The organism is Citrobacter sp. L55 (genome assembly GCF_002850715.1).
Classification (GTDB): domain Bacteria; phylum Pseudomonadota; class Gammaproteobacteria; order Enterobacterales; family Enterobacteriaceae; genus Citrobacter; species Citrobacter braakii.
In genome coordinates this window covers 230,687-288,145 of record NZ_KZ559404.1, presented here as the reverse complement: position 1 = coordinate 288,145, position 57,459 = coordinate 230,687, and the positions used below count along the sequence as shown (strand labels likewise).

General features: G+C 52.4%; 55 protein-coding genes and 1 pseudogene (2 of these 56 only partly in view). 21 read left to right on the top strand and 35 right to left on the bottom strand.

Annotation, left to right across the window (positions count from 1 at the left end):
- On the top strand, nt 1-631 hold the 3' end of the coding sequence (fadD, locus tag B9P82_RS14940; RefSeq protein WP_142417396.1) for a long-chain-fatty-acid--CoA ligase FadD. The gene continues 1,055 nt to the left of window position 1, outside the view; the window shows 631 of its 1,686 coding nt (coding positions 1,056-1,686); the start codon falls outside the window, past its left edge; the stop codon is at nt 629-631.
- 84 nt (nt 632-715) lie between these two features.
- Complete coding sequence (rnd, locus tag B9P82_RS14935; RefSeq protein WP_142417603.1) at nt 716-1,831, top strand: ribonuclease D; 1,116 nt, start codon at nt 716-718, stop codon at nt 1,829-1,831.
- A gap of 49 nt (nt 1,832-1,880) precedes the next feature.
- On the opposite strand, the gene B9P82_RS14930 is transcribed toward rnd, so the two are convergent.
- The 4 genes from B9P82_RS14930 to B9P82_RS14915 form a co-directional block, all read right to left on the bottom strand.
- Complete coding sequence (locus B9P82_RS14930) at nt 1,881-2,846, bottom strand: PDR/VanB family oxidoreductase (RefSeq protein ID WP_075848666.1); 966 nt, start codon at nt 2,844-2,846, stop codon at nt 1,881-1,883.
- Between the two features lie 70 nt (nt 2,847-2,916).
- The gene (yeaW, locus tag B9P82_RS14925; RefSeq protein WP_003833746.1) at nt 2,917-4,041 is read right to left on the bottom strand and encodes a carnitine monooxygenase, oxygenase subunit YeaW; all 1,125 of its coding nucleotides are present in this window, start codon (nt 4,039-4,041) and stop codon (nt 2,917-2,919) included.
- Between the two features lie 45 nt (nt 4,042-4,086).
- Nucleotides 4,087-5,688, bottom strand: coding sequence for a BCCT family transporter (locus B9P82_RS14920; RefSeq protein WP_049043155.1), 1,602 nt, complete (start codon nt 5,686-5,688; stop codon nt 4,087-4,089).
- Between the two features lie 255 nt (nt 5,689-5,943).
- Complete coding sequence (locus B9P82_RS14915) at nt 5,944-7,026, bottom strand: tartrate dehydrogenase (protein ID WP_101700547.1); 1,083 nt, start codon at nt 7,024-7,026, stop codon at nt 5,944-5,946.
- Between the two features lie 103 nt (nt 7,027-7,129).
- Here B9P82_RS14915 and B9P82_RS14910 point away from each other — a divergent pair, with 103 nt between their 5' ends.
- Entirely contained in the window at nt 7,130-8,047 is a 918-nt protein-coding gene (locus B9P82_RS14910) for a LysR family transcriptional regulator (protein WP_101700546.1), read from the top strand.
- Between the two features lie 86 nt (nt 8,048-8,133).
- On the opposite strand, the gene minE is transcribed toward B9P82_RS14910, so the two are convergent.
- The 3 genes from minE to minC are packed head-to-tail and all read right to left on the bottom strand — an operon-like array spanning nt 8,134 to nt 9,947.
- Nucleotides 8,134-8,400 carry a cell division topological specificity factor MinE gene (gene minE / locus B9P82_RS14905; protein ID WP_001185666.1) on the bottom strand — a complete coding sequence of 89 codons (267 nt, stop codon included), beginning with the start codon at nt 8,398-8,400 and terminating at the stop codon, nt 8,134-8,136.
- A 3-nt stretch (nt 8,401-8,403) separates the two neighbouring features.
- Complete coding sequence (gene minD, locus B9P82_RS14900) at nt 8,404-9,216, bottom strand: septum site-determining protein MinD (protein WP_003020956.1); 813 nt, start codon at nt 9,214-9,216, stop codon at nt 8,404-8,406.
- A gap of 23 nt (nt 9,217-9,239) precedes the next feature.
- A complete protein-coding gene (gene minC, locus B9P82_RS14895) occupies nt 9,240-9,947 on the bottom strand; it encodes a septum site-determining protein MinC (protein ID WP_016153376.1) in 708 nt (235 codons plus the stop codon).
- Between the two features lie 126 nt (nt 9,948-10,073).
- Between minC and B9P82_RS14890 the strand changes: the two genes are divergently transcribed.
- The 3 genes from B9P82_RS14890 (at nt 10,074) to B9P82_RS14880 (ending at nt 11,635) form a co-directional block, all read left to right on the top strand.
- Nucleotides 10,074-10,367, top strand: a complete 294-nt coding sequence (locus tag B9P82_RS14890; protein WP_016153375.1) for a YcgL domain-containing protein — start codon at nt 10,074-10,076, stop codon at nt 10,365-10,367.
- Nucleotides 10,368-10,436: 69 nt separating this feature from the next.
- Complete coding sequence (locus B9P82_RS14885; RefSeq protein WP_016156786.1) at nt 10,437-11,096, top strand: fumarylacetoacetate hydrolase family protein; 660 nt, start codon at nt 10,437-10,439, stop codon at nt 11,094-11,096.
- Between the two features lie 92 nt (nt 11,097-11,188).
- Entirely contained in the window at nt 11,189-11,635 is a 447-nt protein-coding gene (locus B9P82_RS14880) for a YcgN family cysteine cluster protein (protein WP_016153373.1), read from the top strand.
- A 29-nt stretch (nt 11,636-11,664) separates the two neighbouring features.
- Here B9P82_RS14880 and B9P82_RS14875 read toward each other — a convergent pair whose 3' ends face one another.
- The 3 genes from B9P82_RS14875 to nhaB form a co-directional block, all read right to left on the bottom strand.
- Nucleotides 11,665-12,006: a TehB family protein gene (locus B9P82_RS14875; RefSeq protein ID WP_016153372.1), complete on the bottom strand. Its 342-nt coding sequence runs from the start codon at nt 12,004-12,006 to the stop codon at nt 11,665-11,667.
- Between the two features lie 110 nt (nt 12,007-12,116).
- Nucleotides 12,117-12,647, bottom strand: a complete 531-nt coding sequence (dsbB, locus tag B9P82_RS14870; RefSeq protein WP_003844060.1) for a disulfide bond formation protein DsbB — start codon at nt 12,645-12,647, stop codon at nt 12,117-12,119.
- Nucleotides 12,648-12,788: 141 nt separating this feature from the next.
- Nucleotides 12,789-14,333 carry a Na(+)/H(+) antiporter NhaB gene (nhaB, locus tag B9P82_RS14865; protein ID WP_029139569.1) on the bottom strand — a complete coding sequence of 515 codons (1,545 nt, stop codon included), beginning with the start codon at nt 14,331-14,333 and terminating at the stop codon, nt 12,789-12,791.
- A gap of 236 nt (nt 14,334-14,569) precedes the next feature.
- Between nhaB and fadR the strand changes: the two genes are divergently transcribed.
- A complete protein-coding gene (fadR, locus tag B9P82_RS14860; protein WP_016153370.1) occupies nt 14,570-15,289 on the top strand; it encodes a fatty acid metabolism transcriptional regulator FadR in 720 nt (239 codons plus the stop codon).
- A 75-nt stretch (nt 15,290-15,364) separates the two neighbouring features.
- Here the strand turns inward: fadR and B9P82_RS14855 are convergent, their stop codons facing one another.
- A complete protein-coding gene (locus tag B9P82_RS14855; protein WP_003833557.1) occupies nt 15,365-16,897 on the bottom strand; it encodes a SpoVR family protein in 1,533 nt (510 codons plus the stop codon).
- Nucleotides 16,898-17,219: 322 nt separating this feature from the next.
- Between B9P82_RS14855 and B9P82_RS14850 the strand changes: the two genes are divergently transcribed.
- Nucleotides 17,220-18,518 (top strand): D-amino acid dehydrogenase, encoded by a 1,299-nt coding sequence (locus B9P82_RS14850; RefSeq protein WP_016156783.1) that lies wholly within the window; start codon nt 17,220-17,222, stop codon nt 18,516-18,518.
- Between the two features lie 12 nt (nt 18,519-18,530).
- The gene (dadX, locus tag B9P82_RS14845) at nt 18,531-19,601 is read left to right on the top strand and encodes a catabolic alanine racemase DadX (RefSeq protein WP_101700545.1); all 1,071 of its coding nucleotides are present in this window, start codon (nt 18,531-18,533) and stop codon (nt 19,599-19,601) included.
- 107 nt (nt 19,602-19,708) lie between these two features.
- On the opposite strand, the gene B9P82_RS14840 is transcribed toward dadX, so the two are convergent.
- Both B9P82_RS14840 and ldcA read right to left on the bottom strand, forming a co-directional pair.
- Nucleotides 19,709-21,448, bottom strand: coding sequence for a potassium/proton antiporter (locus B9P82_RS14840; RefSeq protein ID WP_016153367.1), 1,740 nt, complete (start codon nt 21,446-21,448; stop codon nt 19,709-19,711).
- Between the two features lie 97 nt (nt 21,449-21,545).
- Nucleotides 21,546-22,460 carry a muramoyltetrapeptide carboxypeptidase gene (ldcA, locus tag B9P82_RS14835; protein WP_101700544.1) on the bottom strand — a complete coding sequence of 305 codons (915 nt, stop codon included), beginning with the start codon at nt 22,458-22,460 and terminating at the stop codon, nt 21,546-21,548.
- Nucleotides 22,461-22,558: 98 nt separating this feature from the next.
- Here ldcA and emtA point away from each other — a divergent pair, with 98 nt between their 5' ends.
- A complete protein-coding gene (gene emtA / locus B9P82_RS14830; protein ID WP_016153365.1) occupies nt 22,559-23,170 on the top strand; it encodes a membrane-bound lytic murein transglycosylase EmtA in 612 nt (203 codons plus the stop codon).
- 11 nt (nt 23,171-23,181) lie between these two features.
- Here the strand turns inward: emtA and ycgR are convergent, their stop codons facing one another.
- Nucleotides 23,182-23,916, bottom strand: a complete 735-nt coding sequence (gene ycgR / locus B9P82_RS14825) for a flagellar brake protein YcgR (RefSeq protein WP_101700543.1) — start codon at nt 23,914-23,916, stop codon at nt 23,182-23,184.
- A 200-nt stretch (nt 23,917-24,116) separates the two neighbouring features.
- Between ycgR and B9P82_RS14820 the strand changes: the two genes are divergently transcribed.
- Nucleotides 24,117-24,371, top strand: a complete 255-nt coding sequence (locus B9P82_RS14820) for a GlsB/YeaQ/YmgE family stress response membrane protein (protein WP_016153363.1) — start codon at nt 24,117-24,119, stop codon at nt 24,369-24,371.
- A 41-nt stretch (nt 24,372-24,412) separates the two neighbouring features.
- Here the strand turns inward: B9P82_RS14820 and B9P82_RS14815 are convergent.
- The 17 genes and pseudogenes from B9P82_RS14815 to B9P82_RS14735 form a co-directional block, all read right to left on the bottom strand.
- Nucleotides 24,413-26,382: pseudogene (locus B9P82_RS14815) on the bottom strand (TonB-dependent receptor plug domain-containing protein).
- A 23-nt stretch (nt 26,383-26,405) separates the two neighbouring features.
- Nucleotides 26,406-27,263: a ModD protein gene (gene modD / locus B9P82_RS14810; RefSeq protein WP_101700542.1), complete on the bottom strand. Its 858-nt coding sequence runs from the start codon at nt 27,261-27,263 to the stop codon at nt 26,406-26,408.
- Nucleotides 27,260-28,072, bottom strand: coding sequence for a class I SAM-dependent methyltransferase (locus tag B9P82_RS14805; RefSeq protein ID WP_016156776.1), 813 nt, complete (start codon nt 28,070-28,072; stop codon nt 27,260-27,262). Before B9P82_RS14805 ends, modD begins: the two co-directional genes overlap by 4 nt.
- Nucleotides 28,073-28,081: 9 nt before the next feature.
- Nucleotides 28,082-28,843: an ABC transporter ATP-binding protein gene (locus tag B9P82_RS14800; protein ID WP_046275011.1), complete on the bottom strand. Its 762-nt coding sequence runs from the start codon at nt 28,841-28,843 to the stop codon at nt 28,082-28,084.
- On the bottom strand, nt 28,840-29,799 hold the full coding sequence (locus B9P82_RS14795) for a FecCD family ABC transporter permease (RefSeq protein WP_369707202.1): 960 nt from the start codon (nt 29,797-29,799) through the stop codon (nt 28,840-28,842). The genes B9P82_RS14800 and B9P82_RS14795 overlap by 4 nt, the downstream gene beginning before the upstream one ends.
- Before the next feature lie 26 nt (nt 29,800-29,825).
- Nucleotides 29,826-30,848: an ABC transporter substrate-binding protein gene (locus tag B9P82_RS14790; protein ID WP_075848682.1), complete on the bottom strand. Its 1,023-nt coding sequence runs from the start codon at nt 30,846-30,848 to the stop codon at nt 29,826-29,828.
- 209 nt (nt 30,849-31,057) lie between these two features.
- Complete coding sequence (locus B9P82_RS14785) at nt 31,058-32,770, bottom strand: alpha,alpha-trehalase (protein WP_016153356.1); 1,713 nt, start codon at nt 32,768-32,770, stop codon at nt 31,058-31,060.
- A 171-nt stretch (nt 32,771-32,941) separates the two neighbouring features.
- Nucleotides 32,942-34,372 (bottom strand): dihydroxyacetone kinase phosphoryl donor subunit DhaM, encoded by a 1,431-nt coding sequence (dhaM, locus tag B9P82_RS14780; RefSeq protein ID WP_101700541.1) that lies wholly within the window; start codon nt 34,370-34,372, stop codon nt 32,942-32,944.
- Nucleotides 34,373-34,382: 10 nt separating this feature from the next.
- Nucleotides 34,383-35,015, bottom strand: a complete 633-nt coding sequence (dhaL, locus tag B9P82_RS14775; RefSeq protein WP_053389078.1) for a dihydroxyacetone kinase subunit DhaL — start codon at nt 35,013-35,015, stop codon at nt 34,383-34,385.
- An 11-nt stretch (nt 35,016-35,026) separates the two neighbouring features.
- A complete protein-coding gene (gene dhaK, locus B9P82_RS14770) occupies nt 35,027-36,097 on the bottom strand; it encodes a dihydroxyacetone kinase subunit DhaK (protein WP_016153353.1) in 1,071 nt (356 codons plus the stop codon).
- A gap of 325 nt (nt 36,098-36,422) precedes the next feature.
- Nucleotides 36,423-37,697 carry a Glu/Leu/Phe/Val family dehydrogenase gene (locus B9P82_RS14765; RefSeq protein ID WP_016153352.1) on the bottom strand — a complete coding sequence of 425 codons (1,275 nt, stop codon included), beginning with the start codon at nt 37,695-37,697 and terminating at the stop codon, nt 36,423-36,425.
- Nucleotides 37,698-38,018: 321 nt separating this feature from the next.
- Complete coding sequence (locus B9P82_RS14760) at nt 38,019-38,987, bottom strand: Csu type fimbrial protein (protein ID WP_101700540.1); 969 nt, start codon at nt 38,985-38,987, stop codon at nt 38,019-38,021.
- A 13-nt stretch (nt 38,988-39,000) separates the two neighbouring features.
- Entirely contained in the window at nt 39,001-41,286 is a 2,286-nt protein-coding gene (locus B9P82_RS14755; protein WP_101700539.1) for a fimbria/pilus outer membrane usher protein, read from the bottom strand.
- 55 nt (nt 41,287-41,341) lie between these two features.
- Nucleotides 41,342-42,064 (bottom strand): fimbrial biogenesis chaperone, encoded by a 723-nt coding sequence (locus tag B9P82_RS14750; RefSeq protein WP_101700538.1) that lies wholly within the window; start codon nt 42,062-42,064, stop codon nt 41,342-41,344.
- Between the two features lie 14 nt (nt 42,065-42,078).
- Nucleotides 42,079-42,609: a Csu type fimbrial protein gene (locus B9P82_RS14745; RefSeq protein WP_016153348.1), complete on the bottom strand. Its 531-nt coding sequence runs from the start codon at nt 42,607-42,609 to the stop codon at nt 42,079-42,081.
- A 320-nt stretch (nt 42,610-42,929) separates the two neighbouring features.
- On the bottom strand, nt 42,930-43,661 hold the full coding sequence (locus B9P82_RS14740; RefSeq protein ID WP_032931597.1) for a MerR family transcriptional regulator: 732 nt from the start codon (nt 43,659-43,661) through the stop codon (nt 42,930-42,932).
- Nucleotides 43,662-43,882: 221 nt separating this feature from the next.
- Complete coding sequence (locus B9P82_RS14735; RefSeq protein WP_101700537.1) at nt 43,883-45,094, bottom strand: diguanylate phosphodiesterase; 1,212 nt, start codon at nt 45,092-45,094, stop codon at nt 43,883-43,885.
- Nucleotides 45,095-45,412: 318 nt separating this feature from the next.
- Here B9P82_RS14735 and ycgZ point away from each other — a divergent pair, with 318 nt between their 5' ends.
- From ycgZ to B9P82_RS14710, 5 genes are all read left to right on the top strand, one after another.
- Entirely contained in the window at nt 45,413-45,649 is a 237-nt protein-coding gene (ycgZ, locus tag B9P82_RS14730; protein WP_016153345.1) for a regulatory protein YcgZ, read from the top strand.
- Nucleotides 45,650-45,691: 42 nt separating this feature from the next.
- A complete protein-coding gene (locus B9P82_RS14725; RefSeq protein WP_016153344.1) occupies nt 45,692-45,964 on the top strand; it encodes a hypothetical protein in 273 nt (90 codons plus the stop codon).
- Nucleotides 45,965-45,998: 34 nt separating this feature from the next.
- On the top strand, nt 45,999-46,265 hold the full coding sequence (locus B9P82_RS14720; protein WP_016153343.1) for a biofilm development regulator YmgB/AriR family protein: 267 nt from the start codon (nt 45,999-46,001) through the stop codon (nt 46,263-46,265).
- Nucleotides 46,266-46,393: 128 nt separating this feature from the next.
- Nucleotides 46,394-46,639: a hypothetical protein gene (locus B9P82_RS14715; RefSeq protein WP_016156767.1), complete on the top strand. Its 246-nt coding sequence runs from the start codon at nt 46,394-46,396 to the stop codon at nt 46,637-46,639.
- On the top strand, nt 46,639-47,190 hold the full coding sequence (locus tag B9P82_RS14710; protein WP_016156766.1) for a LuxR C-terminal-related transcriptional regulator: 552 nt from the start codon (nt 46,639-46,641) through the stop codon (nt 47,188-47,190). Before B9P82_RS14715 ends, B9P82_RS14710 begins: the two co-directional genes overlap by 1 nt.
- A gap of 142 nt (nt 47,191-47,332) precedes the next feature.
- Here the strand turns inward: B9P82_RS14710 and B9P82_RS14705 are convergent, their stop codons facing one another.
- A complete protein-coding gene (locus B9P82_RS14705; RefSeq protein WP_101700536.1) occupies nt 47,333-48,124 on the bottom strand; it encodes an SDR family oxidoreductase in 792 nt (263 codons plus the stop codon).
- A 148-nt stretch (nt 48,125-48,272) separates the two neighbouring features.
- On the opposite strand from B9P82_RS14705, the gene B9P82_RS14700 reads away from it, so the two are divergent.
- Nucleotides 48,273-49,166 (top strand): LysR family transcriptional regulator, encoded by an 894-nt coding sequence (locus B9P82_RS14700; protein ID WP_016156764.1) that lies wholly within the window; start codon nt 48,273-48,275, stop codon nt 49,164-49,166.
- A 24-nt stretch (nt 49,167-49,190) separates the two neighbouring features.
- On the opposite strand, the gene B9P82_RS14695 is transcribed toward B9P82_RS14700, so the two are convergent.
- The 3 genes from B9P82_RS14695 to B9P82_RS14685 form a co-directional block, all read right to left on the bottom strand.
- A complete protein-coding gene (locus B9P82_RS14695; protein WP_101700535.1) occupies nt 49,191-50,180 on the bottom strand; it encodes an aldo/keto reductase in 990 nt (329 codons plus the stop codon).
- 26 nt (nt 50,181-50,206) lie between these two features.
- A complete protein-coding gene (locus B9P82_RS14690; protein WP_065554726.1) occupies nt 50,207-51,058 on the bottom strand; it encodes an aldo/keto reductase in 852 nt (283 codons plus the stop codon).
- A 267-nt stretch (nt 51,059-51,325) separates the two neighbouring features.
- Nucleotides 51,326-52,555, bottom strand: coding sequence for an anaerobic sulfatase maturase (locus tag B9P82_RS14685; RefSeq protein ID WP_101700534.1), 1,230 nt, complete (start codon nt 52,553-52,555; stop codon nt 51,326-51,328).
- 157 nt (nt 52,556-52,712) lie between these two features.
- Here B9P82_RS14685 and B9P82_RS14680 point away from each other — a divergent pair, with 157 nt between their 5' ends.
- The 4 genes in view from B9P82_RS14680 to B9P82_RS14665 are tightly spaced (at most 43 nt apart) and all read left to right on the top strand, a layout consistent with a single transcriptional unit that may run on beyond the window.
- The gene (locus B9P82_RS14680; RefSeq protein WP_101700533.1) at nt 52,713-54,257 is read left to right on the top strand and encodes a PTS transporter subunit EIIC; all 1,545 of its coding nucleotides are present in this window, start codon (nt 52,713-52,715) and stop codon (nt 54,255-54,257) included.
- Between the two features lie 14 nt (nt 54,258-54,271).
- Entirely contained in the window at nt 54,272-56,032 is a 1,761-nt protein-coding gene (locus B9P82_RS14675; RefSeq protein ID WP_101700532.1) for a sulfatase, read from the top strand.
- 2 nt (nt 56,033-56,034) lie between these two features.
- The gene (locus B9P82_RS14670; RefSeq protein WP_049269133.1) at nt 56,035-56,913 is read left to right on the top strand and encodes an aldose epimerase family protein; all 879 of its coding nucleotides are present in this window, start codon (nt 56,035-56,037) and stop codon (nt 56,911-56,913) included.
- Between the two features lie 43 nt (nt 56,914-56,956).
- A protein-coding gene (locus B9P82_RS14665; RefSeq protein WP_047416661.1) for a MurR/RpiR family transcriptional regulator crosses the window boundary here: on the top strand, nt 56,957-57,459 show its 5' portion. 379 nt of this gene lie beyond the right edge of the window; 503 of the gene's 882 nt are visible here — the first part of the coding sequence; the start codon lies at nt 56,957-56,959; its stop codon lies off the right edge, out of view.

Below are 57,459 nucleotides of genomic sequence, written 5' to 3'. Positions count from 1 at the left end.
TCTGCTGGAAGGCTATGGCCTGACGGAGTGTGCCCCTCTGGTGAGCGTCAACCCTCACGATATCGACTACCACAGCGGCAGTATCGGGTTACCGGTTCCTTCCACCGAGGTCAAACTGGTGGATGACGACGATAACGAAGTGCCGCCGGGAGAACCGGGCGAACTGTGCGTGAAAGGTCCGCAAGTGATGCTGGGCTACTGGCAGCGACCAGACGCCACCGACGAAATCGTCAAAGACGGCTGGCTGCACACCGGCGATATTGCGGTGATGGATGATGAAGGCTTCCTGCGTATTGTCGATCGTAAGAAAGATATGATCCTGGTGTCCGGCTTTAACGTCTATCCAAATGAAATTGAAGACGTGGTTATGCAACATCCTAGCGTACAGGAAGTGGCTGCAGTTGGTGTTCCGTCGGGCAGCAGCGGTGAAGCGGTGAAAATTTTCGTGGTGAAGAAAGATGCCTCGTTAACTGATGAGGCGCTTATCACTTTCTGCCGTCGTCACCTGACGGGCTATAAAGTACCGAAGCTGGTGGAGTTTCGCGACGAGTTGCCGAAATCTAACGTCGGTAAAATTTTGCGACGAGAATTACGTGACGAAGCGCGCGCCAAAGTGGACAATAAAGGCTGAGCGTTAAGTCAGCCAGCAGAAAACGCCGGGTAATCCGGCGTTTTTTTTGGCGCAAACCTAAGAGAGCACGATTTGAATTATCAAATGATCACCACGGACGACGCGTTAGCCACGCTGTGCGAAGCCGTCCGTGAATTTCCGGCGATAGCCCTGGATACCGAATTTGTTCGCACACGTACCTATTATCCGCAGTTGGGGCTGATCCAACTGTTTGATGGCAAACACGTTGCTCTGATTGATCCACTAGGGATCACCGACTGGTCGCCCCTGCGCGATATTCTGCGTGATACCGCCATCACCAAATTCCTGCATGCGGGAAGTGAAGACCTGGAAGTGTTTCTCAACGCTTTTGGCGAACTTCCGCAGCCGTTAATTGACACACAAATCCTGGCCGCGTTTTGCGGTCGTCCGCTGTCGTGGGGCTTCGCCTCGATGGTGGAAGAGTTTACGGGTGTGGCGCTCGACAAAAGCGAATCGCGTACCGACTGGCTGGCCAGACCGCTGACCGAGCGTCAGTGCGAATACGCGGCGGCTGACGTCTGGTATCTGTTACCGATCACCACAAAACTGATAGCTGAAACCGAAGCCAGCGGCTGGCTGCCAGCCGCGCTGGACGAATGCCGTTTAATGCAGCAGCGTCGCCAGGAGATTCTGGCGCCGGAAGACGCCTGGCGTGACATCACCAACGCATGGCAACTGCGCACCCGTCAGCTAGCCTGCCTGCAATTGCTTGCCGACTGGCGACTGCGTAAAGCACGCGAGCGCGATCTGGCGGTAAACTTCGTGGTGCGTGAAGAGCACCTGTGGGCGGTGGCGCGTTATATGCCGGGCAGCCTGGGTGAACTGGATAGCCTGGGTCTTTCCGGGAGCGAAATTCGTTTCCATGGTAAAACGCTGATCGCCCTGGTAGAAAAGGCCCAGGCTTTACCGGAAGAGTCGCTACCGCAGCCGCTGCTGAATTTGATGGATATGCCAGGGTATCGCAAGGCGTTCAAAGCCATCAAAGCGCTGGTTGCCGAGGTGAGTGCGGAACATAATCTCAGCGTCGAACTGCTTGCTTCGCGTCGCCAGATCAACCAGTTGCTCAACTGGCACTGGAAATTAAAGCCGCAGCAATCCCTGCCAGAGCTGGTTTCCGGCTGGCGTGGCGAATTGATGTCCGATCGCCTCAACGCGCTGCTGCAGGAATACCCGCAGTAAGTCACCAGGCTCGCCGGGTCGCGCGTTTGCTGACCCGGCCTGCGCAACGCTACAGATCGAGCACCAGGCGCTTACCTTTGGCGCGCGAGCAGCAGATGAGCATGCTTTGCTGGCTGGCTTTTTCGTCGTCGCTGAAATACTGATCGCGGTGATCCGCTTCCCCTTCGAGAATCGTCGTTTCGCAGGTGCCGCAAACACCTTCCCGGCACAGGCACTCAACCCGGGCGGCTTTGTTATTTTCGATAACCTGCAAAATGGTCATCTCTTCCGGGACCACAAACTCGCGCCCGGAACGCGCCAGCACCAGGGTGAAGGCGTCGCCGCCTTTCTCTTCCACGGCAAATTGTTCGAAATGTAGCGTATTGCTGTCCAGCCCAAGGCGGGAAGCCGCTTCTCTGACAGCATCGTTGAGCACCGCAGGGCCACAGGTGTAGATATGCGTGCCGGGTTCAACATCAGCCAGCAGACGGGCTAAATCGAGGCGGGTGCCTGCGTTCGACAGGTGCAGATGAATGCGATCGGCGCTGGGGTGTTGCATGAGTTCGTCATGAAACGCGCAGGTCTCCTGGCTGGGAGAACAATAGTGCAGTTGCCATTGCGTCTGAGATTGTTCCAGCTCCGGGAGTTGCGATAAAAACGGTGTGATGCCGATGCCTCCGGCAATCAACAGATGTTTTTGTGCCTGAGGGGCGAGGGCGAAGAGATTATTTGGTGTGGAGATCGTGAGCGTGTCGCCGGGCTTCACGTTTTGATGCAGGTATCGTGAGCCGCCTTTGGACGCTTCCTCCAGGCGTACGGCGATTTTATAGGCGCGCGTATCGCGTGGTGAACTCATCAGCGAGTACGCATTGCTGTACAGATTCTCGCCATCGCGCATCTGCACGATAATATGGCTGCCACCTTGAAACGCAGGCAACGGCTGGCCTGAGGTCGCCGTTAAAGTGAAGCATTTTACCTGCGCGGTAATCGTCTCAATCCGGCTGACCCGGACTTCTTGCATTTGATAATCAGACATTGCGGCCTCCCTAAAAAATCTGTCCGACGCGCCTCAGCGACGCGCCGGAACCTGTCGTAACAGCCCCGAGTTATTCCTGAAAAACCTGGGCGACCAGATTATGAAAATGGGCAATGCCATGCTCGGAGATGCCACTGCCGCTGGTGTCTGCCATAATGCGTCCCTGGCCGCGATACCCGCGCGATTTCAGCCCTTTTTGTACGCTTTCAACCAGACGTAAATCTTCAGGACGAAAGACGTTGCGATACCATTCGATCAGTTGTTTCTGCTCTTCGGTCAGCTCTTCGTTGGTGAAGTAGATGTCATAGTTTTGCAGCGTGGTTTCCGCATCTACCGGGAATTCGTAGATAACGGTCATCATGCCTTTGATTGGCGTCACGTTGAGCATGGTGCACGGCCACAGCCAGAAACCGTGGAAGGCGGCATCAACCCCTTCTTCGAACTTAAATGACTGCTCTGAAGGTTTGGCGAAACCGTATTGCAGCGTCCAGTTGCCGTGCATGGTATGCCAGTAACGGTCAACCTGGACCGAGTCGGAAAAACCTGGATGGGCCGGACCGCAGTGGTAACACTCCAGATAGTTATCGACAATATTCTTCCAGTTGGCTGGGGTACGAGTCGTAAAGCGCGCAGCAAGTTTCAGGTCATGCACGTCTGGGCAGGCTTCGATAACTTTGTCTGCAAGACCAGGGAGTTGTTCTTCCACGCTGCCCGCGTTCGGATCCATGTTAATAAACACGAATCCGGCATATTCTTCCAGGCGTACTGGTGTAAGGTGCGCTTTTTCGCTGTCGAAGTTGGCGACGTTTTCGCAGTTACGCGCATGCGCCAGATTGCCGTCAAGTTTGAATGCCCATGCGTGGTAAGGGCAGGTAATCACATTTTTCGCTTTCCCCTCGCCGCTCAACAACTGATGACCGCGATGCGGGCAGACGTTGTAGAAGGCCCGCAGCACGTTATCGCGCCCACGTACCAGCACGATATTCTCGCCAATCACTTCTCGGGTAACATAATCATTGGGTTTCGCCAGTTCGCTACTGTGGGCGACGCAAATCCAGCTTTTAGCGAACACCTTTTCTTGTTCGTGTTCGAAAGCCTGATGGTCGGTATAAAACCGGGCCGGGATAGTCCAGGCATCCTGCGGGTTGGCACAGAAATTTTGCGGCAGAATAAACTCAGGGCTCAGATTGCTCATTGGAATACCTTTAATTTGTGAGTAAGAGGATTTTGGTACTGGCGCTTAATTGTCGCCTTTGAGTAGTGTCCCGGCCGGTGGCGCGACCGGGACGTCAACTGGCGCTTCGGGAAGATGGCTTTCAATTTGATGCGCAGGAACGTGGGCATAGTCCTGCCGTACCCAGCGCAGAAAACCGCCAACCTTCACCAACAGGATGGCGAGGAATGGAAGAGCGGTCAGAACCACCGTGGTCTTCATGGTTTCCAGGGACGCGCCGGTGAACAAAATTGATAATGGGATCAGGGTGATGACCACGCACCAGAACAGACGAAGACTGCGCTGCGGATCTTCCCCTTCCTGCAGGTTGCGTGTGCTGGTGGCCGCCATGGTGTAGGCCACAGCATCCATGTGTGAGGCGAGGAATATAATCATGATCGCCAGATACGCCACCAGAAACAGTTTCCCGGCAGGCAACGACATCAACACTTGCTGTACGGCCGTCTCACCACCCAGCGTCGCCATAACCTGCGGCACGTCGATCACACCGTTCACAAACTGGTGAATGGAGTAGCTTTCCATCACGCCAAAGAAGAACCAGCAGCCAACAGTGCTACCGAGGATTAATGCCCAGATAACCTCTTTGATTTTGCGACCACGGGATACGCGAGTGACAAACATTGCCACGCCCGGCGTGTAGGAGATCCACCACAGCCAGTAGAACACTGTCCAGTTACGGGTGAACTCACCGTTGCCAAGCGGGTCGGTGAAGAGGCTCATTTGCAAAAAGTTTTGTGTCGTCAGGCCGATGGCGTTGATGATGTTATTGGTGATGAACTCGGTCGGGCCGACGATCAGCACCAGCAGCGGCAGTAAAAACGCCCCCCAGCCGACCATTTTGCTCAGACGTTGCAAACCGTTATTGATGCCAATCCAGGAACTCAGGCAGAAAATGCCGCCAGAGAACAGGATCACAAACGCCTGCACCGTGAAGTTATCTGGTAACCCCGTCAGGGCAGACAAACCGCGGGTAAAGGTGGCGGCGGTGACGACCAGAGAGATAGTTAACGCGCCAACTGTCGCGATCAGGAACATCAGGTCAACCAGGCGACCCCAGACACCCTGCGGATGCACGCCGGTAATGGCGGCGATAATCCCGGACAGGCTCAGTCCTTTGTTTTTACGCACATGGAAGTGGTAGGCCATGGTTAATGAGGCCAACGTGTAGGTCGCCCATGCGCTGATCCCCCAATGGAAAAAGGAGTAAGGCAGGCTGTATTCCAGCGCTTTTTGCGAGTGCGGCGCGATATTCAGACCCGGGGTCTGGTAATAATAGGCCCACTCAGCAACGCCCCAGTAGAGCGTGGAGGAGCCTAATCCGGCGCATATAAACATAAACAGCCAGGAGAGCGTGCTGTATTCCGCTTTACCTTCTCCCAGACGGATGTTGCCGTATTTGCTGGTAGCCAGCCAGACGACCAGACCCATAGCCATCAGAACGAGGATCTGCACGGCGGAACCCAGCATCCGGGTAACGCCGTTAAAAAGGGTATTTGCGACTTGTGCAGACTGCTGAGGGAAGAGACTAAGTGTGGCGGCGATGAAAAGAATAGCCACCAGGCTGATGGCTATCAGCGGCATGTCTTTTTTCTTGACGTTGCTCAACATGGGATCTCCTGGGCACAGTTGCCCGCGTATGGCATTAGCCTGTCGTTGTTATCATGCTGTAGGGGTAGAATGAGTTACTTTATATTTAACAATTTTATTATTTGTTCTTTACATGAATTAAACAATTGCTCGATGCGTGAAGCAATAAAACACGGAACGGAAATAATAAAAGGTGAATTAGCGCAGGTTATTGGCTCCACAAAACGCATAAAAAAGCCGCGTCAGTGACGCGGCTCATATTTCGTGGTTTGACCTCTAACGTAGTGCCTGACAGATGGCTTCTCCCACCTGTTGCGTGGTGGCGCTGCCTTTCATATCCGGCGTTTTCGGGCCACTGGCAATAACGTGCTCAATTGCCGCCAGAATACCGTCGTGGGCAGCCTTATAGTTGGCATCACCGTTGCCAAGGAAGTCCAGCATCATGGCGCCAGCCCAGATAGTGGCAATCGGGTTGGCGATGTTTTTTCCGTAAATATCGGGAGCCGAACCATGTACCGGCTCGAACAGGGACGGGAAGGTGCGTTCCGGGTTTAAGTTGGCAGAAGGTGCGATGCCAATCGTCCCGGTACAGGCCGGACCCAGATCGGAGAGGATGTCGCCGAACAGGTTGGAAGCAACCACAACGTCAAAGCGCTCCGGCTGCATCACAAAGCGGGCGCACAGTATATCGATATGCTGTTTATCCCAACGGATCTCAGGATAGTTAGCCGCCATTGCTTCAACACGCTCGTCCCAGTAAGGCATGCTGATGGCCAGACCATTGGATTTGGTCGCCGAGGTCAGGGTTTTGCGCGGGCGGTTTTGCGCCAGCTCGAAGGCGTAACGCAATATACGATCTACGCCGCGACGGGTGAAGACCGACTCCTGGATAACCACCTCGTGTTCCGTCCCTTCACTCACGCGTCCGCCGAGAGAAGAGTATTCTCCCTCGGTGTTCTCGCGTACGACGTAGAAATCAATGTCGCCTGGCTGCTTGCCCGCCAGTGGGCAAGGGACTCCCGGGAACAGGCGTACCGGACGCAGGTTGACGTACTGGTCGAATTCGCGGCGAAACTTAAGCAGCGAGCCCCATAAAGAGATGTGGTCCGGTACGGTATCCGGCCAGCCAACGGCGCCAAAATAGATAGCATCAAAGGATTGCAACTGCTCATGCCAGTCATCCGGCATCATTTTGCCGTGATGGGTGTAGTACTCGCAGCTCGCCCATTCCATTTGCTCAAAGCTGAACGACAACCCCCAACGCTCGGCGGCTGCCTGTAACACATGAATGCCTTCAGGCAGCACTTCTTTACCAATGCCATCTCCGGGGATAGCGGCAATACGACAGGTTTTCTTCATAGCAGCTCTCACTTGTACGCCATCAAAATTGACTTTCCCCTTATCCTATAATTGACTGATTAAGAGTTAATCCCCCTAACTGGTGAAACATAAAACACAGATCATGAATAATCTGCCGCTGCTAAATGATTTACGCGTCTTTATGCTGGTTGCCCGTCGGGCAGGATTTGCCGCCGTTGCCGAGGAACTGGGTGTATCACCGGCTTTTATCAGTAAGCGAGTAGCCCTGCTGGAGCAGACACTGAACGTGGTGCTGCTGCACCGGACAACGCGGCGTGTAACCATCACGGAAGAGGGGGAGCGGATCTACGAATGGGCGCAGCGGATCCTGCAGGATGTCGATCAGATGATGGACGAGTTGTCTGATGCCAGGCAGATCCCGCAGGGGATGCTACGCATTATTAGTAGCTTTGGCTTTGGCCGTCGGGTGGTGGCTCCGGCGCTGTCTGCGCTGGCAAAAGCGTACCCGCAGCTAGAACTGAGGTTCGATGTTGAAGACCGCCTGGTGGATATGGTGAATGAGGGCGTCGATCTTGATATTCGTATCGGGGATGATATCGCGCCGAACCTGATTGCCCGCAAGCTGGCGACTAACTACCGTATTCTGTGCGCCTCGCCGGAATTTGTGGCGCAGCATGGGACGCCGAAGCAACTCAACGATCTCTCCACTTTTCCTTGTCTGGTTATCAAAGAGCGCGACCATCCGTTTGGCATCTGGCAAATGCGTAATAAAGAGGGCGCTCACTCAATTAAAGTTACGGGGCCTCTGTCGTCTAATCATGGCGAAGTGGTACATCAGTGGTGTCTTGATGGGCAGGGAATTGCCCTGCGTTCGTGGTGGGACGTTTGCGACAACATTGCCGGTGGACATCTGGTACACGTATTACCCGAGTATTATCAACCAGCAAATATATGGGCGGTTTATGTTTCTCGGCTGGCGACGTCGGCAAAAATCCGTATTACGGTTGAGTATTTGCGCCGCTATTTTGCCGAAAAGTATCCAAAGTTTACTTTGGAATAAATCCGCAACAGCCAGGCAAGAAACTGAAAATAAAAAAGGCAGAATAATCTGCCTTTTTTGCAACTATAACTCACTGAGCAAAGCCGTTATTTAGACTCTTCAGCTTCAGGTAATGTCACGTTAAGTTCGAGGATAGAAATATCGCCGTCTTTTTGTTCAAGCTGTACGGTGACCATTTCGGGATCAATTTGTACATACTTGCAGATAACCTCGAGAATATCTTTCCTCAGTTGCGGTAAATAATGTGGCTCGGCGTCACTACGACGACGTTCCGCAACAATAATCTGCAGTCGCTCTTTAGCGATGTTCGCTGTGCTCTTTTTCCGCGAGAGAAAAAAATCCAGTAATGCCATAACTTATCCTCCGAACAGGCGTTTGAGGAAACCTTTCTTCTCTTCTTCAATGAAGCGGAAAGGACGTTCTTCTCCCAACAGACGGTCTACGGTATCAGCATAGGCTTTACCGGCATCAGCATTGATGTCGAGAATAACCGGCTCACCCTGGTTAGACGCGCGCAGGACTGACTGATCTTCAGGAATCACGCCAACCAGCTTGATTCGCAGAATTTCCAGTACGTCTTCCATGCTCAGCATGTCACCTTTATTTACGCGGCCAGGGTTGTAGCGCGTCAGCAACAAATGCTCTTTAATCGGATCTTCACCGTTTTCCGCACGACGAGATTTCGACGCCAGAATACCCAGAATACGGTCAGAGTCACGTACAGAGGAGACTTCCGGGTTAGTGGTGATAATCGCTTCATCGGCAAAATACAGGGCCATCAGCGCGCCGGTTTCAATACCCGCCGGGGAGTCGCAGACGATGAAATCGAATTCCATCGTTTTCAGGTCGTCCAGAACTTTCGCGACGCCTTCACGCGTCAGCGCGTCTTTATCGCGAGTCTGTGAGGCCGGAAGAATAAAGAGATTTTCGGTACGCTTATCTTTGATTAACGCCTGATTTAACGACGCATCGCCCTGAATAACGTTGACGAAGTCGTAAACGACGCGGCGTTCACAACCCATAATCAGATCGAGGTTACGCAGGCCGATATCAAAATCAATAACGACAGTTTTCTTTCCCTTCTGGGCCAAACCTGTAGCGATGGCCGCGCTGGAGGTGGTTTTGCCAACGCCCCCTTTACCCGAAGTAACAACAATAATGCGTGCCATAGAAATTCCTTGTTAAAAAGGGATCAATTCAACGGTTGAACTGTCAAAGCGTTCTCTGCTAATTGCAGACGGGCCGCTTTGCCATAAAATTCTGCTGGGATTTTATCACTCAGCCAATAAACACCTGCGATAGACACCAGTTCTGCCGTCAGATGGGTACAAAAAATTTGCGCTTCACGATCGCCGCTTGCACCTGCCAGCGCACGGCCTCTCATCATTCCATAAACATGAATATTGCCATCAGCGATAAGCTCTGCGCCCGCACTGACGTGGCTTGTAACAATCAGATCACATTGTGGAGCATAAATGCGCTGACCGGAACGAACCGGCACATTTATTAATCGTGTTTTTGTGATGGGAGTAACGTTTTGCGGCGGAGCGACGGGAGCCGGGACCTCAACAGGCGCAGGACGAATAGCTTTTTCTTTACCTTCAGTCAGTAAAGGAAGACCCATTTCGTCGATTTCTGCCTTTAGTCTGGCGTCTTTGCATCCGCTAACGCCAATAATGCGCAATCCGGTAGACGCGACCACTTTCTGCAGCGCTGACCAGTTTACCGGGCTTTCAAGACCACTCACGTTAACCACCACGGGAGCATGTTTTAAAAAAGCCGGTGCCTGCGCGATTTTGTCTTCCAACGCCTGACGAATAACCTCGGGTTCTGCTTCATGTAAATGAACCACTGATAAGGTGAAGCTACTGCCTTTAAGCTCGATTGGCGTGTTTGACATCCTGGCCTTACTCAATTTGCTATTTATCATCCCCAGCGCGGGGTGATATTCCGAAGACTATAAGGCATGTTATAGTCAGTATTATATTGAGGCAAGCCACCATTCCGTGAATTCAGAGTAAAAGATATGTTTTGTGTGATCTACCGAAGCAGCAAACGTGACCAGACCTATTTATATGTCGAAAAAAAAGACGATTTCTCGCGCGTTCCTGAAGAACTGATGAGAGGATTTGGTCAGCCGACGCTGGCAATGATGTTACCGCTTGATGGGCGTAAAAAATTAGTTAATGCCGATCTTGAAAAAGTAAAACAGGCCCTGACTGAGCAGGGCTATTATTTACAAATACCCCCGCCGCCAGAAGATTTACTTAAACAGCATCTGGCAGCGGCAAAACAAAATACACCAGACGCTAAACGTTAAACTGCATCGGGCAGCAGCACGTTCCATCGATGCAGTACCTGAAATCTATGACTACGTTAGGGGAAAGTAATGTATCAACATCACAACTGGCATGGTGCTCTGCTGGATTATCCGGTGAGTAAGGTGGTTTGCGTAGGGAGTAACTATGCCAACCATATTAAAGAGATGGGTGGAACTACCCCGGAAGAACCGGTTCTGTTTATTAAACCGGAAACCGCGCTGTGCGATTTGCGCCAGCCGCTGGTGATCCCATCTGATATGGGGTCTGTCCACCATGAAGTTGAGCTGGCTGTGCTGATTGGCGCGACCCTGCGGCAAGCGACAGAAGATCATGTGCGCAAAGCCATTGCCGGTTATGGTGTCGCGCTGGATCTGACTCTGCGCGATATTCAGGGCAAAATGAAGAAGGCGGGGCAGCCATGGGAAAAAGCGAAGGGTTTTGATAACTCTTGCCCGCTGTCTGGATTTATTCCGGTGGCGGAGTTTAACGGCGACCCGCAGGATACGATGCTTGGATTAACGGTCAACGGTGAAACTCGCCAGCACGGCTCCACGGCGGACATGATCCATCACATCGTTCCCTTGATTGCTTATATGAGCCGTTTCTTTACCCTCAAAGCGGGCGATGTGGTGCTAACGGGAACGCCAGCAGGCGTGGGACCTTTAAGCAGCGGCGACGAACTGGCCATCAGTTTTCACGGTCAAACGCTAACAACCCGTGTACTGTAATCTCTGCTTGCCGCCTTTTCGGGCGGCAAAACTTGCATCAGCGTGCCAGACTGGTTATAAGGTGCAGCTTTATTGCAATAGCGGAAACCCTGATGAGCGACATACCTTTCTGGCAAAGTAAAACCCTTGATGAAATGACCGATGCCGAGTGGGAGTCATTATGTGACGGGTGCGGTCAATGCTGCCTGCATAAGCTGATGGATGAAGACACTGACGAAATCTACTTTACCAATGTCGCCTGTCGTCAGCTCAACATTAAAACCTGCCAGTGTCGTAATTACGAACGTCGATTCGAGTACGAGCCTGACTGCATCAAACTGACGCGTGATAATCTGCCGACTTTTGAATGGTTGCCTATGACCTGCGCCTATCGTCTGCTCGCAGAAGGAAAAGGGCTACCGGAGTGGCACCCGTTGCTGACAGGATCAAAAGCGGCGATGCACGGTGAGCGTATCTCAGTTCGTCATATTGCGGTGAAAGAATCGGAAGTACGTGACTGGCAGGATCATATCCTGAACAAACCTTCATGGGCGGACTGAGCCGCCCATCGATTAGCAGGCGTTAAGGGTTAAGACTTTTTCGCCTGATACATCTCATCGGAGTGGTTGTCATCTTCCACCCAGAAGTTAATGTTGAATTGCGCATCGTCGCTTAATTCAACGCGATGCCAGTACTGCGGTGGGCTGGTCGCGAACTGACCGGCATTAATCACCACTTTCACTTCAGGTTCTTTTGCGTCTTCATTGGCAAAGCCATAATACGTTACCGTACCTTCCATTACGCAGAGCTGTCCAAACACGCCTGCTGCGGTGTTATGGTGAGAAAGAAGTGCTGCCGGGACGTTGTCTTTGGTAAAGAAGGGAGTAGAGCGTTTTACTTTCCAGTTTGCCGGGATGCGTAAATGGGACATCAGACATCTCCTTGGTGTGGCATCTATAAGATGCATTTAATATACATCTTATAGATGCCAGCAGGCAATGAATTTAAGGCAAAAAAAACGCTCCCGAAGGAGCGTCTCTGTTAGCGACCGAAGAGGTCACGTTTTTTCGGTTTAAACGGCTGTGCTATGACTACCAGCACGGCGACCACCAGGTAAGCGGCGAAGATCCCCAACAGCCACTGTGGCATTTCCAGGGTTAAAAAAGACCACTGGCGTTCAGCACAGTCACCGGATGCTAAAAACACCTGCGGCAGCCATTTGTCCAGCGGCAGCCAGCTCGGGAAGCGTGCGGCAAAATCACAGGTCATAAACGGTGATGGGTGCAACTGAATCATGGTGTGCTCATAAGCTAACTGCAGTCCGCGCCAGGCACTGTAAATCCAGATAATCATCGCCACATAGCGTAGCGGCGTTTTTGGTGCGATAGCCCCCACCAGCCCCGCGCCCATCACGCCAAATAATGCGCTACGTTCGTAAATACACAACACGCAAGGTTTTAGCAGCATGACGTGCTGGAACCACAGCGCGACAAGCTCCAGCGCAAAGGCGGTTAACGCCAACAATAACCATGCACCACGACCTCGGGAGCACTGGTTTAAAAATCGCAACATAATAATTTCCCTGCAACATGCGTAGAGAGCGCAGTTTAAACCAATTCAATTTATGCGCCACTAGCAGGAATTGAAAATTTGAGTAATCGGATAATTATCATGCAAAAAGTCAAACCGGGCAGTGATTTGCCCGGTAAATTGTTATGAAAGTGTAGCTAACCAGCCCGCCTGGGTCATCCACTCAGTCACCGGAACAAGCGTGAACTCGACGCAAAGCAGACCAACCAGCGTCAGGACGAGAGTATAAGGCAGAGCCATCCACACCATGCGGCCATAAGAGAGTCGAATCAATGGTGCCAGCGCGGAGGTCAGCAGGAACAGGAATGCCGCCTGGCCGTTTGGGGTAGCAACGGAAGGCAGGTTAGTCCCGGTATTGATCGCCACCGCTAACAGCTCAAATTGGTTAAGGCTGATGGTCCCATGTTCCAACGCGGCTTTGGCTTCGTTAATGTAAATAGTGCCGACAAACACGTTATCAGAGATAGAAGACAGCAGGCCGTTAAAGAGATAGAACAGCGTCAGTTGAGCATGTTCAGAGGACTGCAAAACAAACTGAATAATCGGTGAAAAGAGCTGTTGATCGATAATCACCGCAACGATAGAGAAGAACACGGTCAGCAGGGCGGTGAAAGGCAGCGACTCGGTAAACGCTTTACCAATCGCGTGTTCGTCAGTAACGCCGGTCAACGACGTGGCCAGGATAATGACGGACAGACCGATTAATCCGACTTCCGCCAGATGCAGGGCCAGGGCAACCACCAGCCAGATACCGATAATCGCCTGGACAATCAGTTTGATTTTTTCCTGACGAGTACGCTGCTGACGGCTTTGATCGTCAAACTGTTGCAGGACATCGCGGACGGTCTCCGGCAGCGTTTCGCCATAGCCAAACCAGCGCAATTTCTCAACCAGCATGCAGGTTAACAGGCCGCAAATCAGCACCGGGACGGTGACCGGCGACATGCGCAGGAAAAAGTCACCAAAATGCCAGCCAGCCGCTTTGGCGATAATCAGGTTTTGCGGTTCGCCGACCATAGTCATTACGCCGCCTAACGCCGTACCGACACCCGCATGCATCATCAGGCTGCGCAGAAAACCACGGAACTGCTCCAGTACGACCTTATTGTGCTGATCGATATGGCTATCATCGAGCATATTGTTGTCTTCCGTGCGGGAAGAGGCGAAGCGATGGTAAATACCATAAAAACCAACCGCTACGCTGATTACCACGGCAACGACGGTCAGCGCATCCAGGAATGCAGAAAGGAAGGCGGCGGCAACGCAAAATGCCAGCGACAGCAGCATCTTGGAGCGAATCGTAAGCAGTAGGCGGGTGAAAATAAACAGCAGCAACTGCTTCATAAAGTAGATGCCAGCCACCATAAACATCAGCAGCAACAGCACCTCAAGGTTAGCGGCAACCTCTTCACGCACATGTGTGGCGCTGGTCATGCCGATGATGACCGCCTCGATGGCTAGCAGCCCGCCTGGTAGCAGCGGGTAACATTTTAACGCCATCGCCAGCGTAAAAATGAACTCGGCTACCAACAGCCAGCCCGCAATAAAGGGATTGATGAAAAATATTACCGGGTTAACGACTAAGAATACGAGTAGTGCAAGTTTGTACCAGTCAGGTGATTGACCTAAAAAATTGCGCCACATAGCGCGGCCCCATGATAGCTCCATGGTGATTTCCCTACCTTTAAAAATGAAATCATGTTTTTATGTTTGACCGCAAAGCTTAGCGGGAGGAGGGAGTACAGGCAAGCTATTCACGCGACGGACAAGGCTGGCTGTGCTTCAGCGTAATCTGGAAAATGAAGCCTTGATCCACTTTTTCTTCATTGCGTCAGCTATCAGCCATGTAGCCCGTCTGGTATGATAACTGTAACTATGTTTTGCTGTGTAATGGAATTATCACTATGGTCATTAAGGCGCAAAGCCCGGCTGGGTTCGCGGAAGAGTACATCATTGAAAGTATCTGGAATAACCGCTTCCCACCTGGCACTATTTTGCCTGCTGAACGTGAACTCTCTGAACTGATTGGAGTGACACGTACCACGTTACGCGAGGTATTACAGCGTCTGGCGCGGGACGGTTGGTTGACCATTCAACACGGCAAGCCGACGAAGGTGAATAACTTCTGGGAAACCTCCGGGCTAAATATCCTTGAAACGCTGGCGCGTCTCGATCACGAGAGCGTGCCGCAGCTTATTGATAATCTGCTGTCCGTGCGTACCAACATCTCGACGATCTTTGTTCGTACCGCGTTTCGCCAGCATCCTGATAAAGCGCAGGAGGTTCTGGCAACGGCAAATCAGGTGGCCGACCATGCTGATGCGTTCGCCGATCTGGACTACAACATTTTCCGCGGTCTGGCATTTGCCTCTGGCAATCCGATTTACGGTTTGATCCTCAATGGAATGAAGGGATTATATACCCGCATTGGCCGCCATTATTTCGCCAATCCGGAAGCCCGCGCGCTGGCGCTGAGCTTTTACCGTAAGCTGTCAGAACTTTGTGATCAGGGTGCTCATGAGCAGGTATATGAAACGGTGCGTCGCTATGGTCACGACAGCGGCGAGATTTGGCATCGTATGCAGAAAAACCTGCCGGGCGATTTAGCTATTCAGGGGCGCTAATCGCACCTTATCCGGCCTACGAAATGCATTGTAGGCCGGATAAGACGTTTTCGCGTCGCCATCCGGCAATAAGATTTACAGACCGTTCATCCTCGGCGGACAACGCTCCAGCAGTTCCACACTGCCGTCTTCATTCTGCTGCTCCAGCATCACGTCAAAACCCCAGAGCCGGTGCACATGCTTGAGCACCTCTTTGCGTCCTTTATCCAGCGGAGCGCGGTTATGCGGAATATAGCGCAAGGTGAGCGAGCGGTCGCCGCGCAGATCGACATTCCAGATTTGAATATTCGGCTCAAGGTTGCTCAGGTTATATTGCGACGACAGCCTGTTGCGGATCTCACGATATCCTTCCTCGTTGTGAATCGCGGAAATCTCCAGATAATTATGACGATCGTCATCCAGCACGGTGAACAGGCGGAAATCACGCATAACCTTCGGTGACAGGAACTGGCTGATAAAGCTCTCATCTTTGAAATCGCGCATCGCGAAATGCAGGGTTTCCAGCCAGTCAGAACCCGCTATATCCGGGAACCAGTATTTGTCCTCTTCGGTAGGCGACTGACAAATTCGTTTAATATCCTGGAACATGGCAAAACCCAGAGCATAGGGGTTTATGCCGCTATACCACGGGCTGTTGTACGGCGGCTGGAATACCACGTTGGTATGGCTATGTAAAAACTCCAGCATAAACCGTTCGGTGACTTTACCTTCGTCATAAAGGTGATTAAGGATGGTGTAATGCCAGAAAGTGGCCCACCCTTCGTTCATCACCTGGGTCTGTTTCTGCGGATAAAAATACTGGCTGACCTTGCGCACAATGCGCAGCACTTCGCGTTGCCAGGATTCCAGCAGCGGGGCGTTCTTCTCCATGAAATACAGCAGATTCTCCTGCGGTTCAGAAGGATAACGTCGGGCTTCCGCAACGGTTTTCTCTTCCTCTTTCTTCGGCAGCGTACGCCACAACATATTTACCTGGCTTTGCAGATACTCTTCACGGCTTTTCTGTCGGGCTTTCTCTTCCTGTAGGGAGATTTTTTGCGGGCGTTTGTAACGATCCACGCCGTAGTTCATCAGCGCGTGACAGGAGTCGAGGAGCTTTTCGACTTCATCCACGCCGTAACGCTCTTCACACTGGGTAATATAGTTTCGCGCGAAGATCAGGTAATCAACGATGGAGCTGGCATCCGTCCAGCTACGGAACAAATAGTTGTTTTTAAAGAAGGAGTTATGTCCGTAGCAGGCATGCGCCATCACCAACGCCTGCATGGTGATGGTGTTCTCCTCCATCAGATACGCGATACACGGATTGGAGTTGATAACAATCTCATAGGCCAGCCCCTGCTGACCATGCTTATACAAACGCTCGGTTTCAATAAATTTTTTACCAAACGACCAGTGAGGATAGTTGATTGGCATCCCGACGCTGGAGTAAGCGTCCATCATTTGTTCGGAGGTGATCACCTCGATTTGGTGCGGGTAGGTATCCAGTCTGTAGAGTTTCGCCACGCGGTCTATTTCCGCCAGATAGACATCCAGCAGATCAAACGTCCAGTCGGGTCCATCGCTTAACCGTGTGCTGTCCTTGTTCATGGAATCAATCGTAGCCATTCGCGCACCCTCATTGTTGGCGGCACTCTCTGTCTGGAGTACCTCATTTCAAGCATAGATCATGGTGTTAAAAAACGTGCTGCGGCTGAATTTTTTTCTTTGCGATTTCTTGTTAGCGAGGCGTCGAAAAACGGTATGGCCGCAAAATTTTATGCTGGATAAAAATAACGCACAGCAGGAGATACCAAAGCAGGGAGTTCCCCGCCATCACCGCCATATGTGAGATAAGTCACCATAAAAAAGCCATATGTTGAATAATATTTTCAACTGAGTTATCAAGATGTAATTAGATGATTGTTCTTTTACTGTTAACGGAGTGGCTATGCGAGTTGTCATACTGGGAAGTGGTGTCGTTGGCGTGACCAGCGCCTGGTACTTAAGTCAGGCTGGACACGAAGTCACCGTCATTGATCGTGAGCCCGGTCCGGCACTGGAAACCAGTGCGGCGAACGCGGGGCAAATCTCTCCAGGTTATGCAGCACCCTGGGCGGCGCCAGGCGTCCCGCTTAAAGCAATTAAATGGATGTTTCAGCGCCATGCGCCGCTGGCCGTTCGCCTCGACGGGACGCAGTTCCAGTTGAAATGGATGTGGCAGATGCTACGCAACTGCGACACCAGCCATTACATGGAAAACAAGGGCCGGATGGTGCGACTGGCGGAATACAGCCGTGATTGCCTGAAAGCGCTACGCGCCTCTACCGGTATCGAGTACGAAGGACGCCAGGGCGGAACGTTGCAACTGTTCCGTACCGCTCAACAGTATGAGAACGCGACCCGCGACATCGCCGTCCTCGAAGACGCCGGCGTGCCTTATCAGCTCCTGGAAGCAAGCCGTCTGGCGGAAGTTGAACCGGCGCTGGCGGAAGTGGCACACAAGCTGACCGGCGGTCTGCGTTTACCGAATGACGAAACGGGTGACTGTCAGCTGTTTACCCAGCGTCTGGCGCTGATGGCGGAGCAGGCGGGTGTGAAATTTCGCTTTAATACTCCGGTCGATAAGCTGTTGAGCGATGGTGAGCAGATTTATGGCGTTCAGTGTGGCGAGGAGATAGTCAAAGCCGATGCCTATGTAATGGCGTTCGGCTCGTACTCTACGGCGATGCTGAAGGGGATCGTTGATATTCCGGTCTATCCGCTCAAAGGCTATTCATTGACCATTCCGGTGGCGCAAGATGACGGCGCGCCGGTTTCAACGATCCTTGATGAAACCTACAAAATCGCCATTACCCGCTTTGATAACCGTATTCGCGTTGGCGGCATGGCGGAGATTGTCGGCTTCAATACGGAATTGCTGCAACCCCGTCGTGAGACGCTGGAGATGGTCGTCCGCGATCTCTTCCCACGCGGTGGGCATGTGGAGCAGGCAACCTTCTGGACCGGGCTGCGTCCGATGACGCCGGACGGTACGCCAGTGATCGGGCGAACGCGCTTTAAGAATCTACTGCTTAATACCGGCCACGGCACGCTGGGCTGGACCATGGCCTGCGGTTCGGGTCAGTTGCTGAGCGACATTCTGTCTGGCCGCACACCAGCCATTCCTTACGACGATCTGAGCGTGGCGCGTTACAGCCCGGGGTTTACCCCATCTCGTCCACGGCATTTACATGGCGCACATAACTGATAAGGACGTGAGATGACTCGCCCGATACTGGCCAGCATTGACCTGCAGGCGTTGAAACAAAACCTGATCATTACCCGCCAGGCCGCGCCGGACGCCCGCGTCTGGTCGGTGGTGAAAGCCAATGCCTACGGACACGGCATTGAACGTGTCTGGAATGCGCTGGGCACAACCGACGGTTTTGCCATGCTCAATCTTGAAGAAGCGATAACCCTGCGTGAGCGCGGGTGGAAAGGCCCGATACTCATGCTGGAGGGATTTTTCCACGCCGAAGACCTGATGGTGTATGACAAATATCGTCTGACCACTTGTGTACACAGTAACTGGCAATTAAAAGCGCTGCAGAATGCGCGCCTCAACGCGCCGCTGGATGTTTACCTGAAGGTGAACAGCGGCATGAACCGACTGGGTTTTTTACCGGAAAGAGTATCAACGGTCTGGCAACAGCTGCGGGCAATGCCCAACGTCGGTGAAATGACGCTGATGTCCCACTTTGCAGATGCGGAGCACCCGGAAGGTATCCAGGAGGCCATGGCGCGTATTGCACAGGCGACAGAAGGGCTGGAGTGCAGACGGTCGCTGTCCAATTCGGCCGCCACGCTGTGGCACCCTGAAGCACATTATGATTGGGTGCGCCCGGGCATTATTTTGTATGGTGCATCACCTTCGGGACAGTGGCGGGACATCGCCAATACCGGCCTGAAACCGGTCATGACCCTGAGCAGCGAGATAATCGGCATACAGACGCTGAAAGCTGGAGACCGGGTGGGCTACGGGGGACGCTATACCGCCAGCGGCGAGCAGCGTATTGGCATTGTGGCGACCGGGTATGCAGACGGTTACCCGCGCCATGCGCCAAGCGGAACGCCGGTGCTGGTGGACGGCGTACGCACGACAACGGTAGGGACGGTCTCAATGGATATGCTGGCGGTAGATCTGACACCGTGTCCGCAGGCGGGGATCGGGACGCCGGTAGAGCTGTGGGGCAAAGAGATTAAAATTGACGATGTGGCCAGCGCAGCGGGTACGGTGGGCTACGAGTTGATGTGTTCTCTGGCGCTGCGCGTGCCGGTTGTGACGGTGTAACGTATCTGAAGCCGGATGTCGACGCTTATGTGTTTCATCCGGCTACACCGTTTATGCGACGCAGAGCGCAAACCGGGCAAAGCGCTGCCGCCGCCCGGCAAAAAGCATCAACGCGCCTCATCCTCATCTTCAGCAACGCGAACACCGACCTTCAGCACCGCATTATCTTCTTTCTCAGCAACCGTCCAGATCATGCCAGCAAATTCAACCTGGTCACCGACGACCGGCGCGGCACCAAGCAGATGCTGAACAATTTCACCCAGCGTTTGCTGTTTATCACGATACTCTGTGCCATCTTCCAGGCCATATATCAGTGCCACATCGGCATATTTTGCGCTGGCCTCGAGAATAAAATCACCGAAGAAGCGCTGGTCTAACGACACCGGCGGCGACTGGCTGAACAGTTTGCCGAGAGCAGGGAGATCGCGCTCACGACCAATGACGCACAAAACGTCGCCTTCGCGCAGCCGCGTACTGCCGGATGGGTGAAACAGCACGTTGTCACGAAACAGGGCGGCAATTCGCGTCTCTTCCGGCATATGCAGGTCGCGCAGTGCGGCTCCTACACACCACTTATCCGCGCTGAGCTGATAAACAAACTGCTCCCAGGGGTTTTCCGGATGAATATCCAGACCAATGCGCGAAACGGGCCAGCCGACGGGAGGAACCACCACTTTGGCTTTTTTGGCGGCCCAGGAAAGCGACGTTCCCTGAAACAGCAGCGAGATCAGAACCACGAAGAACGCGACGTTAAAGAACAGGCGCGCATTCTCCAGACCCGCCATCATTGGGAATACGGCGAGGATGATGGGGACTGCACCGCGCAGGCCCACCCAACTGATGAAAATGCGCTCGCGCAGATTGAAGCCACGAAACGGCAGCAGTCCGGCGAAGACCGACAGCGGACGGGCAATGAATATCATCCATGCAGACAAAATCAGCGCAGGGATCGCGATAGGCAGCAGGTCGGACGGCGTAACCAGCAGTCCCAGCACCAGGAACATGGCGATTTGCGCCAGCCAGGCCAGACCGTCGAAGTTTTGCAGAATGCCAAATCGGTTGCGGATGGGGCGATTACCCAGCAGGAAACCACACAGATAGACCGCCAGAATACCGCTGCCTTCCAGTGCAGTGGTCAGGGCAAAAATCAGGATCCCACCGCTTAAGGCCAGTAGCGGATAAAGCCCGGCAGGCAGTGAAATGCGGTTAATCATTTGCTGAAGCAGGTAGCCACCACCGAGACCCAGTATGATCCCTAAGCCGAACTGCTGGATAATATGCACTGCAAACATCCAGCTTAAACCGGTCTCGTGATTTTGAATCATGGCGATAAGCGTGATGGTTAAAAACACCGCCATCGGGTCATTACTCCCGGACTCAATTTCCAGCGTAGAGCCAACACGCTCGTTAAGCCCCTTGCCGCCAAGCAGGGAAAAAACCGCCGCGGCATCGGTTGAACCGACAATCGCGCCAATCAGGAGTCCTTCGATAAGATCCAGATGAAACAGCCACGCGGCCATCATGCCGGTGAGTCCGGAGGTAATCAGCACCCCGACGGTCGCCAGCGACAGCGCCGGGCCTAACGCGACACGAAATGAGCTGGCCTGGGTGCGCATCCCGCCGTCGAGCAGGATAACCGCCAGCGCCAGGTTACTCACCATATAGGCGAAAGGGTAGTTATCGAAAGGAATACCGCCCACGCCGTCGACTCCCGCTAACATACCGATAGCGAGAAATATCACCAGAATAGGGATACCAAGACGTGATGAGAATGAACTGAGTAAGATACTGCAGGTGACGAGTACGGAACCCAAAATAAAAAGGCTAATTATTGCTGCGGCATCCAACGTTCGGTTACTCCTGAATTACGCTGTTTCGTATATATAAACCCTAACATAATAACGACAGAAACAGCGTTTTACTTAGCCCTGTTAACCGCTTTTTTTACGATTTAAGTACCGGATGCCCACTTAAGGTGAGCTGAGCGCCGTTTTTATCATTTTTCAGTACCGCTCTTGCCCCTAACGGCAAGGTGACGGTGCGTTGTTCATGACCAAAATCGAGGCCGGCGATCACCGGAACCGATAACCTGGCGCGTAGAAAATCACAAACTGAGTCAAGACTGTAACCCGCGTCGTAATCATTAGGTGCGCTGCCGCTAAAACTGCCGAGGATAATGGCGTTTTGTCGGGCCAGTATTCCTGCGTGATACAGTTGCAGCAGCATGCGTTCAATGCGAAAAGGATGCTCGTTAATGTCTTCCAGCACCAAAATGCCGTTTTCGATAGCGGGCATCCACGGCGTGCCCATCAGAGAAATGAGCATCGCCAGATTTCCGCCCCATAGCGTACCTTCGGTCGCACATGCCGGACCGTTACCTTGCCACTCGAGGGTAAATTGGGCATTGCGAACAGCCTGCCAGAAATGGTGCTCGGTAAATGCGTTCATCTCCTCGGCACCAAAGTTAGCCGCCAGCATCGGGCCGCTGAAGCTAATCACATTCCCCTGCGCCAGCAGACCACACTGGATCGCGGTAAAATCGCTGTGTCCGCACAGCAGCAGTGGGTTGTGTTGCTGACGGTTCGCCAGCGCCTGCCAGTCAATATCTGCCAGTAAACGGCTCGCGCCATAGCCGCCGCGTACTGCCATCACAATGGTATCGGGCGTGTTCAGATTTACGAGCGCGTTCACATCAGCAAGCCGTTCTGCTTCTGTACCCGCAAAACGCTGGCAACGGCGCGTAATGACCGCTGAATTGTCGACCTGATGACCGGCCTCAGTAAGACGCGCCAGCCCGCGTAAGGCAGCCTGCTGGTTGATACAGTAGCCCGACGGGGCAATTAAGTGAAACCGGGACATGGCATTTCCTTGCTACAACTAAAACCAAATGTATATCATGCCGCGTAGGTATGTCGTTGTCACCTCAGCGACAGGTTCCGGCTATAAGGATAGATGACGTGAAATTGAGATGGTTTGCTTTTTTGGTTGTATTACTTGCGGGCTGTAGTTCAAAACAGGATTACAAAAATCCGCCGTGGAATGCTGAAGTTCCGGTTAAACGCGCAATGCAATGGATGCCGATCAGCGAAAAAGCCGGTGCGGCCTGGGGTGTCAGTCCACAATTGATTACCGCTATCATCGCCATTGAATCAGGTGGAAATCCGAATGCGGTCAGTAAGTCTAATGCGATTGGCCTGATGCAGTTAAAAGCCTCTACGTCAGGGCGTGATGTTTATCGTCGCATGGGGTGGAGTGGCGAGCCGTCAACCAGCGAGCTGAAAAATCCTGAGCGCAATATCTCGATGGGGGCCGCATACCTGAGCATTCTTGAGACCGGGCCGCTGGCCGGGATCGAAGATCCGCAGGTGATGCAATATGCGCTGGTGGTATCGTACGCCAACGGTGCGGGCGCGCTGCTGCGAACGTTCTCCTCCGACAGGAAAAAAGCCATTAATAAGATAAACGATCTCAGCCCGGATGAATTTATTGAACATGTTGCGGATAATCATCCGGCGCCGCAGGCTCCGCGCTATATCTGGAAGCTTCAACAAGCGCTGGATGTGATGTAATTCAGGTGATGCTAATCGCGCACCTTATTCGACTTTTCCCGGGCCTCGCGCTCGAGGGAAAAAATAATCCGCTGTAGGTTACGCTCCACCGCCGGGCCGACGTTGAGAAAACGAAAGCTCAGGCGGGGAGTGGTAATTGTTTCGTTTTTCCCGTCGATAACTTTGCGTTCGCTAATGGAAATTAGCTGGGCGTCCACCTGATACACTCCCCATTGCTCCATGTTCAGTTCAACCTGTGAAAAGCGCATGCCTTCTACCAGTCCCTCTGGTTTTGCCGTTTCTAACAGCCCGCCCATACCGCCAAGAGACAAATCGAATAAGCGAAAACACAGCGTGCTGTTATCCGGCATTTTTACCGTGCAGCGATAGGGGGGATGCAGTGGAGCACCGATACGGAAATATTCCCGACGCTGGACGAACCACAGAGATGGCGGCAATGATGAGATAAATGCGGGTAGCCGCTGGTATTCGCCTTTTTTCAGCTGTGGCAGGGTGAACTCCACTTTGGCTCCCTGCGTTTCGGCGATAATCGTAATTTGATTGGCTCGCTGCACGGCCTGGTTTTCATATTCCTGACTACCAAAATCCATGATCAGTTCATCCGGGCTGACCGCCAGTATTTTGCTGATGAACTGGCCACCTGACCAGGAGATACGCAGCGGAACCTGCTGCGAATTTAAGTCCCGGAGTATGCCTAACACCGCTAACGGATTTTGCTTCAGGAACTGCTCATTGTAGTTACTCACACCTAATGACTCCTGGATGCCTGGTTTATCGTTGGATTATCGGCATCAATCAACGGAACTTAATACAAATGGATGAAATTTTTTACCAAACCCAATGAATTAAGTCTGAGGGAAAAAGCACGTAGCGATGGCTTGCCTATACTTAACGTGCTGGCGCAAGAATGTCTTGCGCGTGCGTTCACTGGAAAGAGGGCCTGGAAATGGGAATTATTACCTGGATTATTTTTGGTCTGATTGCGGGGGTTATCGCCAAACTGATTATGCCGGGGCGCGATGGCGGTGGATTTATCCTGACCTGCATTCTCGGTATTATCGGTGCTGTGGTCGGTGGATGGCTGGCTACGATGTTCGGTATCGGCGGCGATATCAGCGGGTTTAATCTCCACAGCTTCCTGGTGGCCGTGGTCGGCGCGATTGTTGTGCTGGGTGTCTTTCGGCTTGTACGACGAGATTAATCGAACGGCCCCTGACGGGGCCGTTTTTCTGCATTGTTAAGTCAGAACTGATACTCAATACCCGCCCAGTAATTACGCCCCTCTTCAATAAATCCTTCACTGTAAACGTACTGCGTATCGAACAGGTTATTGACCGAAGCGTTAACGCTAAACCCGTGACCAATGGCGTAATCAGCGCGCAAATGGGTAATGGCGAAACCAGCGGCTTTCTGCGAGCCGTCGGTATTGCTATAGCTTGACGAACGGGCCTCTTCGGACAGCGTAATGCTGAGTGGCTCCCACGGTTTCAGCGTCATCCAGGCGGTCAGGGTTTGCGTCGGCAGATCGGTAATCTTACCGATATCGCTGCGTTTGGCGTCCGCATGAATAAGGCCGTAGCTCAGCCCGACGTCCAGCATATCAAAAACTTTACCTTTAACGCCTGCATCCAGGCCGGTGTAATCCACCCGACCACTGTTCTGATTCTGGATGGTATCGGCATCAATATTGTGCGAAAGAATCGCGTCGCTGATGCGGTTGTAATACACGCTGGCTTCGAATCCCCAGTTCTGGCTAAGTGAACCATTCCATGTCAGGTCCACGCTGCGGGCGCGCTCCGGTTTAAGCTGTGGATTGACCAGCGCCACCTGGTTATAGGCCGGTTTCGAGGTCGTGTAGCGTTCTTTTAACGTTGGGAAACGCGTTCTGTCAGAGTAAGACAGCGCTAATGTGTCTGAATTTTCAAAGTGGTATTTGGTCATCACCTGCCAGTTAAAGGCCGACTGATTGTTGTCATCGTAGTGCGTGACGCTGCCGTTTTTCTCGTGCTTCATACCTTCCAGACTGTCTCGCCAGTCATAGCTTATTCCCGCCACCACATCGACATTATCCGCCGCAGCCCACTGGTATTCACTGGCTACGGACCAGGTGCGGTCTTCGTAGCGGTCGTAAGCCGCATTCGGTGCGCCTTTCTCGCGGTGAACATCGTCCTTCCAGTTCACGGCGAAAGAGAGCAGATCGTTTTCTCGCATATCCGCAGCGAGCTGCAGGCCAGCCCCATCGCTATAGTCCGAATAATGGCTGTAGCTGCCTTTCTTATTTTTCAGGTCGGCCAGCGAGTTGTACATCATCAACGTATTTTCAAAGGTGTCGCGATACAGACGGCTTTTCAGGGTAAAAAGGTCGCCCAAATGCGTGGTTCCCTGATAGTAATAGCTCTCTTTATCGTATTGTGGCCATTGCCAATAGCGTGATTTCTGGCTGCTGGTTCCGGCGTACGGTGGATTATCTTTTTCACCGTCCTGATTTATATAGGTCAGCACATATTCATCATCTCCACGAGGGGTAAAGCCCAGCTTCACGATGCCACGCTTGTCATCAGCGGAAGAGTTGATCATCTTGCCGTGACTGCCTGCAACCGGGTTGTCCACGCCATGCGGTAACCCAAGAAAATCCTGCTTCAGCTGACTGCCGCTGAGCTGGATATAGCCGAGATCGTTACTGGCGCCAAATGAAGCGTGCATATCGTGGGCGTTGTCTTTGCTGCGACTCCAGCCCTGGCGATAGCCAATGCTGCCTTCAAGCGGTTTGGTCGGTTTTTTTGTAGTGATATTGATGGCACCGCCCATCTGGTTTGGCCCCTGCAACAGAGACGAGTAGCCTTTGGAGACTTCAACCGAAGCGATATCGGATGTCAGAAAACGGCCTAAATCGAGGTTGCCGTATAGGGGATGTACACCGGCACGCCGTCAAAAAAGACGGGAACCTGACGGCTGTCAAACCCGCGCACTTTTACCTGTTGCTCGTTGCGGTTGCCTGACTTTTGCAGCACGACGCCAGGGACGACGCTCAGCGCCTGCGCCACGTTCTGTTTATCCAGCTGTTGTATCGTTTCCTGGCCGAGAACCGTGGTGGTGGCCGCGGAGACTGGACTAGACCAGACGGTCATGGTTTCGCTTTCCTGCCCAGCAAAAGCACTGTGCGCGAAAGCAAACGGCAGGGCTGTGTAAAGACAACTTTTGTTGAAATTCATTATTTTTAGTCCATTTTTTGATGTTATAGGCCACGTGCGTCCGGGCTCAGGCTCACTTTGATATCCGCAGGTGGAGCGTAGTAAGGCGCGGAAGTGATAAAAAGTCTGATACCGCAGTCGAGATAACCCGCCAGCGAGGCGAGGGTAATGCCGCCGGTCAGTGCCAGCGTGCAATGGGGGGCCAGAGCAGGGGCCTGACGGGCAATTTCTGCCGCCTGCTCGGGGGTAAATTTGTCGAGTTGTAGGACATCTGGGGTGGCGCGTAGGGCGGCAAATGCCTCATCTGGCGTATCCGCTTCGACCACGATCTTTTTTTCTGGCGCATGGCTGCGTAAGCGCGCAATCGCGCCTGTCCAGTCGTTTGGGTTGGTAAGAAAACGGCGGTGATTAGCAAACAGCAGTACCGTTTCGGCGCATCCTCCCCGATGGATAATGCCCCCGGCGGCAAGTATTGCCTGAGTCGCCAGTAAACGCGTACCGGGAATGGCTTTGCGGGTGCAGGCAATCTGCCCATCGGGATAGCGTTGATGCAGCATGCTCAGCATCTCGACGAGATAGCCCGACACGCCGCAGCTCCACTCCAGTACATTTTGTACCGCTTTCCAGCCCTGGAGCAGCGCCGCCGCCGGTCCGTGTGCGCGAATCAGTCGCTGTCCGGCGTTCGCCCGTTCGCCATCAGACAAAATATCGGTGACGGTTAATCCCAATGACGTCAGCATTTGTCTGGCAACAGCGGTACCGCTAACGCATCCGCCCTGGCGATGGTTAAACTCGATGACGCCTGGTTGGGCGCCGATACCCAGCGCGCGGGTGGTCAGATCGCCGCCCTGAATATCTTCCAGCAGCAGCGCGTCAATTTGCGCCTGCGAAAAGTAGATCATCGCAGCGCCTCCCGCGGGATGCTATCCCACCAGATAAGCGCCCAGTCACGGCTTGCGGGGGCAATAGCGCGTGGATCCTGCTGTTGATACCAGTTTTCCAGACGTTCGACCTCGTCTGCGCTCAGTTCACCCATACTCCAGCGCACGTTTTCCAGAAAACGCGTCCAGGTGCTGTTGTCCTGCTGACAGTTGGGACCGCGGATAAAATCAACATGCGCGTGGATCCCCATCTGATACAGAACATTAAGCGCATAGATATAGTTGGGCAGTTCAATCACTTCGCGGCCCAGTGCGCGCTGAATGGTGGGAGAAACGAAAGATGAACTGACGAGGTGGGTGGTATAAACCCGCAGCCGGGCCTGATTATTCAGCTTGCTCATTGCCTGGCGCATATCGGCAACCAGCGTGGAGCGCGAGGCGACGGCGATATCGCACTGGGGTAAATCATCCCAGTGCTCTTCCCAGGCTCGTTGCACCCATTGTACGTGACGGGCGTTCATTTGTGCGGCGCGGCGGGCAGCTACGCTCAGCATTCCCTGGCTGTAATCTACGCCGTAAATTATTGGCATTTTTTTAGCCAGCGCCAGCGAGACTGTACCGGGGCCGCAACCCATATCAAACAGCGACTCTGCACCTTGCAGGTCGATTTTCCCCAGCAGTTGCAGCAGATAGCTGTCGGTTAATGAGGCGCAATTCTCCGCCATTTTTTCCGCACGTTTGTCCCAGTGCTCCGGCTTTTTCTCGGTTCTGTTCGCCAGCTGTAATTGCTTACGGTAAAGATCGGCAAAATCAATGTCGTCAATGAGCATGAATATTCCTTAATTGAGTGAACCATAAAGATGGTGGGTAATTTGTGACGGTGTAACGCGATACAGCGCGGCCAGGCGGTCGGCGGCGAGCTGATGTTCAGGCAGACCCTGCGACACCTCGCCGTTTGGTTCAACCCGTACCACGCTGTCGGCGATTGCCCGGGCGTGCAACGGGTGATGGGTCGACATCAGCAGGGCCATACCGGAATTTTTCAGCGTCACCAGCGTGTCGAGCAGACGGATTTGATGCCCAAAATCAAGGCTGGATGCGGGTTCATCCAGCAATAAAAGACGCGGACGTTGCGCCAGCGCGCGAGCGATCAACACCAGTTGCCGTTCGCCGCCGCTCAGGGTGTTCCAGCGTCGAAGTGCCAGGTGAGAAATCTCCAGCATCGCCAGTTGCTGATGTGCAATTTCACGCTCTTTAGCGCCGGGAACCGCAAATGCCGCCAGTTGCGGGGCCAGTCCCATCATCACCATGTCCAGGGCGGTGAAGGCAAACGCGCCGTCGTGCGCCTGAGGAACCCAGGCGATGGCTGCGGCGCGTTCCCGATCGCTGAGATGATTCACTGCGACGCCATCAAGCAGAATGTCACCGCGAAGCGGCGGAAGAACGCCGAGAATGGTGCGCATCAGGGTGGTTTTACCGCTGCCGTTAGCACCAATCAGACAACAGACAGAACCGGGCGAAACCTGAAAGGAGATATCACGTAACACGGGTTGTTTACTGTGGTATCCCAGCGACGCGTGGCGCACGAGTAATAGCGTCATGGGCGGTTTCCCCGCAGCAAAAGCAGCAAAAAGAACGGTGCGCCAATAAATGCAGTCAGGATCCCCAGCGGGATTTCCGTGCGGCTCAGCGTGCGGGCGAGGGTGTCGGTGAGCAGGAGTAGAATGGCGCCGATCCCCATGGACACCGGCAGTAACTGCTGGTGGTTATTCCCGCTGAGGAGTCTGCCGATGTGCGGCACCACCAGTCCAATCCAGCCGATAATGCCGGCAATGGCGACGGTACAGGCGGTGACTAACGTTGCGCAGACGATCAGTCCCAGCCGCAGTCGGGAGACGTTGATCCCAAGCGATCGGGCTTCATCATCCGACAGAGTGAGCAGGTTCATGCGCCAGCGCAGCAGCAATAACGGGACCAGTCCAGCAAGGATCAGCGGTGCTGAGAACCACAGATCGTGCAGAGTAATTGTCGATAAACCGCCGAGCAGCCAGAAGGTGATCGACGGAAGTTGGGTATACGGGTCGGCCAGCGTTTTGATGAGCGAAATTCCCGCGCCGCAGACCGTACCCAGCGCAATCCCGACCAGCACCAGTGTTAACACCGGATCGTGACGCTTGACTCGCCGGGTAATCAGCCAGACACCGGCGACCACTAACAAACCGCCAGTGAACGCATACAGCTGAATAAACAGGATTGGTAGCCCCAGCAGGATTGCCGTACAGGCGCCCAAACCGGCACCGGCCGCCACGCCGAGGATATCCGGCGAAACCAGTGGGTTACGGAACATTCCCTGATAAGTGGTTCCTGCGCCAGCCAGCGCTGCGCCGAGTAACAATGCAGCCAGAATGCGTGGCAGTCGGATTTGCCAGAAGACGATTTTGTCCTGCATCGGGACGCCATCCCTGCCTGCAATAAGATCCACAACCTGTTGTGCATCGAGGCGATAAGCACCCGACACCGCGGCGATGCTCGCGCAAAGCACCACCGTCGTAATCATCAGAAAACCGAGGGTAGACGTTTTCATCAGACGCTCACCAGTTGTTGATACTGTGCGTCGCTTAACGTGGTGTGCCAGAACAGTTCACTGTAGCGCTGCATATCGGTTTTAAAGCCCGCTTCAACCTGTGGATCAAGCCAGGCATGCAGACGGCGTAACCCCAGCAAACGATTGATGCCGGGAGGCGCGTCCAGCCAGCCAAACGGCAGGCCGCTGAGAAACAGAATGCGCCGGTCGGCAACCGCTTTGACTCCTTGCCAGACGGGATCTTCACGCAGGTACTGTGCCGTAATGGCATCCTGTACCAGAATAATATCGGGCTGCCAGCTCAACAGGTTTTCCATTGAAACCTGCGCCAGCCCGTGCCGCCCAGGAATTTGCGCCACATTGTGTAATCCCAGTAGTTCTGCCGCTTCGGTATGCAATGAACCTTGTAATCCAGTTTCAAGTCCGCGGGCGCCGCGCGCGGCATAAAAACGCAGCTTTGCTGCGGGAGAGTGTGAAAACGCGAGGGCTTCATCAATAAAACGCTGGGCCAGTTTGGCCTGAGTCCTGGCCCGTGTTGCAACTCCCAGCGCTTCACCTGCCGCGAGTAGCTGTTGCGGGCTGAGCCGCAGTTCGCCATTAATCAGCAGCCAGGGAATTTGCGTTTGCGCGTTGACTTGTCTGGCCTGAGAAAGCCAGGTTTCATCGGCATTGCCGCAGTCAATCACCAGGTCGGGTTTAAGCGCCAGTAGCGCTTCAAGCGAGAGTGTGCTGGCGCGTCCCGCCAGCTTGCCCAGTTTCGGTAAAGCCCGAATGTCTTCGTGAAACGGGATGGCGGTCTGACGAGAAAAATCAAAGGATGAAAAACCAACCAGTTTTTCCGGCGCGACGGCCAGCAGCAGCATGTCGGCGGGTGCGCCTGCGCTGACCACGTGTTGGGTCGCCTCTGGCGCTGGGTGGCCTCCCACGGCAACGGTTAGCGGCGTTTGAGCCAAGGCGGGAAGATGGCGTAGCAGCAATGCAGATGCCACAAGCTGGGCAAACATCCGTCTTGTCAGTGGCATAATTGTTATCCTGAAGGTGATAAAATCGCTATATATTTACATATACAGCGAATAAAAACATGTTCAGAATCAATTTCTCACGGATGAAAACCCGGAATACCCCATAAGGGCTAGATGGCGTAGAGACAACAGGAATGGCGAAATATAAGCCAGAAAAAAATCCGCGACGCAGCGCGGATTCGGGGAGTAAAACGCTTCAGGTAACGGCGTTAAGACGTCGGCTGAGCCTGTTTTTTAGGCTCGACTGGCGTGGTACTTGCCGGGGCCGGGCGCGAAGCGGGCACGCTGTCACAGGGCTTTTCTTTGGCGCAGATCAGGTCGAGCATTTTTAGCGTTACGCCGTTGGTCCAGCCAAAACCATCCTGCAACGGATATTCGCCGCCGCCTCCGCCAGTGCCTGTGCTACTCACGTCATACTTTTCAACCAGCTTTTTCTCACGATCGTAGGTGTGCTGCACGTTGGTGAGGAATCGCCAGGTCACGTCCATGGCGACGTTATCCTGACCGTAATTCTGTAATCCCGATGCGGCGACCCACTGGAGCGGGGCCCAGCCGTTGGGAGCATCCCACTGCTGGCCGCTTTTCACCGACGTGGTGGCCAGGCCGCCGGGTTGCAGCAAATGCGCCTGGGTTGCCGCGGCCACTTTACTGGCGCGATCTTTTGCTGCTGCATTGACATACAACGGGAACAAGGCGGCGGCCGTGAGTTGGTTACGTACTTTGTGGCTCTTCAGATCGTAATCGGCATACCAGCCTTCTTTGTCGTTCCACAGGTGCTTTTCGATCCCTTTTTGTCGGGCATTAGCGAAGCCTTCATATTGTGCAGCTTTGGCATTATCCCCGGCGGCCTTGCTGGCGAGGGCGATCATCTTTTCCATTTTGTACATCAACGCATTGAGGTCGACCGGAACGATGCTGGTGGTGCGCAGGGTGCCTAGTTGATTGGGGTTATCCATCCAGCGGGAACTAAAGTCCCAACCCGACGCGGCGGCAGAACGCAGGTCGCGGTAGATTTCTGTGGCCGGTCGGTTCGGATTGCTTTTCGCTGTGGCGATATCCTCCACCCAGGACTCTGGCCGCGGCGTATCGCGGTCATCCCAGTAGCGATTCAAAATGGTGCCGTCATCCAGTTTAACCACGCGCTTATTCTGCTGACCGGGCTGGAGCGTTTCGACGCCTTCCATCCAGTAGGTGTATTCTTTGAGCATCTGCGGGAGGTATTTTTTCAGCGCGTCATCCCCGTCATGCTGCGCCAGCAGTTCCACCATAAAGGCAAAGAATGGCGGTTGAGAACGGCTCAGATAGTAGGTGCGGTTGCCGTTAGGAATGTGTCCCCAGGAATCAATCTCGTAAGCAAAGTTTGCCACCATGTCGGAGACCTTATCCCAGTGATTGCTCTCGGCAAGCCCCAGCATGGTGAAATAGCTGTCCCAATAATATATTTCGCGAAAACGCCCGCCAGGCACGACATACGGCTCCGGGAGCGGCAGCAGAGAGTCCCATTTTTCAGCGTCGGTTGTCGAACGGGTGAGTACCGGCCACAGTCCGTCAATATGCTCGCGCAGCGATTGCCCGGCTGGGGGGACGTATTTCTCGCCAGCTTTCGGCAAGGTGAAATTCACTTCCACAAAATGACGTAAGTCGAATCCGGACTGATTTTTCTGCATCCGGTAATCGGCAAGGATCATTAATGGATCGCTGTTAGGGACGGCGTCAGCAAAGGTTTTCTGGTCAGGAAACAGTTTGGCCGTTTGTACATCATTAAACAGAGGGCCAAGCAAAATATCAGGCGGCTGAGGCGTAGCGGTTGGTGCGTCCTCGGCGTTGACGGCAAAAGAGGAAAGGGCAAAAAAGGTGCTTGCGAGCGTCAGTTTTATTGCAACAGAGAGCAGGCCTGGATGGCGAGTTGCAGGCGTTATCATCGGTTAATCTCCTTAGGGTGTGCCGAAGCAGCGGCATTTACCATGAGAAAACCTTAGTTCAGGATCGACCGTTGCGCGTGATCGACGCCCCATTTTGCGAATAAACAGACATTTCCCGACGCGAATCGAAAAGATGCACACCCTTTGTCGGCAAAGGGCGTGCAACCGACATCAGCCCGCGCGGGTTATCCGCTGGGCCACGCTGTCAAGGGTCAGGGTATCACCCATCGTGATACTCTCGATGGCCTCGCCTTGCTGACATAACCAACATAACCCCATTGCACGGGCGATAATCGCCGGGTGGGACGCTTCGCTCCCGTCCCGCAGGCAGATGCCTTTGATGGTCTTCGGATCGAGTTGCAGCACCGTAGATGGATAGATGACCTCCGCGACCAAAATAGTGGGGCGGATGAATGCGGGAATTTGTGCAGTCTCTCCCGTTAAATACTGCAGTGAACGAGACAACAAATCTTCAATATCGATGTATCGCGCCTGCAGGTAAGGATCGTCGAGCTGTAAATACTGCTGGCTGAGATCGCTCAGCACCTGATGCCAGGCCCAGGCCGCGCTGCACTGCGTTTCACGCATTAGATCACAGGCCATATCGAACAGATCCGGATCGTCCAACAGCGTGTGGTGACCGGAGAAAATAGCGGCGATATCTGCGGAATATCTCTCTTCTGCAAGCGCGGTTAGCTCGCTTAAGTCGTTCAGCGTGCTTTGGATAGCGACCCGTAACCGTTGCTGCTCAATCTGGAGTGAGGCTACAGGCTGCTGGCTTACCTGCGGTGAGAACGGTGTGTAACAGAATGCCGTCCCCGTGACCTGTGAGGGAACCTTCGTCACCACGGTATCAGCATGCGCGGGCTCGAGCGATTCACCAAAATTCTCAGCCGCCAGCTGTTTGAATGCGGCCAGCGCATCCTCTGCCTGTTCGCCCTTGGCAATCAGGCGCAGCGTGTCGTTACAGCGTACCTGCAGCAGGGCAATCTGATTCAGGCTATCAGGGACGACGCACTTGCCATTTTTCTCGAGCCACATATCGGCGTTAAAGCCAGACAGCGTGGAAACCAGCCGGGAAGCCGGACGCACATGAATGCCGTTTGGGTTTTTCACCACAATGGCCACTGAATGAGCATCTGCATCGGGCGCGAATTCGGCGGATGTCGGCTTTGCTGCAGATGGCGAAGGTAAACCCAGTTGCTCACATTTGGCGTCGAGGGCGTTCATGGCATCACAGATGACCCGCTCAATGTCAGCACCTGCAGCAGCGCTAACCGTTGCGGCGAGCGTGCCTTCGACCAGCGGCGCGGCGCACAAACGTACTTTGGCGGCAATGGCCGGATCGAGCAGTTCCAGCGCGGTTTCCGCACTCAATAGCGCGCTACCGATATCCATCATCACCAGCACGTGATCCGTATCGGCCACGGACTCAATGGCTTCCATCACCTTGATAGGATCGGTGCCAATCGGATTCTCAGGATCATCAATGCCTGCGGCAATAGCGATTTTGCAACCATCACCCATTAACATCTGCCGGGCTAGCGCGCCGACGCCTTCGCCCAACTGGGCGCTGTGAGAAACAATAACCAGGTTTACCATCGCTTTATCCTTACTCTCTGGACGCCTGAGCCAGCATTTGCATCATAAACATTACGGACGTTGCGCCGGGATCCTGATGCCCAATGCTGCGCTCACCGAGATAGCTGGCGCGGCCTTTGCGGGCCTGCATGGTGATGGTGCTTTGCGCTGCTGCTTCCGCTTGTTGGCTTGCCGCTTCCAGCGCCGTCTGTACGCTCAGCTTTTGCTCGCAGGATTGGCGTAAAGATTCCACTACCGGCAGCCAGACATCGCACATGGTTTTGTCGCCAGGTTCAGCTTTACCGCGGCTAATCACACCTTCTGCGCCATCACGAATCATTTGATACAACTCCTCAAGCGTCAGGCTTTGATGAGCCTGGGTCACCTGGGCGGCACGGATAAAAAAGGTACCAAACAGTGGACCGCTGGCCCCCCCGACGCTTGAGAGCAGCACCATGCCGGTGTTTTTCAAAATAAAACCAATGTCTTTATCGGCGATGGACGGCAGCTTTTCGACGACTTTGCTAAAGCCGCGGTGCATGTTCAGACCGTGGTCGGCATCACCAATTTCCCGATCAAGACCGGTGAGAAAATCACTTTCGGTGGTGAAGATCTCACCGCAGCGATAGAGCCAGTTAACAATTTGTGTTCTGTTGAGGGACATCATGTATCTCCTTATTTACCCCAGTTGAGAGCAGGGGTGTGAACCGGTGCATCCCATAAGCTCAGCGTGTCGTCATCCACCTGTAACAGGGTGATTGAGAAGCCGGTCATATCCAGAGAGGTACAGTAAGAACCGATCAGGTTGCGCTCAATGACGATGCCGGCGTCCTGGCAACGGCTTTCGAGGCGGTTATACACGCCGAAGAGTTCTGACAGCGGCGTCGCACCGAGATTATTGACCAGCGCAATGACACGATCGCCGCTTTGCAACGCGCGTTTGCTTTCTTTGCCTTCCTGCCACGCGCCCTGAACGTTGTCCCAGTGGCGGAGCGTACGGCTGTAGTTGCCGTTTTCCAGCAGGGTATCGAACATTTCATCAACGGTCTGATCGAGGGAAGTGAAGGTGCGGCGGTCAATGCCGGGTTCCCCGTGGATACCCACGCCAAACTCCATTTCGTTATCCTGCAACGTGAACGACGGTTGTCCGGCGGCCGGAACGGTACAGGCGCCAATGGCTATCCCAATGGAGTGGCCCTGGTTATTCAGTTTACGACCCAGCGCCGCACAAACTTCCAATGAGTCACCGCGTTCAGCGGCAGCGCCGACCAGTTTTTCGATCAATACGGTATTCGCCACACCACGACGACCGGCGGTATACAGACTGTCTTTCACCGCCACGTCGTCATCCACTACCATGGTGGTGACTTTGACGCCGCTTTCATGCAACAGCTCGGTGGCGGTTTCGAAATTAAGAATATCGCCGGTGTAATTTTTGATGATCAGCAGTACGCCTTCGCCGCCATCAATTTGCATGGCGCATTCGAACATTTTATCCGGCGTGGGTGAGGTAAAAATTTCACCCGGGCAGGCACCAGAGAGCATGCCCTGACCAATGTAACCGCAGTGCATAGGCTCGTGTCCGCTGCCACCGCCGGAAAGCAGCGCCACTTTGCCCATTACCGGCGCATCTGCGCGGGTGACATATACCGGATCCTGATGCAGTGCCAGGGAAGGATACGCTTTCGCCAGTCCGGCGAGTTGTTCAGTCAGTACGTCTTCAACACGGTTAATCAATTTTTTCATTATTTATGCTCCGCAGACAGTCCTGGATGGCTGCCAGATTCGGGCAGGCATCTGATGTAGGGTATCGGGTTATACAACGCCACGGCGACTGCTCGCTGCCGATAAGGTAATTTTGCACACGGGTTGGCAAAAGAAAATTGCTGTAATGGGCGTTTCAATACGAAACGTAGCAACATAATAATGTTCCGTATTGGAACGTCATGGTGCATAAAACAGCGAAAATGAGAGGTTGGGCCGTATTTGGCCGGGAAGCTGATTCACGGGTGTTTATGGAAAACAAACCACCTGCAGAGCAGGTGGTTTGTAGGCAAGGTCGATTTCGGCGTTAGCCCGGATAAATTCCGCGATCTTTACGTGCCAGTAGAATGCGTTCGCAGGCAACAATGTAGGCTGCCGTACGCAGTGAGCAGGATTTCTCTGCCGCTTTTTCCCACACGTGTACCATCGCATCGGTCATGATTTTGTCCATGCGATTGTTAATCTCTTCTTCGCTCCAGAAGAAGCTAGCCATGTCCTGAACCCATTCGAAGTAGCTGACTGTTACGCCGCCGGCGTTACAAACAACGTCTGGGACAACCACGATACCGCGGCTTGCCAGAACGTCGTCGGCGTCCGGATAGGTTGGGCCGTTAGCGCCTTCGAGTACCAGTTTACAGGTCAGCGTTTCCGCGCGGTGACGGGTGATCTGGCCTTCGAGCGCGGCCGGGATCAGAATATCCATCTCCAGGCTCCAGAAGGCTTCGCTGGCAATGGTTTCAGCGCCCGGGAAACCGGCAATCTGTTTGTGCTCCAACTGCCAGGCAGACAACGCGGCCATGTCGATACCCGTTGAGTTAAACAGCGTTGCGGTGTGATCCTGAATCGCGACCACGCGTGCTCCTGCTGCCGCGAACAGACGGGCGGCTTCGCTGCCGACGTTACCAAAACCTTGCACCGCTACGCGAGCGCCTTCAACGTCGATGTTGGCACGACGCGCCACTTCCAGACCGCTGACGAAAACACCACGACCGGTGGCTTTATCACGGCCTAACGAGCCGCCGAGGTGAATAGGTTTACCGGTGACCACGCTGGTCACGGTGGTGCCGTGGTTCATGGAGTAGGTATCCATCATCCAGGCCATTACTTTTCCGTTAGTCCCCACATCCGGCGCAGGAATGTCTTTCTGCGGCCCGATGATAATGCCGATTTCGCTGGTATAACGGCGGGTTAAACGCTCCAGTTCACCTTCGGAAAGCGAGAACGGATCGACGCGCACGCCACCTTTCGCACCGCCGTACGGTAGGTTCAACGCTGCGCATTTGATGGTCATCCATGCGGACAGGGCCATCACTTCATTAAGATCAACATCAGGATGATAACGCACACCGCCTTTGCCCGGCCCGCGGGAGAGGTTATGTTGCACGCGATACCCTTCAAAATGACGGATAGTACCGTCATCCATCTGCACCGGGATATCGACAATCAGCGCGCGTTTTGGGTGGCGCAGGGTATCCACCCAATGGGAAAGTTCGCCCAGGTAAGGGGCCACACGCTCGATTTGTTGCAGGTAGGTATTCCAGGCAGATGTGCTGCTATCTGAAGCGTAAGATAACTTATCCATGATAAACCTTAGTTATAAAAGTAATATGTTCTTAATTTGGCCGTGGTATACAGTGAATCACACCATACGAACCTAAATTTAACATTTATTTCATAGAATGGCCTGTCCGGCTAACACGGTTTATCGGCATGAAGCGTGTGGGCTTTAGCTGAGAAGTGAATAGTTATTCTTTGATTGTGCTGATATTTCGGTTATTTTGCTGGCTGGGTAATTTAATATGCATGATTTATAAAAATCGCAATTTGTCAGATTTATGACGCACCTCTAAAAGTAAATAATATGATAATAAAATGTATTTGCTTTATTGCGATTAAGCTGGGGTCAGTAGGTCACGGCGATGGTAACGGTATCAGCATAGTTGTCAGGCGTGTAGTTCGCGCTGGGAACGGTGGCGTAAACCGGGTAGGGGGTGGTGGTTCCCGTACCGTTGCCCGCGACAGTATTGAGCGATGAATTGCCCCAAACCGTACCGGACGGCCCCGGCGTCGAGCTAAGCTGGTAGGGGACCTTGTCCGTATTTGACCCCGTGCCGGCCATCACGCCGCTGCCTGCCGTATTGCCGTTAGAGGGCTGAAGTCCGATGGTGTAAGGCGTGTTATTGGAACATGCTACGCCCACGGTATTTGAAGCCGTTAGGTTACGCCCGGTCGCCCCGGCGGGCGCAAAGCTAATATTGGTTGCAGAGGTGATATTGCACTGTTTGCTGACCGTCGCCGATACGGTGAAGGGAAGCCTGGCGGCAACGGTATCGCCACAGGTGGTCGGCGGGAAAAGCAATCCAGGATTGAGGGTGACAAGGGCTGTCGCCGCCGTATAGCTATCCTGATAGCTTCCGGGGACCGCTGAGGTTTGTGGCGTGACAATCTGTGCTGATACCGTGAGTGAGCCCGTCACTGGCGTCAGATTCAGCAGGTTAAGCTGTACCATTGGAAAAGTTGTTCCCGACTGATACTGACTCCCCCAGACTTTGGTGTGCCCGGCATCCTGGTAAAGCTGGTATGCCAGCGTTCTGGCAGGTGTTCCGTTTAATGACATATTTCGGGGTGTCACCTGGCCACTGACGGCTGAGGCGCCAATATTAAAACAGAGGTTGATCCCTGCCAGCGCGTCGCCAAGCTCTTTGGTGCAGGTGTAGTTGAACGTCATTGATGACGTTGCGCCTGTCGCAGACAGCGGATTGACTGAGCCCAAATTTATGGGTTGTACATTGCTCACCGAACAGGTTACGGCATGGCTAATCGCCGGACAAAAGAGTACGGTTGCGATGAGTAACAGATGCCTTAACCTCATGAGCGCACTCCTGTTAGTGTGGCCGGCAAACCAGTGGACCTATTTGCACAATCCCCTTTGCGGAAGCGGGATAGTCAAATTGCACGCGACAACTGCCGGTGTCTGTCTCAACGCGTAGCGCGTTGTGCTGTTCCAGCATGTCGAACCAGGTCATCCCATCAAAACCAACGACAGACGATTGTCCTGCTCCGCTGATGGCGTATGCCATGCTGCCTTCGGGAATGGGTTTACCCTGATTGTCGACGAGGATGACCTGCGCAGCGCGTACGGGGGTAATGCCAAAGCTAACCAGTGTACCGGAACGATCGGCAGGCGTTGCATTCGTCTCAACGCGTGCGATCCGCATATTGGCGGGGAGATCCATAGGGTCAATACTGATCAGGTTTTTTTGATAACTGTTCAGCGGCGTGACCAGCAATAGCCCCTGGTCGTCGCTGCGACCAATCAGGTTATTTTGTAATTTAATCGGGACGTCAGGAATGCCGTCAGTTGATACGACGGCAAAGCCATTGTTGATTTCACGTGCAGCAAACAGGCCGCCTCCCATGATAACAAGCGATCCGGTGGCGCCTGCGTAGCCGTAGTGGTTATCCGGTAAACGGCTGAATCCCGCGTACGCTTTACCATAACGCCCCAGATATCCCACTTCTCCCTGACCGCTTTGCCGGGAAGCCTGCTGACTGGCGGCCAGATTCCAGCCCCAACCGCCGTCGGCAGGGGGCGTCAGGCTGGCGTTGAGCTGGTAGCCGGTTTCATCATTGGTGCGTTGTAGGGTGCTGCTGGCACTGAGATTGTTATCAGTGGTCATTGTCACCATCAGATAGAGACTGCGATCGCGGTTATCGTCGATGTTTTGGTTGAATCCGGCATTCAGTGAAATGTTGTCGGTAATCGATTTGAACCAGTTGGCGTTGGCGTAGCGCACCGCATTTTCGTGCGGATAACGAAACTGCAGGTAACTCAGGCTGACATTACCGGCAGCTTCCAGCGCATAGCCAATGACCGTATTGCTGTTAAGCGTCGGTGGCGGCTCGCCGTAATGGGTGGCGACATCACGATAATCGCCGGAAGTGGCTGTCGTACTGGTACTGAAATTAAACCGTTCGCCGGACCAACGATAACCAAAACTGTACAGAAAACCGTTCTTTCCTGCGTCGGTACTTGCGGCAATTGAGGTCGAAAACGTGCCGCTGCGGGTGCCTGGGATCCAGTCGTTACTGAAGCCCGCGTTAATCAGTCCATCGCTGGTTTCAGCGTGAGTCCCGGCGGTGAACGTATTGCTAAACCCACGACGCCATGTACCGCTCAGTACCGGTGCGCTGGCATAATCAAAAGAGGAGTAACCATAGTTTTCGCGTACCGTACCCAGTTCTGCAGACCAGGCAGTTAATCCTTCCCGCAGGAGTTGCTGATCGTTGTAGAACGAGAAATTTTGTACGCTCGTTCTGCCCAGCGCATCCGTCATCATCACCTGACCCGTTCCCGCGCCGCTGATGTTCGGCATTGTGTTGATCTGAAAGCTACCCGCGGGGACTTCTCCGTTGTAGTACCTGACGCCGTCGACGTACAGCTCAACGTTTGACGGTAACGTCGCGGAGCCAAGATATGCAGGGAGCGGGGTGGTTGGCATATAGGGCCGCAAACCAAAATCGGTTCCTATCTGAATGCCGCCGATACGCGTCGGTCGGGACCAGATAAGTGAACTGGTCAGGGTATCGCCAACGGTTATCGCCAGCATCGTTTCGGGAAATGACGTACGCCAGTTGGTATCGAGTCGCTCAACGCTGTTATCCGCATTTTCCTCGGTGGAATACTGCGTCAACTGGGTGGTGCTGAGCACGCCTGCAGCATTGAAAGCGCGGAGTTCGCTGAAGGTATTTATTGCGCTTTCATCCCCCTGTTGGGTATAGATATCGTAATTGAGCAGCGCTCCGCGTGATGTTGTCGCCGTCGGCGCGGTCTCTACGGGGGAGTTAAGCTGCGTGGTCGCAAGATCGAGTGAACTGAGTGGCGCAGTAAGCGAAAGCGTTTGCAACTGAACGTTATAGTCAATGGTTAGCTCGGGGATATCGTTCAGGCAGACGGCGTGAGTGGCGTCAGGCGCAAAGCGAAAGCCCATTTTTCGCAGGGTATCTGCCCCAGCATAGAGCTTTCCATTATCGTAACCCAAATGCACCAGCCCAACGGGATTCCCATTTAAGGTGACGTCGAGATACAAATTGACCCCCACGAGCTGCGCTGCGCCATTAATAACACCATCTTCGTTCAGGTTATTATTCAGCGTTTGTGCGCAAACCATTCCCGATATTAATACTCCATTGAGAAAGCAATATTTCACCAGAAGCCAGGATCTGTTACAGATCTTGTACTGTTTTTTGGCCATTGATTGTGACTTCAACTTTCCCGCCATCATGAGTATTACTGGCCGACGGGGAGACTATCCAGCGCATTGTTGAGCCGGGTAAAACGTAGCCTAACAGTCCGGGCGTAATAACTTTTTTAGCACCGTCAGGGCTAATAAATGTTGCAGCAGATAATTGTGCATGCCCATTTCCCTGGTTACTCACTTCAATAAATTTTTTGCCATCAAGCTGTTGTAATTTCCATTGCAATCTTGCCTGCGTTTGCGCCGCTGATGTTGGTTGAATGAAAACGGGGACGGAATAATGCAGCACAAACTGAAGCTTATTTTTTTCTACTTTTGCAGGCGGTAACTCATCTATCGATAACCGATAAGCGTCTTCAGCATGTGCCGAAGGTGGGCCGGTCCGAATAACGCGAATCAACTGACGTTCTCCGGGGGCTAATGCCAGCATCGGCGGGCTAATGACCAGCCCCTGAGAGGGGGAAAGTTTGTCGCCGTAAGCGCTCTGGCTCCAGCGAAAAACCCGAACCTGGGCATTGAGCACATTTTCACCCGCATTACTAAGCCAGATACCATCGGCATTTTGCGTCGCGAGCAAAGTTAATGTGACCGGGGCGATTTGCAGCCCGCTGGCGGCGGCAGGGTTGAGGCTCGCAACCATCCCTAACAGGCATGCGCAGGCACACTGCTGAACAGGCAGTTTTACTCTCATGTGGCTTCCTGAAGTTAGTAGTTAACGTTAACCGTTACCGTGTCGGCATAGTCGTCAGGAGTGAAGTTGGCGCTCGGTGCGGTGGCATAAACCGTAAACGTTTGCACCAGCCCGGTCCCCGTCGCCGCTACGCCGTTTCCAGGCGCGGTGTCGGTGGCGGTGTTCCCCCACACCGGACCTGTTGCTGATGTTCGATTTAGCTGGTAGGGCACTTTATCGGTATTGGTGGCTGCGTTAGCCACGGAGGACATGGCGCCTGAGCCTGTCGTCGTCCCCCCATTGGCGGCCGACGGTGCCAGACCGATAAAATAGGGCGTGGTTTTTGAGCAATTAATCGAAATCGTGTTGCTTGCATTGGTATTTGTTGCCGTGGTATTCACCGGCCCAAGCGTGATATTTGAAGCCGAACCGGCAGTCACGGTACAGGCCTTTTGAATTGTCATCAGTACCTGAAATGTTCCGTTAACGGTTGCTGCATTTGCCACGGGAATAATGGAAAAGGCGCAGCAACAAAGAATTAAGCGTTTGTCTAAGACTAGAGCCATATCCTTTACCTTTTTCAAATAACCACATTTATTACTTTAGAAAAACAATAATGTGGTACAAGAAGACATGGTTTAACCCTAGAATAAGTATTAGGCGTGCGCCAGTTGATCTAATGAATTTTACTTAGGAAAAAGGTGATGTCGTTTGCAAAAAAATAATACCCACGGGTGAGTATATTGTTTTGTTTTTATGCTACTGCGGGTATTAAGTCAGGCGGGTGGGGAACACAGATTCATTGGATGGCATTCAAAATAACCACCCAAAAAATGAGAATTAGTAAGATTTATCTTACTCAGCTCATTACTGCGATACATGTTGGTTACGGGCTGTGAAAAATGACTTTATAACCTTGTTCGTTCCAGTGTTGTAGAAGTTCATTTTGTCTGCGGGTTGGCGTAATACCAGTCCAGACAAAAAGCGTTTGCCCGGGGAAAAGTTCAGGTCTTGGCGATTCAATAGGTTCAGCAAGCACGGCAATATGCCAGCCCGATTGCGATAAACGCCAGGCTTCGAGCCATAAACGGGTTCGGTCTTCAACATCCCAGGCCATCAGGATGGCATCTTTCCCTGATTTGCGGCGCGTTTCAGACAGCAGGGTGGCTACATATTCAATCAATGCGCCATCAAGCATACTGTTCATGATGCGGGATGTATTATGGTCAAGTATCAACCGCTGACGCACAGGAAGATAAACGCGATCAATCAACGCATCTACGGGGTAGGCGCGACCGAGTGCGATAATTTTGGCTCGCAGCTTCGGGGGATACGCCATACGAAGAATGCCCATCATCTCTTCTTGCAATTGATTCCAGTCGTCGTCAGTTTCACGAGTACTGGTTTCCAGCAATGCTTTAACTTTGCCAACGGGTGTGCCACTGCTAATCCAACGTTTTATTTCTTCAATACGTTGAATATCCTCTTCATCAAAGAGTCGGTGACCACCTTCGCTGCGTTGAGGTTTGAGTAAACCGTAACGTCGTTGCCATGCCCGAAGGGTGACAGGATTTATCCCGCAACGTTCTGCGACATCCCCAATGCTGTAATAAGCCATAATTCCCCCAGACACTCATGATTCTCCGTCACCGATATGCGGTTCCTGCTACTTTGTACAACATGCATCAAATTGTACAAAACATACATAGGATTCTAGCAAAATTAAGATTTACTTTACTATCACGTAGGGAGTAAATGCTGAATTTTTATGTTCAGCATAAAAGAGGTGGCGGGATTATTGTGTAATAACAATACGTTAATTATTATAACGCTGAGAAATCATTTTTTCTCTGGCCACGCGACAGACGGAGTACCATTCAGGCAGGCTCTTGCAAACAGGTTACCCTGGAAGATCTCAATACCCGCGGATTCAAGCCACATCCACTCTTCAGGTTTTTCGACGCCGACCGCAGAAATCATAATCTCCAGTGAAGCGCAGCATTTGATTATGGCCTGAATGATGGCCTGCCGTGGTCCACTTTTATGCACATCAGTGATGAGTTCGCGGCTTATCTTAATTCGGTCCGGTTGAAAGCGAGACAAAAGCTGAAGCCCGGCAAAACCTGCCCCGAAATGATCTATCGCCACACATATACCCGCTGCCTTGAGTGACTTCACGGCCTGCGCGAACGTATCAAAACGCGAAATAACTTCACTTTCGGTAAACTCTACAATGATTTGTTCAGGCACCAGTCCATGCGCCGCGATTTCGTTTATAAGAAAGCTGACTGCATCGGGTCTGTTTACCAGGGTCATGGGTAACAGATTAACCGACAGCATTTTGTGATTAAGTCCCAGTGCGCTTGCCATTGCAAATGCAGTCTTTTTGCTCTGCAGATCAGCGGTATACACATCTTCAGGTTTGAATTTGTCAAAATACGTAGCGGGCGTTTCACCGTCTTTACCGCGAATAAGGGCTTCCAGCGCAATGACGCGCTGTGACATAGGATCGATAATTGGTTGAAAAGCAAAGCTGAAATCTGTATCTGACGGGAGTGTGCTTTCATCCAGGATGGTACAGGTATTGTCGGTTATAAAACTCCAGTAATCAGGCGCAGGTATTTCAAAATAGCTCGATTTTTCCGTGGCGAGGACAAATGTGCGGAAAAACTGTAATGCTCTGTCATCATACGTGAGCTGAAATTTGGACGTACCCTTATTGAGTACAGCTTGCAGGACGTCATTCCGTTCATGTTTTTGTAAATCAAATAACTCCATCCCTACATTTCCGAATCTTCTCGCAGGCGCGTAATCACACATCAGTTCAACGATATTGTGGTGCCGGGGGTCGTTACAAATACAACGATAGATCTCTTTTACCTGCTCCTCTGGGCCTTCAAGCAGTTGGAAAAAGTGATGGCCGTTAAAGAGTAAGATCCCCGTAACATCTGATCGCCTGTTTTTGATATTTGCGGCTGTCACCATATCCTCAAGCGCTTTGAGAGGGGTGTCTTCACGTAGATGGCTACGGTAAATAATGGTCGTGAGCATGGACAGTCCGGGATCAAGGAAGGAGAAGAGGTCTGGTCAGTATCAGACAAACCAGGTTACGCCCTGATTTTAATACATAATTCTAACTTTGTCTTTACAAGTAAGCGGGCTAATACAGATCAATTTCATTGATAACACAAAGTGATTTGTACAAAGAAATTGGATTTCATATAGATATAAACTATCGTAACTACATGATTTAATTAATTTAGCATTTTTTGCTAAAAATTAGCGTGCTATGTTGTACACATTTTCGGTACAGCTTTGCTACTGTTATAAAACTTAATATTCACCAGCATTTTGTTACAGGAGCACTCCATGCAGCAGCATACCGTTCGCACTGATTCTGCAAGCGCGATTTCTCGTTACTTTGCTAAAGCGCATCTGCCAACCCAACAGGAAACGTTGGGCGAAATCGTGACTGAGATACTAAAAGATGGGCGCAATCTCAGTCGCAAATCACTGTGTACCAAACTTCTGCACCGTCTTGAAAATGCATCAGGTGAGAATGAACAGAAACATTACAATGCGTTAATCGGCCTGCTTTTCGAATAAAATAAAGCCCTACTATGATAATGGGTAAGTAGTGAAGGAGTTATGAAGAAACCTGACAGTGAACGCTTGAAACATGAAATTACAGGTTTGGCTGTGCTAGAAATTTTGCGAATGCATAAAGACGTTTCGTTAGCTGCACTGATTAAGCAATTGCGGCTTATGCATGCCAGTGAAATGGATGGTACACGTAAACAATTAATTGACAGCGTTATCAATGATTTCACAAATGTTAATCCGGGGAAGATAAGCAGAAAACCGGAAAAAACGAGAGATGAGAGTGCTTTCAGTGCCAGCAAAAACCCTAAATTACATTAAAGATAATTCTCCAGACTATACAAGCGAGGTTACCATGCTTCATGAAATTAATGTCCACAGTGTAATGACGGATAAAGCTTTATCAAGTTACTTCCATAATGCAGGTGAACTATTAGCAGATGAGTCAGTGGTATTGGGGCAGGCGGTAACAAATGTAATTCTGGCAGGTGATAATGTTAATAATAAAAACATCATTTTAAGCCTGATTAGTTCTCTGGAGTCAACAACTGACGTTGTCAAGGCAGACATTATCAGAAAAACCCTGGAAATAGTGTTACGTTATACGGCTGATGACGTCTAATGAGATAGCACATTAATATAAATACACAGCACAATTATTGTATGATGTAAGTTCTGTCGCTTCGCTTTTTGGATTAAGACTATACATAGCATCCTCTTGTTTTTATGACTGCATATTATGGATTTGATATGGCTAATTCAATTCCGGAAGATTTTATTTTCCGCTGCGCTTTGTATAAGGATATAGAGCGTAATGTCATGTTAAAACAGGGTTGTATCAGTAATGATGTTCTTATTCAGGCATTCAGCACGCAGTTGAAGAATGAGAAGAATGTGATACTGACCGATCTCTATTCACAGATACTGGCACATCTTCAACTCGATAAAACTTCGCAGCCCGGTGAGGTCAATGGTGATTTTTCGTTGAGGTCATAATGATGAACATCGTGCAGGAACATGCTGGAAACGCAGTTTTATGGATTGATGATATCTATATCAGGCAAGGGTTAAAGAATATCCTTGCAGATATCGTTTTTGAAGATGACAAGGCGCGACTTGTTTTCTTCACCGCTAATCACTTTGACGCGGTAAAAAAGCAAAATTACGATCTGAATACATATCGTCTGGTGCTGCTGATTGATGGCCATCTGTATCAGTATCTCAATGACATCTCACTTTACAGACTGCCAGTAGATAGCGATGTTGCCTCAATCAAGCAATTTATTATTGATATTACTCGTGCTGGTGGAAAGCACGAGCATCAATCGGAACTCAATATCTCCTTGACTGCGCGAGATAAATATATTTTAACGCAGCTAGGGGAGGGGCGAACTGTTTTTGAGATATCTGCCATGTTAAATCTACACTTAAAAACCATTTACCAGGCCAGGCAGAATCTGATCAAGAAACTTGGTTGCTCAGGGCTGATTGATTTTCAGGGAATACTGCAAGCGCAAATATTCCGCAACTGGCTGAAGCATGCCTGATCATCGATACGCTGAACTTACCTTCAGCGATTTGTGTAAGTTTAAATCAATCGCTCGGGTTATCTCATCGATGATGTCTTCTGTTGTGAACATAAATTAACGCGCATTATAAGAGGGTGATGATAAAGCCTTGTCGGGATGCTTATGATTTATTTACAGATTTTAGCAACCCCGTGCGGTTCAGCTCGTTAATAATGCACTCTGGTTCTTCACACAGAGGCATATTGTCTATATCTAAAATGCCATCATTTTTATGTGGATCATCAGCCTGCAGGTCTGCAAACAGTGGAGTAAGATCCGGCGGTGCTTCGCCTCGTTCGGCCACCAGCTCAAACGTTTTATTTTTTGCCGCCTCGTTAGTCAGGGCACTGACCAGAACCTGGGCGATTTGCTGCCTTGATATCACACCATCTTCTGGTGTTCCTGCATGGCGACGATCCCCCTGGAGCAATACGATTCTGTGTTCATCATCATTGTTGTAATCAAACCAGCCGGGTCTGACGATGGTATAGGGGTGACCACTCGCTCTGACCAGACGTTCGGCACGTCTTTTCCAGTCATGAACCTCAGTGCGTTGATTCCAGGTACTGAGTCGTTCAGTCACGCCAATCGTGGTCATTAAACCGATGCGTACAGGTGTATCCCTGAAGAGTCGTAAAATGTTACGTACACCGCCGTAATCTATCGCTCTGGCGCCAATACGCCCCTGGCCATCGGAACCGAGAGTGAAGATGATGGCATCAATATCTTTCGGCAAATCGGTAAGTGTTTCAGGCATTGAAACATCGCCGTAAAAAACATCCGTTCCACGCGGAAGTAATTTTACTTTCCGTTTATTTCTGACCAGCGCCACGGGCTGATGACCCATTTCGATAGCGGTATTCACGACATGAAGACCAATACTTCCGGTCGCGCCTGCAATGAGTATTTTCATGATAAACCTTCTGATAATTCAGACTTATTTTCTCTACAGCCAGAATATCAATTATCATTATTGTCAGTAATAGGGCTAAAATGATTGTGTCTATGAACACCCTTCATGAGTGCGCGATGAAGGGAATGCCACCATAAGGAAATCGCCGATGCTCAAAGAAAACTTCAACGAACTGCAAATCTTTCTGGTGGTGGCAAGGGAGCGAAGTTTTACCAAAGCAGCGGGCAAACTGGGTGTATCTCAGTCTGCACTCAGCCATGCGATGAAGGCGCTGGAGGAAAGGCTCAATATCCGCCTTCTGACCCGTACGACCCGAAGCGTTGCCCCTACAGAGGCCGGTGAGAGAATTATTGCCTGCCTTGAACCGCGTATTGCCGATCTTGAACAGGAGCTGGAATCGCTGGTTCAACTGAACGGCACTGCCTCCGGCAATATCCGCTTATCTGCTGGGGAGCATGCCGCGCGAAGTCTGGTATGGCCAAAGTTAAAACCTTTCCTCAGGGAATATCCGGAAATTAATCTCGAACTGGTGGTTGATAACGGCTTTGTCGATATTGTTGAGGGCCGTTTTGATGCCGGGATCCGCCTGGGCGAAAGCGTGGATAAGGATATGGTTGCTGTAAGAATTGGCCCGGACATGCGCATGGCCGTGGTGGGAGCACCGTCTTACTTCGCGGCAAACCCTGCACCTGAAACGCCGCACGAGCTACAAAATCATCGGTGCATCAATATGCGCCTGCCGACTGCCGGTGGGCTTTATCACTGGGAGTTTGAGAAGGAAGGGAAACCGTTACGGGTCAGAGTGGAAGGGCAGGTAACGTTTAATCAGCAGGCAGAAAGGATTGATGCTGCTTTATCCGGTTTTGGCATTGCCTGTATGCCTGAAGACAGGGTGCAGGATTATATAAAGTCAGGAGAGCTTATTCAGGTTCTGCAGGACTGGTGTCCGTCTTTCCCTGGATATTATCTTTACTACCCGAGCCGTAAGCAGCACCCGCCCGCATTTGCGCTGATGATCGATGCACTTCGCTACGCCCAATAACGGGTCCGTAGACCCGTTCGGGTATTAACGGCCTACGCGGGCCAGGTGCTCAGGAGAGTAACGTTCACCGACGATGTTAATCGTTTCCAGCGCCTGGGTTATCTGCTGCGTATCCTTCTGCGAAAGAATGATGTCGGCAGCCCCCAGGTTTTCCTCCAGCCGGTGCAGTTTGGTGGTACCAGGGATAGGAACAATCCACGGCTTTTGTGCCAGCAGCCATGCCAGCGCGATTTGCGCAGACGTCACACCTTTCTCTGCCGCCAGTTCACCCAGCAAGGTGACCAGCTTTTCATTGGCTTCAATCGCCTGCTCGGCGAAACGCGGCACGGTGCTGCGATAATCGTCCTTGCCAAAAGTGATTCCTGGCTTAATTGATCCCGTCAGGAAGCCTTTGCCTAATGGGCTGAAGGGAACGAAACCAATACCCAGTTCCTCCAGTAACGGCAGGATTTCCTGCTCAGGTTCGCGCCACCACAGAGAGTATTCGCTTTGCAGCGCAGTGACCGGTTGTACGGCATGTGCACGACGAATGGTTTGTGCGCCCGCTTCGGACAGACCGAAATGTTTGACTTTGCCTTCCGCTATCAGGTCTTTCACAGTTCCCGCGACATCTTCAATGGGGACATCCGGGTCGACACGGTGTTGATACAGCAGATCAATGACATCAGTCTTAAGGCGGCGTAATGATCCTTCCACGGCTTCACGGATATGCTCCGGACGGCTGTTTAAAATCTGCTGCTTGTTGTCCGTGCCGAAGGTAAAACCAAACTTGGTGGCAATAACCACACGGTCACGAAACGGTTTTAAGGCTTCGCCTACAACCTCTTCATTAAGAAAGGGGCCATACACTTCAGCGGTATCGAAGAAGGTGACGCCACGTTCAACCGCAGCGCGAATGAGCTCGATAGCCTGACGGGTATCGGTCGCCGGACCGTAGCCATGGCTTAAGCCCATGCAGCCGAGCCCAAGCGCGGATACTTCGAGTCGGGATTTACCCAGATAACGTTTTTGCATTGAATGAATACCTCTTTTATCGCGACTTAAACATCAAGTTTGCGGCCGGTCAGCCATTCCACCATCGCCGGATCGCGGTGAGAGAAGAAGGCGCTGGTTGCAGTGTCGAGGGCAGCAATCTGCAGCATATCTTCAGAACTGAGTTCAAAATCGAGAATGTTAATGTTCTCTGCCATGCGTTCTTTGCGCACCGATTTCGCCAGTGAAATGATGCCTCGCTGGAAGATCCAACGCAGAACAACCTGACCCACGCTTTTGCCGTACTTCTGACCAATTGCCGTTAATACGGGATGCTGGAACAGACCATTTTTCCCTTCAGCAAACGGAGCCCAGGCTTCCGGCTGAATGCCACGGCTTTGATTCCAAGGAACGGCATGCAGCTGCTGGTTGAAGGGGTTAACTTCAATCTGGTTTACCGCAGGGGCAACGTTGTTGAAGGCGATAAGGTCGGCCAGTCTGTCAGGATGGAAGTTGCTGACGCCAATAGCGCGAATTTTTCCTGCCTGTTGTAATTCTTCCATGGCACGCCATGCCCCATGAACATCACCGTAAGGCTGGTGAATCAGATACAGGTCAACATAATCAAGTTGCAGACGATTCAGGGAGCGTTCGAACTGGGCTTTAGCGCCTTCGTAATTAGTATCCTGCAGCCACAGCTTGGTTGTTACAAAGAGTTCGTTACGGTCGATACCGCTTTGTTTCAGAGCGTTCCCAACCTGGGTTTCATTCTGGTAAGACGCGGCGGTATCGATCAGGCGGTATCCCGTGTCGATGGCATCAATCACGGCTCTTTCGCATTCAGCGGCATCAGACATTTGAAACACACCAAAGCCCAGCAGGGGCATTTCAATACCGTTGTTCAGTTTTACAGTTTGCATGACGTTATCCTTTGGCTGTTGTCGAGGAAAAGCATAACGCAAAGTTATTTATTCGATTAGATGGGGTAATTAGCTAGGGTTTATTAGATGTGTTCATTAATTTTGAGGAGGGCTGATGGGCGGCTTTGTGCCAGATATCGTCATTCACACCCTGAGACCTTCAACAAAGGTTTGTCTGACGAACTTAGCACACTGCCTTATTTTCTTGCGTGGCCGAAAATATATCCATTCCTGGAATCCATCAGCGATTTATAGCTGATGCGTTATCTATGAGCCCCGGGAATGGCTTTCCTGATTAGCAATAATCGCGGCCACCTGCATCACCTCTGCTGGTGGTCGCTGCATACTGATTTGTCTGGCCATATAATGCATGTAAGGGGAAACATGACTGAAAATTGCCTTGTAGCCCGCACACAGGTGATTATGCCAGCGCTCGCCCATTTTATGTATCCGGTGCTTCGGGCAACCGCCATGACAGGCAAATCGCCACTCACAGCGCATGCACTCTGAACTCACCTCTGTTTTAGCAAACCCAAACTTGCGTTGCTGTTTGCTGGCGACCATCTTCGCCAGGCTATCCCGGCGCAGATTTCCCAACCGGTGCTCAGGGTAAACGTAATGGTCGCAGCTGTAGACGTCACCGTTTTGCTCCACGATCAGACCAAAACCGCAGGAAGACTGCATTACGCACAGTGATGGCTTTTCACCAAGCCAGGCCGCCAGCGCGCTATCAAACATCTGTACATACACGCGGCCAACGTCCCTGCGTATCCACAGGTCAAATACCCCCTTCATGAAGTTCCCCCATTGTTCCCCGGATACTGACCACTCCGTGACGGAACCGGCGAGTGTCTGCGGGTAGAGTAATTCACCATACTTTTCGTTAGCCGGGCGCTGCTCGACCGCCGGGATAAACTGAACAAACTCAGCCTTCAGTTCCTGGGTCAGATACGCGTAAATCTCTTGCGGATGTTCAGCTGTGACATTATTGACGACAGTCAGAACATTCACATCAACATGGTGTTTCTTCAGCAAATCCATCGCCCGCAGTACGTTGTCAAAAACAGACTGCTTACTCCGGGTCTTCCTGTAGCGGTCGTGCAACCAGGATGGACCGTCAATCGACAGGCCGACCAGAAACTGATTTTTCGCCAGGAATGCAGCCCATGCCTCGTCAATCAGCACGCCATTGGTCTGGATGCTGTTACTGATACGCTTCTTCCCGGCATATTTGCTCTGCAACTGCATCGCCTTTTCATAGAAAGCAATACCGGCAAGCGTTGGTTCGCCTCCCTGCCAGGTAAATTCCACCTCTGGGCCAGGGTTCGCCTCAATGTACTGCCGCACATAGGCTTCAAGCGTGACATCATCCATATGCCGGGCGGGTTTACGGGGTTTCAGCGTGCTCTGTTCTTTTTCCAGATAGAAGCAGTAATCGCAGGCGATATTGCACTGATAGCTGACGGGCTTGGCCATCAAATGGAATGGTTTGCTCATGGTCGCTCCTGAATAAATCACACACGAAATTTAGTGATATTGCTCACTCTTTTATCACTGTGTTTTGACTTTGGCCAAAAAAGACTGAAACATAGTTTTCATTGATATCAATATAACATGAAATATAAACTTCATAACACCAACATTAGGGGTCTTTATGAGCAAACTGTTTGCCGGAGCACAAAATCTGGGTAAATCGTTTATGCTGCCGATTGCCGTCCTGCCAGCCGCAGGTCTGCTTCTGGGATTCGGTGGCGTGTTCACCAATCCGGTTACCATCTCCACCTATCCAGCCCTCAACAGTGAAGTGATTCAGGCGATTTTTACCGTCATGAAACTGTGTGGTAGCGTGGTCTTCGATAATCTCTCTCTGCTGTTTGCCGTGGGCATCGCTGTAGGTATGGCACGAAGCGACAAGGGAACGGCCGGTCTTGCTGCAGTACTTTGCTTTATCGTCATGAACAAGGCGATCAACGCGTCACTATTGCTATCTGGAACGCTGGCCTCAGAGAATCTGGCCGCAGCCGGGCAGGCGAGTGTAATGGGGATCACTACGCTACAAACCGGCGTGATGGGCGGGATCATGAGTGGTCTGCTGGCCTTCTGGGTTCAAAAGCGGTTTGGCAAAACCGAGCTACCCAGTCTGCTGGCCTTTTTCAGCGGCTCCCGTTTCGTGCCTATTGTCAGTTCCTTTTTTGCCATCTTCCTCGGGGTGGCGCTGTTCTGGGTCTGGCCTCATATCCAGACGGGCATTACCCATCTGGGGGGGCTGGTTGAAAAAACCGGTTATGTTGGGACCCTGTTCTACGGCATGATCCTCAAATGCCTCATTCCCTTGGGCCTTCATCATCTGTTCTACCTGCCATTCTGGCTGACCAGTGTGGGAGGGGAGCAAATGGTGAACGGACACCTGGTACAAGGAACGCAAAAAATCTTCTTTGCCCAGTTGGCCGATCCCTCTGTGACGCAGTACTACATCGGGGTATCCCGTTTCATGGCCGGGCGTTTCGCAGACTTTATGTTCGGCCTGCCGGGTGCAGCGCTGGCTATCTACCATTCTGCCCGTCCTGAGAACAAGAAAAAAGTTGCCAGCCTGATGCTTTCCGCTGCGCTAACTGCGTTTGTCACCGGCATTACTGAGCCGCTGGAATTTGCGTTCATGTTCTGCGCGCCGTTGCTGTATGGCATGCACATTGTGCTAACAGGCGTGGCATTTATGTTTACACACATCCTGCAAATCACGGTTGGACAGACATTCTCCGGCGGGCTTATCGACTTTCTGCTGTTTGGTGTTCTTCAGGGTAATGCCAAAACCAACTGGTTGATGATGCTCCCTCTCGGTGTGGTCATGTTCTGCCTGTATTACTTCTCCTTCCGCTTCCTTATCAAATGGCGTCAACTGAACACGCCGGGCCGTGAAGATGACGCAGAAGATGAACAGCCGGTAGCGGCATCTGTCAGTGGCAGTGAACGGGCTGCAGGGATCGTGCAGGCACTGGGGGGCCGGGACAATATTGTTGATGTGGATTGCTGCGCTACTCGTCTTCGTATCACAGTCAAAAACCCACAAAGCGTTGTTGTGGACGCCTTTAAACTACTCGGCAGCCGTGGGGCGTTTATCCGTGGAGAGGGGGTGCAGGTAGTCTACGGCCCACACGTGACGCTGATTAAAAACGAAGTCGAAGAATTTATCGGTTCATAAAGAAGAGACGTTTTATGAAAGCTGTAATGCTGATGTTTGATACGCTGACGCGTAACCACCTCGCCCCTTATGGGGGCGATGCCATCACTCCCAATTTTACCCGGCTAGCCCGTGAGTCTGCGCAGTTTGATAACTTCTATGTCGGCAGCATGCCCTGCATGCCAGCCCGACGCGAACTGCATACTGGGCGTTATAATTTTCTGCACCGCAGTTGGGGGCCATTGGAGCCGTTCGATTTCTCAACGTTCCAGGCGCTGAAGCAGGCTGGCATTCATACCCATATGGTGACCGACCATAAACACTACTGGCGTGATGGCGGAGCGACCTACCATACCCGTTATTCCACCTTTGAGTTTATCCGCGGCCAGGAAGGGGATTGCTGGAAAGGGCAGGTTGAAAAACCAGCCATCAACTGGCAGGGAATGGAAGACGAAGAAACCCTGCGCCGTCGCAGCGGGCGTATGATCCAGGACCTGATTAACCGTACGGCGATGCCCATCCAGGACGATCACTTTACTCACCGTACCATCAGTGCCGGTATAGATTTCCTGGAAACCAATAAAGATCAGGATAACTGGTTCCTGCAGATCGAATGTTTCGATCCCCATGAACCGTTCTTCGTACCGGAAAAATACCTTGCGCAGTATGGCTGCACCCCTGATGAATTTGACGGGTGGGTGCCTTACTACTGCGGCGCACCAGGCGGCAGGGATGATGATAAAGTCCGAAAATTCTACCAGGCACTCATCACCATGTGTGACGACTACCTTGGCCAGGTGATGGACAAGCTGAAAGCACTGGAGCTGTGGGAGGACACGTTGTTCATCGTCTGTACCGACCACGGATTCCTGTTGGGAGAGCATCAATGGTGGGGCAAGAACATCATGCCGGTGTACAACGAAATCGCAAACACACCGTTCTTTATCCGCGATCCACGTTGTAAAGCAGAAGGCGTACGCCGCAGCGCGCTGGCACAGACTATCGATATTCCGGCAACTCTGCTGGAGTATTTCGACGTTCCACGTCCGCCATCCATGACCGGTAAGCCGCTGCGTCCGGCTGTGGAAAATGATACCCCAGTACGTGATTATGCGATGTTTGGCTACTTTGGCGGCCACATCAATATCACCGACGGCGAGTACGTCTATATGCGCTGCCCACGGGAGGAAGGGAAGGGGGGGCTGTATGAATATACCCTGATGCCGGCCCGAATCGACAGCATGTTCAAGGTGAATGAGCTGCAGAATATCACTATCCATCCCGGCTTTGATTTCACCCAGGGCGCGCAGGTCATGCAAATTCCTGCAACCTTTGGTTATCTGAATCCGTGGCGGTTCGGGGATAAACTCTTCGACCTCAACGCCGATCCGCAGCAGATGCGTCCTCTTCACGACAGTGAACGTGCGTTTCACTACGCACAGGCAATAACTGGGCTGATGGAACGGCATGATGCGCCACCAGAACTCTACGTCCGTTTTGAACTGGACATGCTAACGCTGGAACGCGAGATGGCCTTCGCTGAGCGCTGGGCCAGACAGCGTCCATGGACCGGGAAAGCCTATCGCTGTGCGCATCATGGCGTGGAAGAGGCATTACGTTTTGTCCTCAGTGCAGCCAAAGAGCAGGGCATAACGCAGGATGCGTTGCTGAAGCATTTCCCGGCCGGACATTCACTGGCTGAAAGGGATATCTTCACGCTGATTGATGCTTGTTTCACCGGAGACCGGCATAAGGCGCTGGTTTATCAGAGCCGATTGCTGCTGAGGACAGAGTAATCATGAACGTCTGGCAGCTTGAAAATAACCGCTTTCTGGTCGTGGTGAACGCGGCGGGCGGTGAGCTATCTTCTCTGCGCGATAAATCCACGGGGCGTGAATGGTTGTGGCAACCGCAGCCAGGCGTCTGGAATAACTCGGCTACGCAGCTGTTTCCTGTGGTCGGGGCGCTCATCCATGAAGGACTGCGTGTAAACAATCGACATCTGCCGTTATCGGCACACGGTTTTTTACGACATCAGACGTTTACCTGCCTTGAACAAGGTGTGAACCATCTGTTGCTGGAAGCCTGCTCCACCTCTGAAACCCTTGGCGTATGGCCATGGTGCTGGCGGATTCAGTTACGGCTCATGTTGCATGAGTTTGGGGTCAGTGTGACACAGCGAGTTTTTAATGATGACCGTCAGCCATTCTTGTATTCCATTGGCTGGCACCCCGGGTTTGCGCTGCCTGTGTCCAGCCAAACGGGATGGCAGGTGAAGTTTGGTGAGCTGGCGGTCAGAGGGCCTTTTCCTACGCGTAACAGAACACTTGTCACGGAAGACCTGACTCGAACAACGCAGTCCTTTGCACTGACAGAGGCAGCCTTTCGCGAGGGTGCCATTTACTTCGGTGACTGCCAGCAGCAACAGATCAGGGTTTGTTCACCCGACGGCACAATCGTCATGACGCTTGAAACGGCTGAATATGACTGGCTTGCGCTCTGGGGCGTTCCCGGTGCTGACTTGCTCTGTATCGAGCCACTCGCCGGGACGACCGATGCGCCAGATTTTGACGGAACGGTGGAGAAGAAGCGCGGAATACGACTGCTTGCACCGAACCAGAGTCAGAGATTCTCCGTGAAACTGCGTTTTACGGTGGACGCATGCGAAGGGGATTGACAGAATACCCGTTATTTTTCATGCAAAAGGATCGGGTGTTGCGATGAGCGTAAATCGTGAAAATGTGCGGGTGTATATCAGTAATGTGCTGGGTGGACTTGGTGAAACTGACCAGCATATTGCCCGGTTTATTCTTGAGCAGCCCGCTACTGTAGCGCAAATGCCGGTACGTAAACTGGCCGAAGCCATATCAGTCAGTGAAGCGACGATCGTGCGCTTTTGCAAAAAAATTGGTTATACCGGGCTGCTCGAGCTGAAAGCGGCGCTTAAACGTGAGCTTCTGGCCGATCGCGAGCAACTGCTGCCATCGTCCCCGGACATCTTCCTGGATGATTCCCGCAACGATGTGGCGCAGAAAATAGCCATGACGGTTGAAACCACCCTGAATGAGACCATCGGTCTGCTGGACATGAAAGTGGTCAATCCAGTAGTTGAGCGATTTTTGACCGCGAACCGCGTTTTGTTCGTGGGGTTTGGAGCCTCAGGTCTTTCTGCAATGGAAGCCCGCGACAAAATGAACCGTCAGGGCATTGATTCGGAAGCCTA

Excerpts from the sequence above, each read along its gene's own strand:
- rnd (WP_142417603.1), top strand. The coding sequence starts at position 716 with ATGATCACCACGGACGACGCGTTAGCCACGCTGTGCGAAGCCGTCCGT.
- B9P82_RS14930 (WP_075848666.1), bottom strand. The coding sequence starts at position 2,846 with ATGTCTGATTATCAAATGCAAGAAGTCCGGGTCAGCCGGATTGAGACG.
- yeaW (WP_003833746.1), bottom strand. The coding sequence starts at position 4,041 with ATGAGCAATCTGAGCCCTGAGTTTATTCTGCCGCAAAATTTCTGTGCC.
- B9P82_RS14920 (WP_049043155.1), bottom strand. The coding sequence starts at position 5,688 with ATGTTGAGCAACGTCAAGAAAAAAGACATGCCGCTGATAGCCATCAGC.
- B9P82_RS14915 (WP_101700547.1), bottom strand. The coding sequence starts at position 7,026 with ATGAAGAAAACCTGTCGTATTGCCGCTATCCCCGGAGATGGCATTGGT.
- B9P82_RS14910 (WP_101700546.1), top strand. The coding sequence starts at position 7,130 with ATGAATAATCTGCCGCTGCTAAATGATTTACGCGTCTTTATGCTGGTT.
- minE (WP_001185666.1), bottom strand. The coding sequence starts at position 8,400 with ATGGCATTACTGGATTTTTTTCTCTCGCGGAAAAAGAGCACAGCGAAC.
- minD (WP_003020956.1), bottom strand. The coding sequence starts at position 9,216 with ATGGCACGCATTATTGTTGTTACTTCGGGTAAAGGGGGCGTTGGCAAA.
- minC (WP_016153376.1), bottom strand. The coding sequence starts at position 9,947 with ATGTCAAACACGCCAATCGAGCTTAAAGGCAGTAGCTTCACCTTATCA.
- B9P82_RS14890 (WP_016153375.1), top strand. The coding sequence starts at position 10,074 with ATGTTTTGTGTGATCTACCGAAGCAGCAAACGTGACCAGACCTATTTA.
- B9P82_RS14885 (WP_016156786.1), top strand. The coding sequence starts at position 10,437 with ATGTATCAACATCACAACTGGCATGGTGCTCTGCTGGATTATCCGGTG.
- B9P82_RS14880 (WP_016153373.1), top strand. The coding sequence starts at position 11,189 with ATGAGCGACATACCTTTCTGGCAAAGTAAAACCCTTGATGAAATGACC.
- B9P82_RS14875 (WP_016153372.1), bottom strand. The coding sequence starts at position 12,006 with ATGTCCCATTTACGCATCCCGGCAAACTGGAAAGTAAAACGCTCTACT.
- dsbB (WP_003844060.1), bottom strand. The coding sequence starts at position 12,647 with ATGTTGCGATTTTTAAACCAGTGCTCCCGAGGTCGTGGTGCATGGTTA.
- nhaB (WP_029139569.1), bottom strand. The coding sequence starts at position 14,333 with ATGGAGCTATCATGGGGCCGCGCTATGTGGCGCAATTTTTTAGGTCAA.
- fadR (WP_016153370.1), top strand. The coding sequence starts at position 14,570 with ATGGTCATTAAGGCGCAAAGCCCGGCTGGGTTCGCGGAAGAGTACATC.
- B9P82_RS14855 (WP_003833557.1), bottom strand. The coding sequence starts at position 16,897 with ATGGCTACGATTGATTCCATGAACAAGGACAGCACACGGTTAAGCGAT.
- B9P82_RS14850 (WP_016156783.1), top strand. The coding sequence starts at position 17,220 with ATGCGAGTTGTCATACTGGGAAGTGGTGTCGTTGGCGTGACCAGCGCC.
- dadX (WP_101700545.1), top strand. The coding sequence starts at position 18,531 with ATGACTCGCCCGATACTGGCCAGCATTGACCTGCAGGCGTTGAAACAA.
- ldcA (WP_101700544.1), bottom strand. The coding sequence starts at position 22,460 with ATGTCCCGGTTTCACTTAATTGCCCCGTCGGGCTACTGTATCAACCAG.
- B9P82_RS14820 (WP_016153363.1), top strand. The coding sequence starts at position 24,117 with ATGGGAATTATTACCTGGATTATTTTTGGTCTGATTGCGGGGGTTATC.
- modD (WP_101700542.1), bottom strand. The coding sequence starts at position 27,263 with ATGATCTACTTTTCGCAGGCGCAAATTGACGCGCTGCTGCTGGAAGAT.
- B9P82_RS14805 (WP_016156776.1), bottom strand. The coding sequence starts at position 28,072 with ATGCTCATTGACGACATTGATTTTGCCGATCTTTACCGTAAGCAATTA.
- B9P82_RS14800 (WP_046275011.1), bottom strand. The coding sequence starts at position 28,843 with ATGACGCTATTACTCGTGCGCCACGCGTCGCTGGGATACCACAGTAAA.
- B9P82_RS14795 (WP_369707202.1), bottom strand. The coding sequence starts at position 29,799 with ATGATTACGACGGTGGTGCTTTGCGCGAGCATCGCCGCGGTGTCGGGT.
- B9P82_RS14790 (WP_075848682.1), bottom strand. The coding sequence starts at position 30,848 with ATGCCACTGACAAGACGGATGTTTGCCCAGCTTGTGGCATCTGCATTG.
- B9P82_RS14785 (WP_016153356.1), bottom strand. The coding sequence starts at position 32,770 with ATGATAACGCCTGCAACTCGCCATCCAGGCCTGCTCTCTGTTGCAATA.
- dhaM (WP_101700541.1), bottom strand. The coding sequence starts at position 34,372 with ATGGTAAACCTGGTTATTGTTTCTCACAGCGCCCAGTTGGGCGAAGGC.
- dhaL (WP_053389078.1), bottom strand. The coding sequence starts at position 35,015 with ATGTCCCTCAACAGAACACAAATTGTTAACTGGCTCTATCGCTGCGGT.
- dhaK (WP_016153353.1), bottom strand. The coding sequence starts at position 36,097 with ATGAAAAAATTGATTAACCGTGTTGAAGACGTACTGACTGAACAACTC.
- B9P82_RS14765 (WP_016153352.1), bottom strand. The coding sequence starts at position 37,697 with ATGGATAAGTTATCTTACGCTTCAGATAGCAGCACATCTGCCTGGAAT.
- B9P82_RS14760 (WP_101700540.1), bottom strand. The coding sequence starts at position 38,987 with ATGAGGTTAAGGCATCTGTTACTCATCGCAACCGTACTCTTTTGTCCG.
- B9P82_RS14755 (WP_101700539.1), bottom strand. The coding sequence starts at position 41,286 with ATGGTTTGCGCACAAACGCTGAATAATAACCTGAACGAAGATGGTGTT.
- B9P82_RS14750 (WP_101700538.1), bottom strand. The coding sequence starts at position 42,064 with ATGAGAGTAAAACTGCCTGTTCAGCAGTGTGCCTGCGCATGCCTGTTA.
- B9P82_RS14745 (WP_016153348.1), bottom strand. The coding sequence starts at position 42,609 with ATGGCTCTAGTCTTAGACAAACGCTTAATTCTTTGTTGCTGCGCCTTT.
- B9P82_RS14740 (WP_032931597.1), bottom strand. The coding sequence starts at position 43,661 with ATGGCTTATTACAGCATTGGGGATGTCGCAGAACGTTGCGGGATAAAT.
- B9P82_RS14735 (WP_101700537.1), bottom strand. The coding sequence starts at position 45,094 with ATGCTCACGACCATTATTTACCGTAGCCATCTACGTGAAGACACCCCT.
- ycgZ (WP_016153345.1), top strand. The coding sequence starts at position 45,413 with ATGCAGCAGCATACCGTTCGCACTGATTCTGCAAGCGCGATTTCTCGT.
- B9P82_RS14725 (WP_016153344.1), top strand. The coding sequence starts at position 45,692 with ATGAAGAAACCTGACAGTGAACGCTTGAAACATGAAATTACAGGTTTG.
- B9P82_RS14720 (WP_016153343.1), top strand. The coding sequence starts at position 45,999 with ATGCTTCATGAAATTAATGTCCACAGTGTAATGACGGATAAAGCTTTA.
- B9P82_RS14715 (WP_016156767.1), top strand. The coding sequence starts at position 46,394 with ATGGCTAATTCAATTCCGGAAGATTTTATTTTCCGCTGCGCTTTGTAT.
- B9P82_RS14710 (WP_016156766.1), top strand. The coding sequence starts at position 46,639 with ATGATGAACATCGTGCAGGAACATGCTGGAAACGCAGTTTTATGGATT.
- B9P82_RS14705 (WP_101700536.1), bottom strand. The coding sequence starts at position 48,124 with ATGAAAATACTCATTGCAGGCGCGACCGGAAGTATTGGTCTTCATGTC.
- B9P82_RS14700 (WP_016156764.1), top strand. The coding sequence starts at position 48,273 with ATGCTCAAAGAAAACTTCAACGAACTGCAAATCTTTCTGGTGGTGGCA.
- B9P82_RS14695 (WP_101700535.1), bottom strand. The coding sequence starts at position 50,180 with ATGCAAAAACGTTATCTGGGTAAATCCCGACTCGAAGTATCCGCGCTT.
- B9P82_RS14690 (WP_065554726.1), bottom strand. The coding sequence starts at position 51,058 with ATGCAAACTGTAAAACTGAACAACGGTATTGAAATGCCCCTGCTGGGC.
- B9P82_RS14685 (WP_101700534.1), bottom strand. The coding sequence starts at position 52,555 with ATGAGCAAACCATTCCATTTGATGGCCAAGCCCGTCAGCTATCAGTGC.
- B9P82_RS14680 (WP_101700533.1), top strand. The coding sequence starts at position 52,713 with ATGAGCAAACTGTTTGCCGGAGCACAAAATCTGGGTAAATCGTTTATG.
- B9P82_RS14675 (WP_101700532.1), top strand. The coding sequence starts at position 54,272 with ATGAAAGCTGTAATGCTGATGTTTGATACGCTGACGCGTAACCACCTC.
- B9P82_RS14670 (WP_049269133.1), top strand. The coding sequence starts at position 56,035 with ATGAACGTCTGGCAGCTTGAAAATAACCGCTTTCTGGTCGTGGTGAAC.